48 protein-coding genes and 3 tRNA genes (2 of these 51 running past the window's edge) are annotated in these 56,799 nt (G+C 67.1%); 22 read left to right on the top strand and 29 right to left on the bottom strand.

The window, feature by feature from the left end; translation table 11 throughout:
• The 3 genes in view from ACMZ91_RS03265 to ACMZ91_RS03255 are tightly spaced (at most 7 nt apart) and all read right to left on the bottom strand, a layout consistent with a single transcriptional unit that may run on beyond the window.
• Window positions 1–1,414, bottom strand: the 5' portion of a protein-coding gene (locus ACMZ91_RS03265) for a fimbria/pilus outer membrane usher protein (RefSeq protein ID WP_049463632.1). 965 nt of this gene lie to the left of the window's left edge; 1,414 of the gene's 2,379 nt are visible here — the first part of the coding sequence; the start codon lies at window positions 1,412–1,414; the stop codon falls past the left edge of the window.
• Between the two features lie 7 nt (window positions 1,415–1,421).
• Window positions 1,422–2,171, bottom strand: a complete 750-nt coding sequence (locus ACMZ91_RS03260; RefSeq protein ID WP_414577137.1) for a fimbrial biogenesis chaperone — start codon at window positions 2,169–2,171, stop codon at window positions 1,422–1,424.
• Window positions 2,171–2,701, bottom strand: a complete 531-nt coding sequence (locus tag ACMZ91_RS03255) for a Csu type fimbrial protein (protein ID WP_032127934.1) — start codon at window positions 2,699–2,701, stop codon at window positions 2,171–2,173. Before ACMZ91_RS03255 ends, ACMZ91_RS03260 begins: the two co-directional genes overlap by 1 nt.
• Window positions 2,702–2,874: 173 nt before the next feature.
• On the opposite strand from ACMZ91_RS03255, the gene map reads away from it, so the two are divergent.
• The 6 genes from map to dapE are packed head-to-tail and all read left to right on the top strand — an operon-like array spanning window position 2,875 to window position 9,831.
• On the top strand, window positions 2,875–3,717 hold the full coding sequence (gene map / locus ACMZ91_RS03250) for a type I methionyl aminopeptidase (RefSeq protein WP_080355365.1): 843 nt from the start codon (window positions 2,875–2,877) through the stop codon (window positions 3,715–3,717).
• Window positions 3,718–3,737: 20 nt separating this feature from the next.
• Window positions 3,738–6,347 carry a [protein-PII] uridylyltransferase gene (locus ACMZ91_RS03245; protein ID WP_478057913.1) on the top strand — a complete coding sequence of 870 codons (2,610 nt, stop codon included), beginning with the start codon at window positions 3,738–3,740 and terminating at the stop codon, window positions 6,345–6,347.
• Window positions 6,347–7,426 carry a 2,3,4,5-tetrahydropyridine-2,6-dicarboxylate N-succinyltransferase gene (gene dapD / locus ACMZ91_RS03240; protein ID WP_032127931.1) on the top strand — a complete coding sequence of 360 codons (1,080 nt, stop codon included), beginning with the start codon at window positions 6,347–6,349 and terminating at the stop codon, window positions 7,424–7,426. The genes ACMZ91_RS03245 and dapD overlap by 1 nt, the downstream gene beginning before the upstream one ends.
• 2 nt (window positions 7,427–7,428) lie before the next feature.
• A complete protein-coding gene (locus tag ACMZ91_RS03235; RefSeq protein ID WP_414577135.1) occupies window positions 7,429–8,295 on the top strand; it encodes a hypothetical protein in 867 nt (288 codons plus the stop codon).
• 31 nt (window positions 8,296–8,326) lie between these two features.
• Entirely contained in the window at window positions 8,327–8,698 is a 372-nt protein-coding gene (locus ACMZ91_RS03230) for a Spx/MgsR family RNA polymerase-binding regulatory protein (protein WP_197655695.1), read from the top strand.
• Complete coding sequence (gene dapE / locus ACMZ91_RS03225) at window positions 8,695–9,831, top strand: succinyl-diaminopimelate desuccinylase (protein ID WP_134952040.1); 1,137 nt, start codon at window positions 8,695–8,697, stop codon at window positions 9,829–9,831. The genes ACMZ91_RS03230 and dapE overlap by 4 nt, the downstream gene beginning before the upstream one ends.
• A gap of 66 nt (window positions 9,832–9,897) precedes the next feature.
• Here the strand turns inward: dapE and ACMZ91_RS03220 are convergent, their stop codons facing one another.
• Window positions 9,898–10,776, bottom strand: coding sequence for a tetratricopeptide repeat protein (locus ACMZ91_RS03220; protein ID WP_197655711.1), 879 nt, complete (start codon window positions 10,774–10,776; stop codon window positions 9,898–9,900).
• A 339-nt stretch (window positions 10,777–11,115) separates the two neighbouring features.
• On the opposite strand from ACMZ91_RS03220, the gene asnB reads away from it, so the two are divergent.
• Window positions 11,116–12,807 (top strand): asparagine synthase B, encoded by a 1,692-nt coding sequence (gene asnB / locus ACMZ91_RS03215; protein ID WP_414577134.1) that lies wholly within the window; start codon window positions 11,116–11,118, stop codon window positions 12,805–12,807.
• A 101-nt stretch (window positions 12,808–12,908) separates the two neighbouring features.
• Entirely contained in the window at window positions 12,909–14,294 is a 1,386-nt protein-coding gene (locus ACMZ91_RS03210; protein WP_197655694.1) for a cation:proton antiporter domain-containing protein, read from the top strand.
• A gap of 82 nt (window positions 14,295–14,376) precedes the next feature.
• Here the strand turns inward: ACMZ91_RS03210 and ACMZ91_RS03205 are convergent, their stop codons facing one another.
• Window positions 14,377–16,704: a penicillin acylase family protein gene (locus ACMZ91_RS03205; RefSeq protein WP_414578633.1), complete on the bottom strand. Its 2,328-nt coding sequence runs from the start codon at window positions 16,702–16,704 to the stop codon at window positions 14,377–14,379.
• A 123-nt stretch (window positions 16,705–16,827) separates the two neighbouring features.
• On the opposite strand from ACMZ91_RS03205, the gene bfr reads away from it, so the two are divergent.
• The gene (gene bfr, locus ACMZ91_RS03200; RefSeq protein WP_004151115.1) at window positions 16,828–17,316 is read left to right on the top strand and encodes a bacterioferritin; all 489 of its coding nucleotides are present in this window, start codon (window positions 16,828–16,830) and stop codon (window positions 17,314–17,316) included.
• Window positions 17,317–17,677: 361 nt separating this feature from the next.
• On the opposite strand, the gene parC is transcribed toward bfr, so the two are convergent.
• Complete coding sequence (gene parC / locus ACMZ91_RS03195; protein ID WP_414578541.1) at window positions 17,678–19,921, bottom strand: DNA topoisomerase IV subunit A; 2,244 nt, start codon at window positions 19,919–19,921, stop codon at window positions 17,678–17,680.
• A 60-nt stretch (window positions 19,922–19,981) separates the two neighbouring features.
• The gene (locus ACMZ91_RS03190) at window positions 19,982–20,863 is read right to left on the bottom strand and encodes a helix-turn-helix domain-containing protein (RefSeq protein ID WP_005408765.1); all 882 of its coding nucleotides are present in this window, start codon (window positions 20,861–20,863) and stop codon (window positions 19,982–19,984) included.
• Window positions 20,864–21,035: 172 nt separating this feature from the next.
• Here ACMZ91_RS03190 and emrR point away from each other — a divergent pair, with 172 nt between their 5' ends.
• From emrR to emrB, 4 genes are read left to right on the top strand one after another with little or no spacing between them, the layout of a single operon-like run.
• Window positions 21,036–21,479 carry a multidrug efflux system transcriptional regulator EmrR gene (emrR, locus tag ACMZ91_RS03185; RefSeq protein WP_005415875.1) on the top strand — a complete coding sequence of 148 codons (444 nt, stop codon included), beginning with the start codon at window positions 21,036–21,038 and terminating at the stop codon, window positions 21,477–21,479.
• The gene (gene emrC / locus ACMZ91_RS03180; protein ID WP_414578539.1) at window positions 21,476–22,969 is read left to right on the top strand and encodes a multidrug efflux transporter outer membrane subunit EmrC; all 1,494 of its coding nucleotides are present in this window, start codon (window positions 21,476–21,478) and stop codon (window positions 22,967–22,969) included. The genes emrR and emrC overlap by 4 nt, the downstream gene beginning before the upstream one ends.
• An 11-nt stretch (window positions 22,970–22,980) precedes the next feature.
• Entirely contained in the window at window positions 22,981–24,159 is a 1,179-nt protein-coding gene (gene emrA / locus ACMZ91_RS03175; RefSeq protein WP_049399501.1) for a multidrug efflux MFS transporter periplasmic adaptor subunit EmrA, read from the top strand.
• Between the two features lie 7 nt (window positions 24,160–24,166).
• Window positions 24,167–25,753 (top strand): multidrug efflux MFS transporter permease subunit EmrB, encoded by a 1,587-nt coding sequence (gene emrB / locus ACMZ91_RS03170; protein WP_032127920.1) that lies wholly within the window; start codon window positions 24,167–24,169, stop codon window positions 25,751–25,753.
• A 110-nt stretch (window positions 25,754–25,863) separates the two neighbouring features.
• Here emrB and ACMZ91_RS03165 read toward each other — a convergent pair whose 3' ends face one another.
• The 3 genes from ACMZ91_RS03165 to ACMZ91_RS03155 all read right to left on the bottom strand — a co-directional run bounded on the left by ACMZ91_RS03165 (window position 25,864) and on the right by ACMZ91_RS03155 (window position 27,501).
• Window positions 25,864–26,142, bottom strand: coding sequence for a hypothetical protein (locus ACMZ91_RS03165; RefSeq protein ID WP_049461950.1), 279 nt, complete (start codon window positions 26,140–26,142; stop codon window positions 25,864–25,866).
• Window positions 26,143–26,466: 324 nt separating this feature from the next.
• Window positions 26,467–26,551: transfer RNA gene (locus ACMZ91_RS03160), tRNA-Leu, on the bottom strand.
• A gap of 50 nt (window positions 26,552–26,601) precedes the next feature.
• On the bottom strand, window positions 26,602–27,501 hold the full coding sequence (locus ACMZ91_RS03155; RefSeq protein WP_414578537.1) for a LysR family transcriptional regulator: 900 nt from the start codon (window positions 27,499–27,501) through the stop codon (window positions 26,602–26,604).
• A 99-nt stretch (window positions 27,502–27,600) separates the two neighbouring features.
• Here ACMZ91_RS03155 and ACMZ91_RS03150 point away from each other — a divergent pair, with 99 nt between their 5' ends.
• Window positions 27,601–28,347, top strand: coding sequence for a sulfite exporter TauE/SafE family protein (locus tag ACMZ91_RS03150; RefSeq protein ID WP_049461873.1), 747 nt, complete (start codon window positions 27,601–27,603; stop codon window positions 28,345–28,347).
• 78 nt (window positions 28,348–28,425) lie between these two features.
• Here the strand turns inward: ACMZ91_RS03150 and ACMZ91_RS03145 are convergent.
• Window positions 28,426–28,510, bottom strand: a tRNA-Leu gene (locus ACMZ91_RS03145).
• A gap of 163 nt (window positions 28,511–28,673) precedes the next feature.
• Window positions 28,674–28,758: transfer RNA gene (locus tag ACMZ91_RS03140), tRNA-Leu, on the bottom strand.
• Window positions 28,759–29,012: 254 nt separating this feature from the next.
• On the opposite strand from ACMZ91_RS03140, the gene rnr reads away from it, so the two are divergent.
• The 3 genes from rnr (at window position 29,013) to rlmB (ending at window position 32,778) form a co-directional block, all read left to right on the top strand.
• Window positions 29,013–31,352, top strand: a complete 2,340-nt coding sequence (gene rnr, locus ACMZ91_RS03135) for a ribonuclease R (RefSeq protein ID WP_495497655.1) — start codon at window positions 29,013–29,015, stop codon at window positions 31,350–31,352.
• A 94-nt stretch (window positions 31,353–31,446) separates the two neighbouring features.
• Window positions 31,447–31,941, top strand: a complete 495-nt coding sequence (locus tag ACMZ91_RS03130) for a GFA family protein (RefSeq protein ID WP_134951723.1) — start codon at window positions 31,447–31,449, stop codon at window positions 31,939–31,941.
• 93 nt (window positions 31,942–32,034) lie between these two features.
• Window positions 32,035–32,778, top strand: a complete 744-nt coding sequence (rlmB, locus tag ACMZ91_RS03125; protein WP_005408775.1) for a 23S rRNA (guanosine(2251)-2'-O)-methyltransferase RlmB — start codon at window positions 32,035–32,037, stop codon at window positions 32,776–32,778.
• Window positions 32,779–32,853: 75 nt separating this feature from the next.
• Here the strand turns inward: rlmB and ACMZ91_RS03120 are convergent, their stop codons facing one another.
• The 3 genes from ACMZ91_RS03120 to ACMZ91_RS03110 are packed head-to-tail and all read right to left on the bottom strand — an operon-like array spanning window position 32,854 to window position 37,486.
• Complete coding sequence (locus tag ACMZ91_RS03120) at window positions 32,854–34,293, bottom strand: efflux transporter outer membrane subunit (RefSeq protein WP_414577574.1); 1,440 nt, start codon at window positions 34,291–34,293, stop codon at window positions 32,854–32,856.
• Complete coding sequence (locus ACMZ91_RS03115; protein WP_032127910.1) at window positions 34,290–36,248, bottom strand: MacB family efflux pump subunit; 1,959 nt, start codon at window positions 36,246–36,248, stop codon at window positions 34,290–34,292. The genes ACMZ91_RS03120 and ACMZ91_RS03115 overlap by 4 nt, the downstream gene beginning before the upstream one ends.
• A complete protein-coding gene (locus ACMZ91_RS03110) occupies window positions 36,245–37,486 on the bottom strand; it encodes an efflux RND transporter periplasmic adaptor subunit (protein ID WP_032127909.1) in 1,242 nt (413 codons plus the stop codon). Before ACMZ91_RS03110 ends, ACMZ91_RS03115 begins: the two co-directional genes overlap by 4 nt.
• Before the next feature lie 204 nt (window positions 37,487–37,690).
• Here ACMZ91_RS03110 and ACMZ91_RS03105 point away from each other — a divergent pair, with 204 nt between their 5' ends.
• From ACMZ91_RS03105 to ACMZ91_RS03095, 3 genes are all read left to right on the top strand, one after another.
• Window positions 37,691–38,419 (top strand): response regulator, encoded by a 729-nt coding sequence (locus ACMZ91_RS03105; protein WP_005408779.1) that lies wholly within the window; start codon window positions 37,691–37,693, stop codon window positions 38,417–38,419.
• A gap of 6 nt (window positions 38,420–38,425) precedes the next feature.
• Window positions 38,426–39,835 carry an ATP-binding protein gene (locus ACMZ91_RS03100; protein WP_032127908.1) on the top strand — a complete coding sequence of 470 codons (1,410 nt, stop codon included), beginning with the start codon at window positions 38,426–38,428 and terminating at the stop codon, window positions 39,833–39,835.
• Window positions 39,836–40,012: 177 nt separating this feature from the next.
• Entirely contained in the window at window positions 40,013–43,039 is a 3,027-nt protein-coding gene (locus tag ACMZ91_RS03095; protein WP_414577571.1) for a two-component regulator propeller domain-containing protein, read from the top strand.
• A gap of 95 nt (window positions 43,040–43,134) precedes the next feature.
• Here the strand turns inward: ACMZ91_RS03095 and rnt are convergent, their stop codons facing one another.
• From rnt to pstS (ACMZ91_RS03040), 11 genes are all read right to left on the bottom strand, one after another.
• On the bottom strand, window positions 43,135–43,785 hold the full coding sequence (rnt, locus tag ACMZ91_RS03090) for a ribonuclease T (protein ID WP_414577569.1): 651 nt from the start codon (window positions 43,783–43,785) through the stop codon (window positions 43,135–43,137).
• A 169-nt stretch (window positions 43,786–43,954) separates the two neighbouring features.
• Window positions 43,955–44,476: an HvfX family Cu-binding RiPP maturation protein gene (locus ACMZ91_RS03085; RefSeq protein WP_317216878.1), complete on the bottom strand. Its 522-nt coding sequence runs from the start codon at window positions 44,474–44,476 to the stop codon at window positions 43,955–43,957.
• A gap of 26 nt (window positions 44,477–44,502) precedes the next feature.
• Window positions 44,503–45,258 (bottom strand): HvfC family RiPP maturation protein, encoded by a 756-nt coding sequence (locus ACMZ91_RS03080; RefSeq protein ID WP_414577566.1) that lies wholly within the window; start codon window positions 45,256–45,258, stop codon window positions 44,503–44,505.
• The gene (locus ACMZ91_RS03075; protein ID WP_277779361.1) at window positions 45,251–46,126 is read right to left on the bottom strand and encodes an HvfB family MNIO-type RiPP peptide maturase; all 876 of its coding nucleotides are present in this window, start codon (window positions 46,124–46,126) and stop codon (window positions 45,251–45,253) included. Before ACMZ91_RS03075 ends, ACMZ91_RS03080 begins: the two co-directional genes overlap by 8 nt.
• On the bottom strand, window positions 46,113–46,469 hold the full coding sequence (locus ACMZ91_RS03070) for an HvfA family oxazolone/thioamide-modified RiPP metallophore (protein ID WP_032127903.1): 357 nt from the start codon (window positions 46,467–46,469) through the stop codon (window positions 46,113–46,115). Before ACMZ91_RS03070 ends, ACMZ91_RS03075 begins: the two co-directional genes overlap by 14 nt.
• Window positions 46,470–46,728: 259 nt before the next feature.
• Entirely contained in the window at window positions 46,729–47,436 is a 708-nt protein-coding gene (gene phoU / locus ACMZ91_RS03065; RefSeq protein WP_008265615.1) for a phosphate signaling complex protein PhoU, read from the bottom strand.
• Window positions 47,437–47,533: 97 nt separating this feature from the next.
• Window positions 47,534–48,364 (bottom strand): phosphate ABC transporter ATP-binding protein PstB, encoded by an 831-nt coding sequence (pstB, locus tag ACMZ91_RS03060; RefSeq protein ID WP_005408788.1) that lies wholly within the window; start codon window positions 48,362–48,364, stop codon window positions 47,534–47,536.
• 19 nt (window positions 48,365–48,383) lie between these two features.
• Entirely contained in the window at window positions 48,384–49,247 is an 864-nt protein-coding gene (gene pstA / locus ACMZ91_RS03055; protein WP_414577564.1) for a phosphate ABC transporter permease PstA, read from the bottom strand.
• The gene (pstC, locus tag ACMZ91_RS03050; protein ID WP_008267250.1) at window positions 49,247–50,215 is read right to left on the bottom strand and encodes a phosphate ABC transporter permease subunit PstC; all 969 of its coding nucleotides are present in this window, start codon (window positions 50,213–50,215) and stop codon (window positions 49,247–49,249) included. Before pstC ends, pstA begins: the two co-directional genes overlap by 1 nt.
• A gap of 82 nt (window positions 50,216–50,297) precedes the next feature.
• Window positions 50,298–51,386, bottom strand: a complete 1,089-nt coding sequence (gene pstS, locus ACMZ91_RS03045; RefSeq protein WP_049463601.1) for a phosphate ABC transporter substrate-binding protein PstS — start codon at window positions 51,384–51,386, stop codon at window positions 50,298–50,300.
• Between the two features lie 408 nt (window positions 51,387–51,794).
• Window positions 51,795–52,811, bottom strand: coding sequence for a phosphate ABC transporter substrate-binding protein PstS (gene pstS / locus ACMZ91_RS03040; protein ID WP_012510552.1), 1,017 nt, complete (start codon window positions 52,809–52,811; stop codon window positions 51,795–51,797).
• 552 nt (window positions 52,812–53,363) lie between these two features.
• Here pstS (ACMZ91_RS03040) and ACMZ91_RS03035 point away from each other — a divergent pair.
• The gene (locus tag ACMZ91_RS03035) at window positions 53,364–54,596 is read left to right on the top strand and encodes a porin (RefSeq protein WP_032127900.1); all 1,233 of its coding nucleotides are present in this window, start codon (window positions 53,364–53,366) and stop codon (window positions 54,594–54,596) included.
• Between the two features lie 81 nt (window positions 54,597–54,677).
• Here the strand turns inward: ACMZ91_RS03035 and nth are convergent, their stop codons facing one another.
• The 3 genes from nth to ACMZ91_RS03020 are packed head-to-tail and all read right to left on the bottom strand — an operon-like array spanning window position 54,678 to window position 56,510.
• Window positions 54,678–55,370: an endonuclease III gene (nth, locus tag ACMZ91_RS03030; RefSeq protein ID WP_414577561.1), complete on the bottom strand. Its 693-nt coding sequence runs from the start codon at window positions 55,368–55,370 to the stop codon at window positions 54,678–54,680.
• Window positions 55,370–55,723 carry a hypothetical protein gene (locus tag ACMZ91_RS03025; protein WP_049399879.1) on the bottom strand — a complete coding sequence of 118 codons (354 nt, stop codon included), beginning with the start codon at window positions 55,721–55,723 and terminating at the stop codon, window positions 55,370–55,372. Before ACMZ91_RS03025 ends, nth begins: the two co-directional genes overlap by 1 nt.
• A 4-nt stretch (window positions 55,724–55,727) precedes the next feature.
• On the bottom strand, window positions 55,728–56,510 hold the full coding sequence (locus ACMZ91_RS03020) for an enoyl-CoA hydratase/isomerase family protein (RefSeq protein WP_032127897.1): 783 nt from the start codon (window positions 56,508–56,510) through the stop codon (window positions 55,728–55,730).
• A gap of 167 nt (window positions 56,511–56,677) precedes the next feature.
• Here ACMZ91_RS03020 and ACMZ91_RS03015 point away from each other — a divergent pair, with 167 nt between their 5' ends.
• Window positions 56,678–56,799 carry the start of an FKBP-type peptidyl-prolyl cis-trans isomerase gene (locus ACMZ91_RS03015; RefSeq protein ID WP_032127896.1) on the top strand. Its footprint extends 580 nt past the window's final position, so only the first 122 of its 702 coding nucleotides appear in the window; its start codon is at window positions 56,678–56,680; the stop codon falls past the right edge of the window.

Genomic DNA, 56,799 nt, shown 5'->3' with positions numbered 1-56,799 from the left:
AGCTGGCGCTGAGCGTGCCCAGCCGCAGCAGGTCGGCGCCGACCGTGGCCTGTTCGCTGATGCTCGGCGGCAGGTTGCCCTGCAGTGCGCCCAGGTCGCGGTAATCACCATGGCTGCGCACGGTGCGCAGATTGACGTTGAGTCGGCGGTTGTTCCAGCTGTAGCCCAGTGCCCATTGCCCGCCCTGCAGGCCGTGATAGTCACTGTGCGCATAGGCGGCGTTGAACACGCCCGCGCCACCCAGCAGCCACCAGCCGCCGATGCCGGCCTGGGCCAGGCCACCACCGCCTTCGGCATGAGCCTCGCCGGTGAACGTGTCACTGATGCCACCGCGCCAGCTGGCACTGGCCACGGTGCGGTCGTCGTAGGCGAAGGAGCGTTGGCCGAAGTCCTCACGCAGGTGGCCGATGCCGGCGGACCAGTCCGACAGGCCCTTGGCCAGCAGCTGCTGGGTGCCATAGAAGCTGAAATCCAGGGTCTGCATGCGGCCGAACGCATCGGTCACCACCACCTGTGCGCTGCCGGTGCCGCTGATCCCCGGCTGTGCGGCCAGCTGGAACGGGCCGACCGGGACCTGGCCGCTGTACTGGCGCAGGCCATCGACGTACAGCTCGACCGTGGACGGCACCACCGCCTGGCCGAGGAAACTGGGCGTGGGGGTCAGCACGCGATAGGGCTGCAGGCTGTAGTTGCGACCGATCTGCAGGCCACCCAGGCGCACCGGACGGGTCCAGTCGACGAAGCCGCTGTAGAAATCGCCGACCTCCAGCGTCATCGCCTGGTCGGGGAAATCCAGGCTCCAGCGCGTATCCAGGCGCACGCTCTCCCCTCGCCAGCGACGGTCGCCAGGCTGCTGGTAGCGCCTGCTGACCGCGGTGTTTTCGAAGGTGCCGTTGCCGACGCCGAACAGGCGCAGTTCGGAGCTCAGGCTGAGGTTGCCCAGCGTATCCACCCGGCTGCCATACACGTCGTAGTTGAGCAGCAGTCCGGGTGAGGCACTGCCCGCGGGCGCGCGTGTCTGCGGGCGGCTGAGCACGGTGGTTGGCAGGGTCAGCTGGTCCAGTGGCACGTCCAGCGCCAGGGTCTGCAGGCGTGCGTCATAGCGCACCACCGCGCCGCTGATCTGGTCCAGGTACACCGGTGCATCGCCGTGGGCGTTGAAGCCGAGCTGGCGCAGTACGTCGGGGCTGGCCTGCAGGCGGCCACGGTTCTCGATGAAAGGCAGCAGTCCGCGTGGGGTGCTGTTGAGCGAAACGTCCAGGTACAGCGTCTGGTTGGCGGTCAACGGTGTGGGCGGTGGCAGCATCGCATCGGCGGAGATGCCTGATACATCGGCGGTGGCGGTAGCCGCTGCACCGGACACATCGGCGGCTTGGGTCGCCGCAGGAGCCAGGGCAGCAAGCAGCGCGCCCATCAACGCCTCAGCGAGCCGATGGGGGCGACAGCGGCGTCTGTTCCGACTCGCCATTGAGCTTGGCCGTGATCTGGTCGTTGTCGCGGTCGATCGCCGTGCGCTCGATCGGCCAGCGCATCACCTGCCCGGGCAGCACGTAACCCAGCAGTCCGGGATGCACGATGCGTGGGCGCGTGGGGCTGCCCAGCGCAAGATCGGCGATCTGCGCATAGCTGTTGCCTGCGTTGGCCACCTCGACGCCGTTGCGGCCATCGGGCAACTGCACCAGGCGGGCCTGCAGCTGCGGCGCAAGCTTGCCGGCGGCGGGCTGCACGAACACCGGTATCGAATAGCGCAGCACGAACTGCATGCCGTCGGCGCGGGTGGCCAGGGCGGGCACCTCGTCGACAATCAGCCTGTAGTACTGCTGTGCCGGCGGTGGCGTCCTGTCCGGACGCATCACCCGGACCAGCTGCTGCTGCCCGGCAGCCAGTTCCTGCATCGGCGGGGTGACCACCAGTTCATCGGTGGGCAACAGTTGCTCCTGGCCGTCCTGCTGCACCCAGCGGAACACCCGAACCTGCAGCTTCACCGGCGAGGTGCCACTGTTGGTCAGCCAAAGCTCGCCGGCACGCTGGCGCGCTTCCAGCTGCAGGCTGGTCGGGGCGACCTGCAGGCTGGTGGCTTCGACCGGGGCGGCGAATACCAGGCTCAGGACGAGCAGCGCCACGCCGGTGGCGCGCCACGGGCGGGGTCCGGCCATGCGGGCGTGCTCCATCAATAGGTGATCGTGGCGGTAACCGTATCCAGGTAGTTGCCGGTCGCCGGGTTGTTGGTGCTCAGGTTCAGGATCTGGCCGTAGACGATGTAGGGCACGGCCAGGCCGGTGCCGATGCCAGCCTGGGTGTTGGTGCCGGAGGTGGCACCCCAGACCAGGGTGTGCGCGGCGTCCTGGTAGAGCTGGTAGCCGACGTAGTTGTTGGCGGTCACCGCGGCGTTGGTGTTCTTCATCCGGCGAGTGGTGACGTCATTCGCGGTGCTGGCATTGGCACCCGCATTCAGTGAAATCGTGTACGGGGTCAGTGCCGAGCACTGGGCGGTCACCGTGCCCTGACCCAAGGTGGGGGTCGCGGTGGTCGAGGCCGCCGTGCCGAAGTCAACGTTGGTGGCGGCAGCAGCCGTGATCGTGCAGGCCTTGGTCACCACCAGGGTGACATTGAAGGTGGTGGTGTCTGCGGCCAGGGCCGGGCCGGACAGCAGGACCCCGGCCAAGGCCCAGGCAAGCGGGGAACGAAGCGCGGATCGCATGGACAACCTCCCTGACCCGAAGGTCCGTTGAACAAGGCGAAGGCGGCACGTTCGGCACCGCTTCGGCGACGGTGACCCCAGCTTAGGAGGCGTAAGTGTCTGTATTCCGTGATAAACAGGGAGACGAAAGGGGGGCGGCGATCACGCTTTCACTTTCCTTGCCGGAACCGTGCATGGCCCGGATCGCCAGTTGGGTGGCGTTCGTTCAGATTGTGGCCGGATCGGCGATAATGGGGGCCATGAGCGTGAATCTGAAAACCCCGCAGGAAATCGAGATGATGCGAATCGCCGGCCGCATGGCCAGCGAAGTGCTCGACATCGTCACCCCCCACGTCAAGCCCGGTGTCACCACCGAGGAACTGGACCGCATCTGCCACGACCACATCGTGAACGTGCAGGGCGCCGTTCCGGCCAACGTCGGCTACCGCGGCTTCCCGAAGACCGTGTGCACCTCGGTCAACAACGTCATCTGCCATGGCATCCCCAGCGAAGGGAAGGTGCTCAAGGATGGCGACATCATCAACATCGACGTCACCGTCATCAAGGATGGCTGGCACGGCGACACCAGCCGCATGTACTTCGTCGGCACCCCGTCGGTGATGGCCCGCCGCCTGGTGGAAACCACCTACGAAGCCATGTGGCGCGGCATCCGCGCGGTGCGTCCGGGCGCGACCCTGGGCGACATCGGCCATGCCATCCAGAGCTATGCCGAAGGCGAGCGTTTCAGCGTGGTGCGCGAGTACTGCGGCCACGGCATCGGCAAGGTCTACCACGATGAGCCGCAGGTGGTGCATTACGGCCGCCCGGGCCAGGGCCTGGTGCTGCAGCCTGGCATGACCTTCACCATCGAGCCGATGATCAACGAGGGCACCCGCTACAACAAGGTGCTGCCGGATGGCTGGACCGTGGTGACCAAGGACCGCAAGCTGTCGGCACAGTGGGAGCACATGATCGCGGTCACCGAGACCGGCGTGGACGTGCTGACCCTGTCGCCGGGCGAGTCGCAGGTCTCCTGACGATGCTGCCGGCGAGTTCGCTGCTGGACACGCCGGCCGCGTCGCTCAACGACCCGGACTGGGCTGCTGCCGCGCGCCAGGCGCTGCAGCAGGCCGACGCGCGCCTGTACCGCCGCTTCGACCAGGGCGACAACATCGAGCGCCTGCTGGCACTGCGCGCGCGCGCTGCCGACCATCTGATCCGCCTGGCCTGGCAGCGCTGCCTGCCGGCCGACAGCGGGCTGTCGCTGTTCGCGGTCGGCGGCTATGGCCGCGGTGAACTGTTTCCGCGTTCGGACATCGACCTGCTGGTGTTCGGCGATCCGCCGGCACAGCTGGCCCATGAGGCGGCGCTGGCGCGCCTGTTCGCGCTGCTGTGGGACTGCGGATTGGCCGTCAGCCATGCGGTGCGTTCTGCATCGCAGTGCCGCGAGGCGGCAGCGGACCAGACCGTGCTGACCGCGCTGATCGAGGCGCGCCCGATCCTGGCCGATGATGTGGCGCGCCGCGCGCTGCGCGAGGCCGTCGACGATCGTGAACTGTGGCCGGCGCGCACCTTCTTCCTGGCCAAGCTGGAAGAGCTGCGCAACCGACACCAGCGCTTCGGCGACACCGCCGACAACCTGGAGCCGGATCTGAAGGATGGCCCCGGTGGGCTGCGCGATCTCAACACGCTGGGCTGGATGGCACTGCGTGCGTTCGGCGTGCGTGACCTGGAGGCGCTGGTCGGGCTCGGCCATCTGGGCGCAGACGAAGCGGCAGCACTGAAGCGCGAACGTGCGGTGCTGGCGCGGCTGCGCTTTGGCCTGCATCTGGTCGCGCGTCGCCCGGAAGAGCGCCTGCGTTTTGATTACCAGAAGACCCTGGCGGCACGCCTGGGCTTTGAAGACGATGCCGAGAACCTCGGTGTCGAGAAGATGATGCAGGGCTTCTACCGCGCCGCGCTGGTCGTGCGCCGGATCAGCGACCGCCTGCTGCAGCGCTTCGAGGAACAGTTCGATGGCGAGGCGCAGCCGGAGCCGCTGACCGTGGGTTTTTCCCTGCGCCGTGGTTACCTGGCGGCCAACGAAGCCGACTGGCCGCGCGGCGACATCGGCCAGGTGTTCGCGCTGTTCGCCAGCTGGGCCAACAATCCGCAGGTGCGCGGCCTGCATTCGCTGACCGCGCGTGCGCTGGCCGAAGCGCTGCCGCTGCTGCCGGCCTACGACCAGGCTGATGCCGATGCACGCGAGCAGTTCCTGGCGCTGCTGCGCGGCCAGCGCCCGGTCGATACGCTCTCGCGCATGGCACGGTTGGGCGTGCTTGGCCAGTGGATTCCCGCGTTCGCCCAGGTCAGCGGGCGCATGCAGTTCGACCTGTTCCATGTCTACACCGTCGACCAGCACACGCTGATGGTCCTGCGCAATATCGGCCTGTTTGCCAGCAGCCGTGCCGACGAGCGCTTCTCGATCGCGCACGAAGTGTGGCCGCGCCTGCGCAAGCCGGAACTACTGCTGCTGGCCGGCCTGTTCCATGACATCGCCAAGGGCCGTGGCGGCGACCACTCGGAACTGGGCGCGGTGGACGCGCGCGCGTTCTGCCAGGCGCATGCGCTGAGCACGTCCGACACCGAACTGGTGGCGTGGCTGGTCGAACAGCACCTGCGCATGTCGGTGACCGCGCAGAAGCAGGACATCGCCGATCCGGAAGTGATCCACCGCTTTGCCACCCTGGTCGGCAGCCGCGACCGCCTGGACTACCTGTACCTGCTGACCTGCGCCGACATCGCCGGCACCAGCCCCAAGCTGTGGAATGCATGGAAGGACCGCCTGCTGGCCGACCTGTACTTCGCCACCCGGCGCGCGCTGCGCGAGGGGCTGGAACACCCGGTGCCGGCGGCCGAGCGCGTGGCCGAAGCGCGTGACAGCGTGCGCGCGCTGGTGCGCGAGCGGGGTTACGACGATGCCACCATCGATCGCCAGTTCGCGGTGATGCCCGACGAAGGCTTCATCCGCCTGCGCCCGGAGCAGCTGGCCTGGCAGGCTGCCGCGCTGGTGCCGGTGAAGCAGGGCCAGGCGCTGGTGAAGGTACGCCGGATCAGTGTCGACGACCCCGCGCTGGAAGTCTTCGTGCATTCGCCGGACCGCGACGGCCTGTTCGCCGCGATCGTGATGACGCTGGACCGCAAGGGCTACGGCATCCACCGCGCACGCGTGCTGGACGGTCCGGCCGATACCATCTTCGATACCTTCGAAGTGAACCCGGCCGATACCTTCGCCGATGGCAGCAGTGCCAACCTGGAAGCGGCGCTGCGCGAGGCACTCAGTGGTGACCTGTCGCGCCTGCGGCCGTCACGCCGGGTGGTGCCACGGCAGCTGCGGCACTTCCGCTTCGCCCCGCGCATCGAATTCCGCGATGAGCCGGGCGCAACCCGTTTCGCCCTGGTCGCCCCCGACCGCCCCGGCCTGCTGGCCGATGTGGCGTTCGTGCTGCGCAATCAGGGCCTGCGCGTGCATGATGCGCGCATTGCCACGTTCGGCGAACGCGCCGAAGACACCTTCGTGATCAGTGACGAACACGACCTCCCCCTGACTGAACCTGCCCGGCAGCAGCTGCATGACGCGATGCTGGCCTGCCTGGACCCTGATCGAAACGCCGGAGACCCCGCCTGATGGCCACCAAGCCCGCCAAGAAGACCGCCGCGACCCCCAAGAGCGCAGCGGCCCGGAAACCTGCTGCTGCCGCACCGGCCGCGAAGAAGACCCCTGCGCCGAAGAAGGCCGCTGCGGTGACGGCCCCGGCGAAGAAAGCGGCTGCGGTGAAGCGTGCTGTGAAGAAGCCGGCGCCGGCCAAGAGTGCCGAAGCGGTCCGCGCCGAAACCATCGCCCGCAAGTCGCTGCGCAAGCCGTCGGCCCCGGGCGTGGAAGAGCTGAAGTTCGGCATCGAGAGTGCCTTCGAGCGCCGCGCTACCTTGACCCTGCACGAGCTGGAAGGCTCGACCAAGCCGCTGGTCAACCGCGTGATTGACGGCCTGGAGAGCGGTGAGTTCCGTGTTGCCGAGCCGGACGGCCAGGGTGGCTGGAAGGTCAACGAGTGGCTGAAGAAGGCCGTGCTGTTGTACTTCCGTGTCAATGACATGGCCGTGGTCGACGCCCGTCCGGCGCCGTTCTGGGACAAGGTCGAATCGCGCTTCGCCGGCTATGACGAGGCGAAGTTCCGCCGTGGTGGCGTGCGCGTGGTGCCGGGCGCGATCGCCCGCCGCGGCACCTACTTCGGCAAGGACGTGGTGCTGATGCCGAGCTTCACCAACATCGGCGCCTACGTCGGCGAAGGCACCATGGTCGATACCTGGGCCACCGTCGGTTCCTGCGCGCAGATCGGCCAGCACTGCCACCTGTCCGGCGGCGCCGGCATCGGCGGCGTGCTGGAGCCGCTGCAGGCCAGCCCGACCATCATCGAGGACCACTGCTTCATCGGTGCGCGCTCGGAAGTGGTGGAAGGCGTGGTGGTTGGCCACCACAGCGTGATCGGCATGGGCGTGTTCCTCAGCCAGAGCACCCGCATCTACAACCGTGCCACCGGCGAAATCACCTACGGTTACATCCCGCCGTACAGCGTGGTGGTGTCCGGCTCGCTGCCGAGCAAGGACGGTACCCACTCGCTGTACTGCGCGGTGATCGTCAAGCAGGTTGATGCCAAGACCCGCAGCAAGACCAGCGTCAACGACCTGCTGCGCGGCCTGGCCGACTGAAGGTGACTGCGCCGGAGGATCTGGCGCAGTCCGCGATCTACCGGCATCCGTCCGACACCCTGGTCGGGCGGATGCTGCCGCGCCTGCTGCACGCCCCGCGCTGGACCCGGCTGCGCCGTGCACTGTCGCGGCGCTGGCCGATGCCGGCGCTGGTCAGTGACGTGCGCGATGTGGTCTACGTGAGCTGGTGGGTCGACGTGCGTCACGCACCAATGCCACCGCCGGGCCATCATTACGTGGTCCATGCCGGACGCACGCCTTACACCATCCTCAGCTACCGGCACGGACACTTCGGGCCCGCGCTGGCCGGGCCGCTGCGTTCCCTGATGCCGTCGCCACGGCAGAGCAACTGGCGCTTGTACCTGCGTCGTGACGACGATCCGGACGGGACGCCGGTGGTGCTGTTCGACCGCAACGTGATGGACCAGCTGGCCTTCGTCGCCGGCGCGCGCGTTTTCAGCGATGCCATGCAGCCGCACCTGTCGGTGCGCTTCACGCATGCGCTGGATGCCGAAGGCAGTGGCCACACGCGGATCGAGGGCCGGCAGGGCAGTGCCCCGGCGCTGCACCTGCAGTGGCAGGCCGCTGCGGGCTGGGACGTTGCCGGGTGGGCGGCGGCCTTCGGCAGCCATCAGGCCCTGCTGCGTTTCCTGACCTGCCAGGACGAGGCCATCGCCCGTACCTGCGACCAGCGCTGGGCCAGCACCCGCATCGCTCTGCCGGTGGACATCGCACAGCAGCAACCGCTGCAGCTGGAAGGCGAACCGCAGTGCCCGCGCCTGCAGGCGATGGGCGTGGCGCTGCACGAGGGGCTGGCCTTCCGGCTGCCACGGGTGCCGTTCCGGGTCGTGTCCGAGCGCCTGTTGTGAGATTCTGGCCCTCTGTTTTCCAGCATCACAGATGGCCATGAGCACCACTGTCTACGGTTTGAAGAACTGCGATACCTGCAAGAAGGCGACCAAGTGGCTGGACCGCTTCGGCGTGCCTTACACCTTCGTCGATTACCGCGAGAACAAGCCGAACCCGGAAATACTGCTGGCGTGGGCTGGGCAGCTGGGGGGCCTGGCCGCGATGGTGAACAAGTCGTCCACCACCTGGCGGCAGTTGCCGGACAACCGCAAGGCCGCCGACTCCGAGGCCGAATGGAAGCTGCTGCTGCGTGAATACCCGCAGCTGATCAAGCGCCCGCTGGTGGTCACGGCCGATGGCACGGTCAGCCAGGGCTTCAGCGACAACGGTTTCAAGGCCCGCTTCGGCGTGGGTGACGCATGAGTGCGGTCCTCGACCTGACCTGCGAACTGATCGCACGACCCTCGGTGACGCCGGATGATGCTGGCTGCCAGACACTGCTGGCGGCACGCCTGAAGCAGGCCGGGTTCCAGTGCGATCACCTGCGCCTGGGCGAGGTCGACAACCTGTGGGCGACCCATGGCCAGGGCGCGCCGGTGCTGGTGCTGCTGGGCCATACCGACGTGGTGCCGACGGGCCCGCGCGAGGCCTGGGCCAGCGACCCGTTCACGCCGCAGATCCGTGACGGCGTGCTGTACGGCCGTGGCGCCGCCGACATGAAGGGCAGCGTGGCGGCGTTCGTGGTCGCCGCCGAGCAGTTCGTCGCCGCACATCCCGATCACCCTGGCACGCTGGCGGTACTGCTAACCAGCGACGAGGAAGGCGATGCCATCGATGGTGTGCGTCACGTTGCACGGCTGTTCGCCGAGCGCGGCCAACGCATCGACTGGTGCATTACCGGTGAACCGTCGTCGACCGCGATCCTGGGTGACCTGCTGCGCGTGGGGCGTCGTGGCAGCCTGTCGGCCAAGCTGCGCGTGCAGGGCGTACAGGGCCACGTGGCGTACCCGGATAAGGCGCGCAACCCGATTCACCAGGCTGCTCCGGCCCTGGCCGAACTGAGCGCGCGGCGCTGGGATGACGGCTACGAGAGTTTCCCGCCGACCAGCCTGCAGGTCTCCAACATCCATGCCGGCACCGGTGCCAACAACGTGATTCCCGGCGAGCTGGAGGTGGATTTCAACATCCGCTACAACCCGCACTGGGATGCACCGAAGCTGGAGGCGGAGATCACCGCATTGCTGGGCCGCCATGGCCTGCAGTACACGCTGAAGTGGCACCGCAGCGGCGAGCCGTTCTACACCCCGGAAGGCACGCTGCGCGCCACCGCGCGTGCGGTGCTGGCCGAGCACATCGGCCGTGCGCCGGAAGAAAGCACCGGCGGCGGCACGTCAGATGCACGCTTCATCGCGCCACTGGGTGCGCAGTGCATCGAAGTGGGGCCGGTCAACGCCAGCATCCACCAGGTGGATGAGAACGTGCGCGTGGACGATCTGGAAGCGTTGCCGGGGCTGTACCAGCGCCTGGTGGAACGGCTGCTGGTGGGAACCCCATGACGGAATGAATCCCGCGAGGGTGGGTGCCGACCGTTGGTCGGCACGCCTCCCGCCGGGGCCGCTTCTCTACTCGGAAAAAATGAAGAACGGCGGCTCGACCGCTTTCTTCCAGTAACTTGGCGCGGCCATGTAGAAGTGTTGCGCCTCGGCCCTGGCGAACCAGCGCGCCGCCGCGTCGGTGTCTTTCTCCACACCCGGCGCACTGCGGCCCAGCAGCAGACCGGCGAAGTACTGGCCGAACACATTGCCCTTCTCACCGGCGCGCTGGTACAGCTGCAGCGCACGCACCGGATCGCGCGGCAGTCCCATGCCCTTTTCCAGCAGCGCGCCCAGGTCGACCTGCGCTTCGGCGTCGCCGTGCTCGGCACGACGCTGGATCTGCGCCACCAGCGGATGCACGGTGTCACCCTGTGCGGCCACCGCATCCGGCAGTCGCGACGACGAACTCGGGTAGCGCTTGTTGATCATTCCGCGCAGGTCCCAGCGCAGCGCCTGCTGCGCGTCGCCTCGCTGGCGATAGGCCTTGGCGAGCCCGTAGAACGCATAGGGATTGCCGTGGTTGGCCGCCGCCAGATACGCACGTTCACCGCGTTGCCAGGAGGCGCGCAGCACCGGAGCCGGATTGATGTGGGGGCTGTCGGCATGCTGCAGCGTGCCGGAGGTCCAGATCCGGCCCAGTGCTTCTTCCGCTTTGGTGTTGCGGAAGGTCCAGGGCGTGATCGCGGCAGCACGCTCGTAGTAGGCGACGGCGCGCGGATCGTTGAAACGTTCGAAGGTCTGCGCGGTGTCCCAGGCACCGTCGAAGCTGCCGTCGGTGCCGCGTTGTTCCAGTGCCTGCTGCTGCGCCAGCGGCAGCGTGGAAGGCGGAGGCAGGGTCTGGCAGGCCGCCAGGCCCAGGCAGAGCAGGGCGGCCAGCGCCGCGTTGCGTCCAGTGCGGTGTTGCATTTCCATTACACGTTTCACGGCGGGCCATTATGCGCGCCGGGGAGTGGTTGCCAACGCAACGGTTGCGCCGTGCCGGAAACCGGGGTAGGGTCGATGCCATGTCGATCCGCCTGGCCACCGCCGTCAATAACAACAACCGCAATAATCTGCGCGCGAATAATCGTGCGCGGCCGATGCGGGACTGCGCCCTGGGTAGATAGACAGCAACACACGCCCGGACACCAGAAAACCCGCATCAGCCGATGCGGGTTTTTTTGTGCCCGGGCGCAGCCCCACCCGGGCCTGGATGGCCGGTCGAACACCCTCCCACCCGTGAAATCCCCCAACAGGAGCTCTCCCATGTGTTCGATCTTCGGAATCTTCGGCCTGCAGGCCGGTGACGATCTTCCCGCCCTGCGCCGCCATGCGCTGGAACTGTCGCAGCGCCAGCGCCACCGTGGCCCGGACTGGAGCGGCGTGTACCTCGACGAAGGTGCGCTGCTGGTCCATGAGCGGCTGGCCATCGTCGACCCGGCCGGTGGTTCGCAGCCGCTGCTGTCGGCCGATGGCCAGCTGGCGCTCGCGGTGAACGGCGAGATCTACAACCACCAGGCATTGAAGGCGGCGCTGACCACCGCCTACGACTTCCAGACCGGCTCGGACTGCGAGGTGATCAACGCGCTGTATCGCCAGGGCAGTTCGCCGGCGCAGTGGCTGGAACAGCTCAACGGCATCTTCGCCTTCGCGCTGTGGGACCGCGACAGCGGGCGCGTGCTGGTGGCGCGTGACCCGGTGGGCGTGGTGCCGCTGTACTGGGGCCACGATGCCCAGGGGCGCCTGCGGGTGGCCTCGGAAATGAAGGCGCTGGTCGATACCTGTGCCGACGTCGCACAGTTCCCGCCGGGTCACTACTTCGACAGTGCCAGCGGTGAGCTGGTGCGCTATTACCAGCAGCCGTGGCGCGACTACGCCGACGTGCAGGGCCGCCAGGCCGACCTGGCCGAACTGCGCCAGGCCTTCGAGCATGCGGTGGAGCGCCAGCTGATGAGCGACGTGCCGTATGGGGTGCTGCTGTCCGGTGGCCTGGACTCGTCGCTGGTGGCGGCCGTTGCCGCACGCTATGCGCGTCGCCGCATCGAGGATGGCGGGCAGACCGAAGCCTGGTGGCCGCGCCTGCATTCGTTCGCGATCGGCTTGAAGGGTTCGCCGGATCTTGCTGCTGCGGCGATCGCTGCCGAGGCTCTTGGCACCGTGCATCACGGCTTCGAATACACCTTCGAGGAAGGCCTCGACGCGCTGCCGGAAGTGATCCGCCACATCGAAACCTACGACGTCACCACCATCCGCGCCTCGACGCCGATGTTCCTGCTGGCACGGCGGATCAAGGCGATGGGCGTGAAAATGGTGCTGTCCGGCGAGGGCAGCGATGAGATCTTTGGTGGCTACCTGTACTTCCACAAGGCGCCGGATGCACGTGAATTCCACGACGAGCTGGTGCGCAAGCTGGACGCGCTGCACAACTACGACTGCCTGCGCGCCAACAAGTCGATGATGGCCTGGGGCGTGGAGCCGCGCGTGCCGTTCCTCGACCGTGAGTTCCTCGATGTGGCGATGCGCTTCGATGCTGCGCACAAGATGGTCGGTGCCGGCTTTGGTGGCCGTCGCATCGAGAAGGCGGTGCTGCGCGAGGCATTCGACGGCTACCTGCCGGACAGCATCCTGTGGCGGCAGAAGGAACAGTTCAGTGATGGCGTTGGCTACGGCTGGATCGATGGGTTGAAGGCACATGCCGAAGCACAGGTGAGCGACCGCGTACTGGCAGCGGCCGACAAGCGCTTCCCGCACAACCCGCCGCAGACCAAGGAGGCGTACTACTACCGCCACCTGTTCGAGCAGTTCTTCCCGAGCCGCGCGGCGGCCGAGACCGTGCCGGGCGGCAAGTCGATCGCCTGTTCGTCGCCGGCCGCCATTGCCTGGGACGCCAGCTTCGCCGTGGCGGCGGACCCCTCGGGCCGCGCGATCGCCGGGGTGCACGAACAGGCACTGGCCTAAGCCCCCAAAAAGGGGACGGAGGGGATTAAGTCGTTTTTGCCACAAACGACTTAATCCCCTCCGTCCCCTTTTTCGTATCATCGCCCCCTGCGCATTGGGGAATGTTCATGGACGTACAGGCAGGTGGCGACGTGCCGCCCACGAAATGGGGATGGCGTTATCTGGCCTGGGCCGGGGTGCCGTTGCTGGCTGGCGTACTGCTGGCGCGGTATGCCGGGCCGGCGGCGCCCGAGGCGGTTGCCCGCGCCACCGCCGCCGAAGGCAGCTGGGCGCAGCACCTTGCCTCACCGCTGGGCCTGTTCCTGCTGCAGCTGCTGGTGCTGCTGCTGGTGGCCAAGGGCGCGGGTGCGCTGCTCAAGCGCTTTGGACAACCGGCGGTGATCGGCGAGATGGCCGCTGGCCTGATGATGGGGCCGCTGGTGCTCGGCAGCCTGCTGCCGCAGCTGCATGGTGCGTTGTTCCCGGCCAGCTCGCTGGGTCCGCTGGGCATGCTCAGCCAGCTGGGCGTGCTGATGTTCCTGCTGGTAGCCGGTGCCGAGCTGGACCTGGCGGCGCTGCGTGGCCGCCGGCGCTTCGCCTTCACGGTCAGCCATGCCGGTATTGCAGTGCCGTTCGTGCTCGGCGTGGCGCTGGCGATCTGGCTGTATCCGCAGCACGGTCCGCAGGGTGTGGGCTTTACTGCATTCGCATTGTTCGTCGGCATCTCCATGAGCATCACCGCGTTCCCCGTGTTGCTGCGCATCCTTGCCGATCGTGGGATCACACAGACGCCATTGGGCCAGACCGCGATCGCCTGCGCGGCATTGGGCGATGCCACCGCCTGGTGCCTGCTGGCCTTGATCGTCGCCGCCGCCCAGGCCAGCGGCTGGTTGCCGGCCAGCCTCAACCTGCTGTGCGTGGTCGTGTTCGTGGCGCTGATGCTGGGGCTGGTGAAGCCGTGGTTTGCCCGCCAGCAGATCGCGCCGGGCCGTGAGGGACGTTGGTTGCTGGGTATCCTGCTGCTGTCACTGGCGAGTGCGCTGGTCACCGAGATGCTGGGCATCCACGCGTTGTTCGGTGCATTCGCTGCGGGCGTCGCGGTATCGTCCAACGCGCAGCTGCGCGACCTGTTGATGGCCCGCGTCGAACCGTTCGCGGTGACCCTGCTGCTGCCACTGTTCTTCGCCATGACCGGCCTGCGCATGCGCGCCGATGCGCTGCAGGCCAGCGATATCGTGTTGTGCGTGGTGGTGATCGCGGTGGCCACGGCCGGCAAGCTGCTGGGCACATTCAGTGCCGCTCGCAGCGCGGGCATGCCCACGCGCGAAGCGTGGCGGTTGGGGGCGCTGATGAACACGCGTGGTCTGATGGAGCTGATCGTGCTCAACCTGGGCTACGAGCTGGGCCTGCTCGGCGATCGGCTGTTCGCGGTGCTGGTGATCATGGCGCTGGTGACCACGGCGATGACCGGGCCGCTGCTGAACCTGATCGAGCGACGCCGGGGCTGAGCGCTGGACGGTCGTGCCGGCCGCTGGCCGGCATCCAGGCTGGTGTGTCCAGCATCATGAGGTTGCCGGCCAGCGGCCGGCACTACCTCGCTGGCACCAGCGTCATCGTGTGCTGCGCCTTGCCGGGCAGGAACGGTGTCGGCCGTCCATGCACCCAGTCTTCGTGGCCGGCGCCCCAGTACGGCGAAAGCGGGTGCCCGCTCTGGCCGCCGGGCATGTGCACGATGCCGTCGGCCTCGTGGCCGGGCGAGACCACCATGCGTTCGGAGGCGCCGAAGTTCGGCGTCTGCACACGCGGCATGTCACGGTCACCGGGCAGGGGATCGGCGGGCATGCACAGCCAGCGCTTGGCGATATCCGGCAATGCACGCGCGATGGGATGGCAGAGCGCCGCGGTGTTGCGCTCTCCCCAGGTGCGCTGGGCCAGTGGGCCCTGCTTGGCCAGCTCGCTCTCGGTGCGGCGTGCGGCATCAAGCAGCAGCGCGTCCCAGCTGTCGTAGGCCGGTGGCAGCAGGTTGGCTGGGCGCTGCTGCAGCATCGGCCAGGCCACGCCTTCCAGTTGTGCCAGGCGCGGGTCCAGATAGTCATCGCCCAGCTGTGCGTTGGCCGGTGCCAGCAGTGCTTCGGACAGGGTATCCATCACCTGCGTGCGGAACGCGCGCACCACCCGGTAGCTGACCGAGCTGGCCGAGGCCCGGCCGTCCCATTGGTGGCTGACGGACTTCAAGCGCTTCAGCGCAGGATCGTCACTGCGTTCGATGACGTCATGCAGCAACGCCCACCAGCGCTGCAGGAACACGGCGCGGTCGTCGAGCTGGATCGCCAGCAGGTCGTGTTCGTCGAAGCGGTCCTGGATGGCGAGCAGGTCGCGGATCTGCTGCGCACGCGCGCCGAGGTCATAGCCACCGTTGCCGACGCTGGCCAGCGCCTCGCCGTCGAGGACGCGTCCGTTGGCGGTCCACAGGCGATGGTTGGGGGGATCGATCAATGCAGGCGAGGCATCGCTGCGGATCGGCCACGGTGCGCAGTCCTGGTTGCTGGCGGCCGTGAAGCCGGCCGGTGCACAGCCGGGGCCTCGGTCGGGGCGGGCGCCGATCAGGCGCCAGGCGATGCGTCCGCTGCGGTCGCCGACCACCAGGTTCTGCGCGGGAATGCCGGCACGGTCGGCGAAGTGCAGAGCGCTATCGAGGTCGCCGGCGCGGGCCAGGTCGCCGAAATCCAGGCGTACGGCGCCGGGCAGGTGTGCGACCCAGCGCAGGGCATCGCCACTGCCATCGGCATGGGTGTGCAGGATCGGCCCCCAGGCGGTTTCGCGTACCGGGAACAGCACGTCGGCCTGGCCGGCCACCGCAATGCGTTCTTCGTGCACGGTCACCGTGGCGTTGGCCGGTTCCGTGCGGTAGTCCGCCGTATCGATGTAGCTGTTGGTGAAGCCCCAGGCGACGTGGCCGTTGCTGCCGACGATCACCGCCGGCAGGCCAGGGAGCGAGAAGCCAGTGACGTCGACCTGGCCGCCGGCGGCCTGCGGGTCCGGATAGCGCAGGCGCACCCGGAACCACAGCCCCGGCGCACGCAGGCCCAGGTGCATGTCGTCGGCAACGATCGCGCGGCCGTCGGCGGTGAGTGCGCCGGCCACCGCGAAGTTGTTGCTGCCGATGACGTCCGCCTCCTCCTGCTCGGTGCCCGGCTTTCCCTTCAATGTGCGCAGATCGAGCTGGCTGGCATCGGGCAGAATCGCATTGCCGGTGGCTTCGCCAAACAGCGGTGCATCCCATTCGGTGTCGTCGTGGGCAATCAGCGCGTACAGCGCCGGCGGCACCACCGCACGGATGCGGCTGAGGGCAAGCTCGGTCTGGTTGTTCGGGTCCTGCAGGTCGGCGTACATGGCCAGCCCGGCCAGCACGCTGTCGCTGGCCTGCCACGGTTGCGGTGACTGCCGCAGCAGCAGGTAGGCCCATGGCCGCACGGAGAGATCGGTAAGGCCTTCGTTGACGCCTTCCACATAGGCGCGCACGACCGCGCCGTTGTCGCCCAGCGCGGTATCCAGATGCGCCTCGGTGCGGGCGCGCAGGCGGTGCACGCGCATGCGCTTGTCAGCTTCAATGGCCTTCGGCCCGAACAATGCCGACAGCTCGCCGGCGGCACTGCGGCGCATCAGGTCCATCTCGAAATAGCGTTCCTGCGCATGCACATGGCCGAGTGCGCGCATCGCGTCGGCCTGACTGCCGGCAGTGACGGTGACCACCCCCAGCGCATCGCGCTCGATGGTGACCGGCTTGACCAGGCCCGGCAGCGCATGCTCGCCGTCCAGGTCGGCCAGGCTGCCGCGCAGCAGCAGCCACAGGGCCAGTGCGGTGACCAGCACGATGGCGACCAACACACCCAGCACCCAACGCCATGTACGTCGCATCGCACGTCCTTTCCGAACTGGTGGGCCGATTGTAGCCGCAGGCGCAACTGCGACTGATTCCGATTAGATCACCGTCTTTTGAAATGCGGCACCCTATGCCACATCGATTCACAGGAGCCCCCCATGAAAGGCAACCCGGACGTCATCGCCTGCCTGAAGGAACTGCTGCGCGGCGAGCTTGCTGCCCGCGACCAGTACTTCATCCATTCCCGCCGCTACGAGGACCAGGGCCTGTTCGCGCTGTACGAACGCCTGAACCACGAGATGGAAGAGGAAACCCAGCACGCCGACGCGCTGCTGCGCCGGATCCTGTTCCTCGGCGGCGACCCGGACATGCGCCCGCATGCCACCGAGCCGGGCAAGACCGTGGAAGAGATGCTGCAGAAGGATCTGGATACTGAATACGCAGTCCGGAACAATCTCGCCGCCGGCATGAAGCTGTGCGAAGAGAAGGGTGACTACGTGAGCCGCGACATGCTGCTGGCGCAGCTGAAGGACACCGAGGAAGACCACGCCTGGTGGCTGGAGCAGCAGCTGGGCCTGATCAAGCGCATCGGCCTGGAGCTGTACCAGCTGAGCAAGATCGACGGCAACGGCGCCCCGGCGCACTGAGCCGGCGCCCCGCTTTGGGTAGAGCCGACCGCTGGTCGGCTGCTCTTCAAAAGACAGCCGACCAGCGGTCGGCTCTACCAGAAGAAGCACAGCGTTCTGTCGCCCGCCAGCACCGGAGCATCGCCAGCCAGCCTTCGCCAGCCAGCTGCTCCATCGCCCGCCAGCCGACAACGAAAAAGCCGGGGAATGCCCCGGCTTTTTCGTGTCCGGGGTCGGATCCGTTTTCAACGAAAACGGCTCTGACCCCATTGGGATCAAAAACGCCAACCGAGGTTGGCGTTTGCCGGGGTAATGCGTGTCAACCAAGGTTGACACCCACCTCAACCAAGGTTGACACCCACCAGGGGCAGGGCCCAAGCCCTTATTCCACCGACAACCCTTCCACCTTCTGCCAGCCGCGCGGCAGCAGGTGGCCGCGGGTGGCGCGGGCGCCGAGGTAGGCGTCAAGCTCGTTGAACTTCAGGCCCATCGTGCGCTGGCCACTGCGCACCTGCAGGGTCTGCCCCGGGCTGATGGCCACGATGGCGACCACGCGTTCGGTGGCGAGCTTGGCCTTGGGGATCTCGATGATCTTGTTGCCCTTGCCCTTGTCCAGTTCCGGCAGGTCGTTGGCGGCGATCGCCAGCAGGTTGCCCGAACTGGTCACCGCCACGATGCGGTCGGTGGCGACGTTGGCCACCACCGACGGGGTCAGCACGGTCGAACCGGCTGACAGGTTCAGCATCGCCTTGCCGGCCTTGTTGCGGCCGATCAGGTTCTCGAAGCGGGTGACGAAGCCGTAGCCGTGGGTGGAGGCCAGCACGAAGCGGGTGTCCGGCTCGGCGCTGGCCAGGGTCACGAAGCTGGTGCCCGCGGCCGGCGAGAAGCGGCCGGTCAGCGGCTCGCCGTTGCCACGCGCGGAGGGCAGGGTGTGCACCGGCGTCGAGTAGGCGCGGCCCTCGCTGTCGAGGAACGCGACCTGCTGGGTGCTGCGCGCACGCACCGCGCCCTGCAGGGCATCACCGTCGCGGTAGGAGAGGGCGGACGCATCGACGTCATGGCCCTTGGCGGCACGGATCCAGCCCTTTTCCGACAGCACCACGGTCATCGGCTCGCTCGGCACCAGCTCGGTCTCGTCGATGGCCTGCGCGGCCTGGCGCTGCACCAGCGGCGAACGGCGCGCGTCGCCGAACTTCTTGGCGTCGGCCGTCAGTTCGTCGCGGATCAGCTTCTTCAGCTTGGCCTTGCTGTCGAGGATGCCGAGGATCTTCTCGCGTTCCTTGGCCAGCTCGTCCTGCTCGCCGCGGATCTTCATCTCTTCCAGGCGGGCCAGCTGCTTCAGCTTGGTTTCCAGGATGTACTCGGCCTGTTCCTCGGACAGGCCGAAGCGCGCGATCAGCGCCGCCTTCGGTTCGTCCTCGGTACGGATGATGTGGATCACCTCGTCCAGGTTGAGGAAGGCGACCAGCAGGCCTTCCAGCAGGTGCAGGCGGCGCTCGACCTTCTGCAGGCGGTGCTGCAGGCGGCGGATGACGGTGTTGCTGCGGAAGGTCAGCCATTCGCTGAGCAGCATCTTCAGGTTCTTCACCTGCGGACGGCCGTCCAGCCCGATCACGTTGAGGTTGACGCGGTAGCTGCGCTCCAGGTCCGTTGTCGCGAACAGGTGGCCCATCAGCTGGTCGGCGTCGACGCGGTTGGAACGTGGCACCAGCACCACGCGCACCGGGTTGGCGTGGTCGGATTCGTCGCGGATGTCTTCCAGCCACGGCAGCTTCTTGGCGCGCATCTGCGCGGCGATCTGCTCGATCACCTTCGACGGCGACACCTGGAACGGCAGCGCCGTCACCACGATGTTGTTGGCTTCCTTGTTGAAGGTCGCACGCGCACGCACGCTGCCGTTGCCGGTCTCGTAGATGTTCCGCAGATCGTTGGCGGCGGTGATGATCTCGGCGCTGGACGGGTAGTCCGGGCCCTGCACGTGCTCGCACAGGTCGCGCACGGTCGCATCGGGGTTGTCCAGAAGGTGCAGCAGTGCGCTGACGATCTCGTTGAGATTGTGCGGCGGCACGTCGGTGGCCATGCCCACGGCGATGCCGGTGGTGCCGTTCAGCAGCAGGTGCGGCAGCCGCGCTGGCATCCAGGTCGGCTCCTGCAGGGTGCCGTCGAAGTTCGGTGCCCAGTCGGTGGTGCCCTGGCCCAGTTCGCCCAGCAGCACTTCGGCGATCGGGGTCAGCTTGGATTCGGTGTAACGCATCGCCGCGAACGACTTCGGGTCGTCGCTGGAGCCGAAGTTGCCCTGGCCCTCGATCAGCGGGTAGCGGTACGAGAACGGCTGTGCCATCAGCACCAGCGCCTCGTAGCACGCGCTGTCGCCATGCGGGTGGTACTTACCGATGACGTCACCGACGGTGCGCGCGGACTTCTTCGGCTTGGACGCGGCATTCAGGCCCAGCTCGCTCATCGAATAGATGATGCGGCGCTGCACCGGCTTCAGGCCGTCGCCGATGAACGGCAGGGCGCGGTCCAGGACCACGTACATCGAGTAGTCGAGGTAGGCGCGTTCAGCGTACTCGCGCAGCGGCAGTTGTTCGAATCCGTGGAACACGGGGCGGGCAAGTTCGGTCATGCGGCGTTGTTACCTGTTGTCGGGAGGCGGCGACGGCGGTCGCCGCTCGCAATCCTGTGATTATCCGGATGCGGCGGGGGATGCCAAGCCGCGCGCAGGGTCCAACCCGGTTTCCAGGCCGTGTCCGGCCCGTGCCAGGTAGCGCCCCGGTGGCAGCCCGAAGTGGCGGCGGAACACGGTGACGAAGGCGCTGGCGCTGCTGAAGCCCAGCGCGTGGGCGATATCGGCCACGCTGCGGCCGTCGGTCAGCTGGCGCAGGGCTTCGGACAGCCGGGCCTGCTGCCGCCACTGGGCGAAGCTGAGCGTGGTCTCGTCGCGGAAGTGACGGGTCAGGCTGCGCGGCGACAGGCCGGCCCAATGCGCCCATTCGGCCAGGCTGCGCTCGTCGGAGGGGTCGGCCAGCAGCTGCGAGGCGATCTTCAGCAGGCGCCGGTCGTGCGGCATCGGCAGGTGCATGCGCTGGCGCGGCGCGGTGCGGATCTCGTCCAGCAGCACCTCGATGATGTGCTGGCGCTCGGGTGTGGTGTCATAGCCCAGCGGCCATTCGCAGATGCGGTCGGCCAGCGCCTGCGCCAGCTTGGACAGGCCCAGTACGCAGGGATCGGCGGGGAGGGTGGCGCAGGCCGGCGCGGCCAGCGCCATGCCCCAGCCGCGCAGCGGACCGTCCAGGGTCACCGTATGCGGCTCCAGCGGCGGCATCCAGCCGGCCGAACCCGGCGCCAGCGACCACGTCCCGTGCGAGGTGCGGGTGGTCAGCAGGCCACGCTCGACACAGATCAGCTGGGCGCGCTGGTGGTGGTGCCAGTCCACTTCCCGGACCAGCCCCTGCGGGCTGTCGAAGCGGAAAGCGACCACCGGTGGGCCATCGTTGCGCTCGAACCAATCCAGTGCGTCGTCCCTGAGCAGGCGCTTGGGAGCGGGAATTTCTGCCTTGTTCATCATGTCCGCTGGCTGAAATGTGTCATCCATTGGCTGAATTGTACTACCGGGCCACCTGACCAGATCATTAAGGTAGGCGCCTTCATTAATCCAGCCCACTGCTGCAACACAGCATTCGATGCCAGATCTAATATTTCCATTGAGAAATATTTTTTTTGGAAGAGAATGCTCCCCCATGATCTGTCCTGCAACCACTCCCCCCAGTTTCGGCCTGCTGCTGCGCCAGGTGCGCGACGGCCTGGTCCGGCAACTCGACGCGTCCATGGCTGAAGAAGACCTGGGTATCGGCTTCACCCATTACATCGGGTTGAAGGTGCTTTCCAACATGGCTCCGTGCACGGCCAACGAACTGGCCCAGGCCATCGACCAGGTACCCAGCGCAGTCACCCGCCTGCTGGACAAGCTCGAGGCACTGGGCTGCGTCCGCCGCGAACCGCATGCGCAGGACCGGCGTGCGCTGCAGATCGTGCTGACCGATGAAGGCCGCGCATTGTGGGCGCGGTTGAAGCTGCGTGGCGACGCGGTGATGGATTACGCCCTGCGTGATCTTTCCGCCGACGAGCGCACGCTGCTGCTGTCCCTCCTTACCCGAATCCGCGACTCCCTGACGACCCCATGAACCCGATCCCGCATTCCACTCTCCGCCGGTCCGGGCGCGCGCTGCTGGTATCAGCGCTGGCCCTGGCCCTGGCCGCCTGCGCCAGCAGTCGTGGCCTCAACCCGCAGGGCCACGTGCTCGACGTGGACAGCCTGCACAGCGAACGCACCCTGGCCGACACCGACCTGAGCGCCACCGGCTTCCCGGCGCAGGACTGGTGGAAGGCGCTGGGCGATGCGCAGCTGGACGCGCTGGTCGCCGAGGGCCTGGCTGGCCACCCGAGCCTGGACGCTGCCGATGCGCGCCTGCGCCAGGCGCAGTCGCAGGTCGGTACCGCGCGTGCCGATCGCCTGCCGAGCCTGTCGGTGTCCGGTGGATACACCGGTCTGCGCCTGCCCGAGTCGATGGCCGGCAGCGAGATGGGTGGCCATTACGCTGGCAGCAGCCAGGTCGCGTTTGATTTCAGCTATGGCGTGGACCTGTGGGGCGGCAAGCGCGCTGCCTGGGAAGCGGCCGTGGACGGCGCCCATGCCGCCACTGTCGAAGCCCAGGCTGCACGCCTGAACCTGTCCACCGGCATCACCCAGGCCTATGCCGACCTGGCGTATGCATGGCAGCTCAATGACGTGGCCGAAGAAGAGCTGGGCCGCTCGCAGAAGTCGCTGGAATTGACCCGCCAACGCCGCCGCGCCGGCATCGACAGTGATCTGCAGGTGCGCCAGGCCGAGGCCCGCGTGCCCGCCGCGCAGCAGCAGGTGCAGGCCGCGCAGCAGCGCATCGATGCGGCCCGCACCGCGCTGGCCGCGCTGGTCGGCAAGGGTCCGGACCGTGGCCTGTCGATCCAGCGCCCGCAGGCGTTGAATCCGATGGCGCTGCAGCTGCCGGGCGTGCTGCCCAGCGAACTGTTGGGTCGTCGCCCGGACATCGTTGCCGCGCGCTGGCGCGTGGAAGCGGCCGACAAGCAGATCAAGGTCGCCAGGACCAAGTTCTACCCGAGCTTCAACCTGACCGCACTGGCTGGCGTCGTCGCACCGAACGTGGGCGATCTGCTGAAAAGCAGTTCGACCTTCGCCTACATCGGACCGGCGCTGAGCCTGCCGATCTTCGAAGGCGGCAAGCTGCGCGCCAACCTGGCCAACACCGATGCGCAGTACGACCTGGCGGTGGCCAACTACAACCAGACCGTGCTCGATGCACTGCGCGACGTGGCCGACCAGGTCAACGCGGTGCGTTCGCTGGCACAGCAGGCGCATTCGCAGCAGCAGGCGGTGGACACCGCGCGTTCCGCCTTCGACCTGGCCCAGCAGCGCTACCGCGCCGGCATCGGCAGCTACCTGGACGTGCTGACCGCGCAGTCCACCCTGCTGCAGTCACAGCAGCAGCTGGCCGGCCTGCAGTCGCAGCAGGTGCAGACCTCGGTGCGCCTGAGCAAGGCGCTGGGCGGTGGTTTCCAGCCCTCTGACGCCGACCGCGCACCGATCGCCTCCCATTCCGATTCCTCGCATTCCTGAAGACTTCCGCCATGAGCCAGACCCAAGACACTGCGGCCCCGGCCGCCCCCAACCGCCGCGGCAACCTGCTGCGCGGCCTGTTCGTGATCGTCGTGCTGCTGCTTGCCGCACTGGCGCTGTGGTACTTCATGTTCGGCCGTTGGTTCGAAGAGACCGACGACGCCTACGTGCAGGGCAACCAGGTGCAGATCACCCCGCTGGTGGCCGGTACCGTGGTCGCCATCAACGCCGATGACGGCATGCGCGTGGAGCGCGGCCAGCTGCTGGTGCAGCTGGACCCGTCCGACACGTCGGTGGCGCTGCAGCAGGCCGAAGCCAACCTGGCCAAGACCGTGCGCCAGACCCGTGGCCTGTACCGCAGCGTGGAAGGCGCACAGGCGGATTTGAACGCCCGCCAGGTGACCCTGAAGCGGGTGCGCGACGATTTCGCCCGCCGCAAGGATCTGGCCGCCACCGGCGCCATTTCCAATGAAGAACTGGCCCATGCCCGTGACGAGCTGGCCGCTGCCGAAGCCGCCGTGGCCGGTTCGCGCGAGACCGTCGAGCGCAACCGCGCGCTGGTCGACGACACCGTGATCGCCACCCAGCCGGACGTGCAGGCGGCCGCCGCGCAGCTGCGCCAGGCCTTCCTCAACAATGCCCGCGCCGGCATCGTCGCGCCGGTCACCGGTTACGTCGCCCGTCGTTCGGTGCAGGTTGGCCAGCGCGTGCAGCCGGGCAATGCCCTGATGGCGGTGGTGCCGACCGAGCAGATGTGGGTCGAGGCCAACTTCAAGGAAACCCAGCTGCGCCACATGCGCCTGGGCCAGGAAGTGGAGCTGAAGTCGGACCTGTACGCCGGTGACGTGAAGTACAAGGGCCGCGTCCAGAGCCTGGGCCTGGGCACCGGCTCGGCGTTCTCGCTGCTGCCGGCACAGAACGCCAGCGGCAACTGGATCAAGATCGTGCAGCGCGTGCCGGTGCGTATCGCCATCGATGCCAAGCAGCTGGCCGAACATCCGCTGCGCATTGGCCTGTCGATGAAGGCTGAAGTGAGCCTGCGCGACCAGAAGGGCGAAGTGCTGCCGAGCACCCCGGCCAAGGGCACGGTGTTCGACACCGACGTGTATGCCAAGCAGCTGCATGATGCCGACGAGGTGATCCACACGATCATCCAGGGCAACCTGCCGCAGCAGGCGAAGGTGGGCTGAGGTCGCCATGTCCGCACAAGCTCCAGCCGCGCCCGGTGCTCCGGGTGCCCCGGCGGCGCCGGGTGCGGCCTCCGGGTTCCTGCCGCCCAGCGTCGCCCTGTGCACCGTGGGCCTGGCGATGGCGTCGTTCATGCAGGTGCTCGACACCACCATCGCCAACGTCTCGCTGCCGACCATCGCCGGTAACCTCGGCGCCAGTTCGCAGCAGGCGACCTGGGTCATCACCTCGTTCGCGGTCAGCACGGCCATCGCGCTGCCGCTGACCGGCTGGCTCAGCCGCCGCTTCGGCGAACGCAAGCTGTTCGTCTGGGCCACGCTGGCCTTCGTCATCACCTCGCTGCTGTGCGGCCTGGCGCAGAGCATGGGCATGCTGGTGCTGTCGCGTGCGCTGCAGGGTTTCGTGGCCGGCCCGATGTACCCGATCACGCAGTCGCTGCTGGTCTCGATCTATCCACGGGAGAAACGCGGGCAGGCACTGGCGCTGCTGGCGATGATCACGGTGGTGGCGCCGATCTGCGGCCCCATTCTCGGTGGCTGGATCACCGACAACTACAGCTGGGAATGGATCTTCCTGATCAACGTGCCGCTGGGCATCTTCGCCGCGCTGGTGGTAGGCAACCAGCTGAAGGGGCGCCCGGAGCACATCGAGAAGCCGAAGATGGACTACGTCGGCCTGGTCACCCTGGTGATCGGTGTCGGTGCGCTGCAGCTGGTGCTCGACCTGGGCAACGACGAGGACTGGTTCTCGTCGATGAAGATCGTGGTGCTGGCGTGTGTGGCCGTGGTCACGCTGACGGTGTTCCTGATCTGGGAACTGACCGACAAGGATCCGATCGTCGACCTGAAACTGTTCCGGCATCGCAACTTCCGCGCCGGTACGCTGGCGATGGTGGTGGCCTACGCGGCGTTCTTCAGCGTGGCGTTGTTGATTCCACAGTGGTTGCAGCGTGACATGGGCTACACCGCGATCTGGGCGGGCCTGGCGACAGCGCCGATCGGCATCCTGCCGGTGATCATGACCCCGTTCGTGGGCAAGTATGCATCGCGCTTCGACATGCGCATGCTGGCTACGATTGCGTTCATTGTGTTGTCGATGACCAGCTTCCTGCGTTCGAACTTCAACCTGCAGGTGGACTACAACCATGTGGCGGGCGTGCAGCTGATCATGGGCATCGGCGTCGCGCTGTTCTTCATGCCGGTGCTGCAGATCCTGCTGTCGGACCTGGATGGGCGCGAGATCGCGGCGGGCTCCGGCCTGGCCACCTTCCTGCGTACGCTGGGCGGCAGTTTCGCGGCGTCGCTGACGACGTGGCTGTGGGCGCGGCGCACCCAGGTGCACCATGCCGACCTGACCGAGCACATCTCGGTCTATCAGCCGGGCATGCAGGACCAGGTGACAGCGATGGGGCAGGGCGACCTGCAACATGGCGCAGCGGTACTGAACAACATGATCAACCACCAGGCATCGCAGATGGGCTTCAACGACATCTTCTTCCTGCTGGGCTGGATCTTCCTGGCGATCATCGCGTTCCTGTGGCTGGCCAAGCCGCCGTTTGGCGCAGGCGCAGGTGCGGCCGCCGGTGGCGGACACTGAAACTCCCTGGAAACACGTGCTGTATTTTGACCCCGCCGCAAGGCGGGGTTTTTGTTTGTGCACCGCGGGTCGCACGGGCCCTGCCGTTGGGATCGTGCCGCGGCGCAGGTTCAGCGGGTGCGATAGACGCGCTTGAACACCACCCGATCGCAGAACAATCGGGTGATGGCCCACATTCCCGCCACAAGTACGGCGCCGCATGTGAGCCAGCCAGCAGTGGCCTGCAATCGGCTGCCGACCAGTGCGCCGCAGATGATGGCGGCAACAAAGACCAGCATTACGGCCTCCTTCGATGCGCCGTAGTGGACCTCGGCCTGGCATCCCACGCATACGCGTACGCCGTGGTTCGAGCCGGTATGGCAGTGAGGGCAGATGATGCTGCGCTGCATGGGTGCGTCCTTTGGGGAAGGGGGAGGGCGCTGGTCAGGTCGTGGCGATACACCTGCAACCGGCTTCTGTAAATCTGCCTTCCACCGAAAAGGAATCGGGTAAATCTCGACTAGGAAAAGTACGAATTGAACGGCTAACGTGAAACTCGACCCAAAAGGGGGCCGTTCAAGGTCTGGTAACGACGCGCCGGGAGGAGATATGCAGCAGCAGGCGACTGCCGGGTGGTGCGAGATACGACAGTTCCAGCGGTAGATGCGATGCCAGGCTCGCCAAACCCCGGAAACGAAAAAACCCGCTTTCGCGGGTTTCATCATCTTGAGTCATGGTGCCCAGGAGAGGACTCGAACCTCCACGGTTTTACCCGCTAGTACCTGAAACTAGTGCGTCTACCAATTCCGCCACCTGGGCGACTCAGGAGATGAATTGTGCGGTACGGCAGAGGATGTGTCAACAACATTTCACACCTTTTTCTGCTGCTGCACGCCCAGGTGAAGCAGCAGGCTGCGCATTGCCGATGACAACTGCGCCCATTCGGCAAAACAGGCGCACAGGCGGCGCTGTGCCCATGCATCGGCGAGCGGTACGGCGACGGTATGCGTGCTGCGCCGATGCTGGCGGGCGATGGTCCGCGGCACGATGCCGACACCAATGCCGTGGCCGACCATGATGCATACGCCTTCGAAGGTCTTCATGCGGATGCGTACATCCAGGCGGCGCCCGATGTCGCGCGCCTGGTCCTCGATGTAGGTCTGCAGTGCATTGCCATCGGCCAGTGCGACGAAGGTCTCGCCGGCAACATCGGTGAAGGCCACGCTGCGCCGCGATGCGAAGCGGTGGTCTTCGGGCAGCAGCATCACCAGCGGATCTTCGGCGACCACATGCTGCTGCAGGCCGGCAGCGTCGACGGCATCGCTGATGATGCCGGCCTCGGCCTGGCCAGCACTGATCGCACGCACGACTTCAGGGCTGGTGCGCTCCAGCAGTTCCACGTGCAGGCGCGGGCGTTCGGCCAGCCATGGTGCGAGCCGCGAAGGCAGGTAGTTGGTCAGCGCTGCGGTGTTGGCATACAGATGCAGGGTGCCGCGCGCACCGTGCGCGAACGCCTGCAGTTCACCGCGCAGCTGTGCCTGCTGCTGCAGGATCAAGCGTGCATGGTGGGCGAGCGCGGCACCGGCTTCGGTCAGGCTGACGCCGCGCGGATGGCGGTTCAGCAGTACGGTGCCGGCATCGGCTTCGATCGTGCGCAGGCGTTCGCTGGCGGAAGCCAGTGCCAGGTTTGCCTGCGCGGCACCGGCCGTGATGCTGCCCGCTTCGGCAATGGCCAGGAACAGGCGCAGGTCGGCGATATCCATCCGCATGTGATGCCCTCATCGCAACGCCTGCGCCTTCGGATCAGCCGAAGGCGAGGCCGGGAAGACCGCATTGTGCGCCGAGCGGCCGGCCGATCCAATGAAGGCATGAATGAATCGATGTACTTCTACGTGCTGCTGGTGGTGGTGTTCGTGCTGGCCGGTGTGGTCAAGGGCGTGACCGGCATGGGCTTGCCGACAGTGGCGATGGGTCTGCTCGGTGGCGCGCTGTCGCCGGTGGCGGCGGCATCGATGCTGTTCATCCCCACCTTCGTCACCAATGCGTGGCAGCTGTTGTCCGGGCCATCGCTGGGCCACATCGTGCGGCGCCTGTGGCCGATGATGCTGGCCGTGGTGGTGGTGACGCTGGGTTCGGCGGCGCTGCTGGTGCGGGTCGATCGCACCTGGTCGCGTGCTGCGCTGGGCGTTGCGCTGGTGGTTTATGCGGCCTATGCCCTGCTTGCGCCGGTGTTCCGCGTGCCGCAGCGGCGCGAGCGATGGCTGGGGCCGCTGGTGGGGGCGTTGTCGGGTGTGGTGACCGGCGCCACCGGCGTGTTCGTGATGCCGGCGGTGCCGTACCTGCAGTCGCTGGGGTTGCAGCGCGAGGAGCTGGTGCAGGCGCTGGGACTGGCGTTCACTGTGTCGACGATTTCGCTGACCACTGGCCTGGTGCTGCACGGCGCATTCGGCATCCAGCAGCTGGGGCTGAGTACGCTGGCGGTGCTGCCGGCATTGCTGGGCATGTGGCTGGGGCAGGTGATCCGGCAGCGCATCAGTGCGCGGGTGTTCCGCGCCTGCTTCCTGGGTTTCCTGCTGCTGCTCGGGCTGGAGCTGGTGCTGCGGCCGCTGTTGTGATGCCGGCCGCCGGCCGCGGCGATGCCGAATCACGGGCATGAAAAAACCCGCTTTCGCGGGTTTTTCTCATTCTCGACGTGGTGCCCAGGAGAGGACTCGAACCTCCACGGTTTTACCCGCTAGTACCTGAAACTAGTGCGTCTACCAATTCCGCCACCTGGGCGTCGAGGAGCGAGATTATGGGGGGTTGTTACGGGGGTGTCAACACCCTTGTGAAGCTCATTGCCGATACCGGGTCGGAGTTCCTTCCTGGAGGAGAAAGAGTCGAGCCTCAGGGCCGGATTACAGGCAAAAAAAATCCCCGCCGAAGCGAGGAGTTTTTTCGTTGGTGCCCAGGAGAGGACTCGAACCTCCACGGTTTTACCCGCTAGTACCTGAAACTAGTGCGTCTACCAATTCCGCCACCTGGGCGTTCCAGAGGCGCAATTGTGAAGATGAATCCGCAGGCTGTCAACGACTTCCTGAATATTTTTCATGCAAGGCCTTCAAGACAGCCGCTGACCCGTTCTGCACGCCGTCAGCGGCTACCATGTAGGGCGATGACTACCAAAAAACCAAGCAAGGGCGGGAGCACCTCCCGCAGCCAGGCCCCGAAGAAGGGCGCCAAGGCGGGCACGGCCCGCACCACCAAGCCGGGCAAGCCGTTGCCGGGCTGGTTCCCCGAATTGAATGAAGGCGGCGCACCACCGCGTGGTCGCAAGGTTCGCAGCGCCGATGCCGCCGCTCCGGGCCCGGCCCGGGGCCGCAAGCTGCCGCCGACAGGCAAGGTGATCGACGATCCCTATGCCGCCCGCGAAGCCGAGAAGTACGAACAACCCATCGCCAGCCGCGAGGCCATCCTGGCCCTGCTGGAGCGCTGCGAAGGGCCGCAGACCGCCGAAGAACTGGGCGCGCGCCTGGGCCTGACCGCGCCGGACCGGGCCGAGGCGCTGTCGCGCCGGCTCGGTGCCATGGTCCGCGACGGCCAGCTGGTGCAGAACCGTCGCGGCGGTTTCGCCCCGATCCAGACCCTGAACCTGGTCACTGGCGTGGTGATCGCCAACCCGGAAGGGTTCGGTTTCCTGCGCCCGGTCGAGGGCGGTGACGACCTGTTCCTGCCGCCGTATGAAATGCGCAAGGTCATGCACGGCGACAAGGTGCTGGCCCGTGTGACCGGCATCGACCATCGTGGCCGTCGCGAAGGCAGCATCGCCCGCGTGCTCGAGCGCGGCATGACCCGCCTGATCGGCCGCTTCAGCATCGAGATGGGCATCAACTACGTGGTGCCCGACGACAAGCGCGTGCAGCGCAACGTGCAGGTGCCGCCGGACCAGACCGGTGGTGCGCGCGATGGCCAGCTGGTGGTCTGTGAACTGACCCAGGCGCCGGACAGCCGCCGCCCGCCGATCGGCCGCATCATCGCCGTGCTCGGCGACAAGCTGACCGCCTCGCTGGTGGTGGAAACCGCCATCCACGGTCATGAGCTACCGTTCGAGTTCCCGCAGGAAGTGCTGGACGAAGCCGCCTCGGTACCGCTGGTGGTCGAACCGGCGATGATCGGCGACCGCGTCGACCTGCGCAGCACGCCGCTGGTCACCATCGATGGCGAGGATGCCAAGGACTTCGACGACGCGGTCTACTGCGAGCCGAATGCCGAGGGTTTCCGCCTGGTGGTGGCGATCGCCGATGTCTCGAACTACGTGCGCCCCGGCACGCCGCTGGATGAGGAGGCGCAGAAGCGCGCCACCTCGGTGTACTTCCCGGGCTTCGTGGTGCCGATGCTGCCGGAGACGCTGTCCAACGGCATCTGTTCGCTGATGCCGAAGGTCGACCGCATGTGCTTTGTCTGCGACATGCAGATCGACCGCGACGGCCTGGTCACGCATTCGCGCTTCTATGAAGCGGTGATGAACTCGCACGCGCGCCTGACCTACACCCAGGTGTGGAAGGCGGTGGGCGAGGACGATGCCGATACCAAGGCCTGGATGGGCGACCTGCTGCCGCAGGTGCAGCGCCTGCACCAGCTGTACAAGGTGCTGTCCAAGGCACGTGCCAAGCGCGGCGCCATCGAGTTCGAAAGCAGCGAAGTGCGCTTCGTGCTGGACAACCGCGGTGAAGTCACCCAGGCCGGCATGCTGGTGCGCAACGACGCACACAAGCTGATCGAGGAATGCATGATCGCGGCCAACGTCGAGGCGGCCAGATACCTGCTGTCGCGCCATGTGCCGGCCCCGTACCGCATCCACGAGAAGCCGCCGGAAACCAAGTACGCCGACCTGCTGGAATTCCTCAAGGAGTTCAAGCTGAGCCTGCCGCCGTGGTCCAAGGTGCGTCCGGGCGATTACACCAAGCTGCTGAAGAAGATCCGCGACCGTCCTGATGCCACGTTGCTGGAATCGGTGCTGCTGCGCAGCCAGAGTCTGGCGATCTACAGCCCGGAGAATCACGGTCACTTCGGCCTGGCGTTGGAGGCGTACGCGCACTTCACCTCGCCGATCCGTCGCTACCCTGACCTGCTGGTGCACCGCGCGATCAAGCACGCGCTGTCCGGCAAGCCGCTGGACAAGTTCACCTACAACGCACGCGAAATGGCTGCACTGGCGCTGCAGTGCTCCGAGCGTGAGCGCCGTGCCGATGAGGCCGAGCGCGAGGTCGACGAGCGCTACCGCGCCGCGTGGATGGAAAAGCACGTAGGCGGGCAGTTCGACGGTGTGATCAGTGGCGTGACCAGCTTCGGCCTGTTCGTGGAGCTGGACGAGTCGAAGGTGCAGGGCCTGGTCCATGTGACCCAGCTGCCGCAGGACTATTACAAGTTCGACGCGACTCGCAAGACGCTGACCGGCGAACGCCGTGGCAGCAGCTACCGGCTGGGGGATCGCGTGCGCATCCTGGTGCTGAAGGCCAGCATGGAAGAGCGCAAGATCGACTTCCGCCTGGTCGAGCACAAGGGTGAGGATGAAGGCGATGGCCTGCCGCCGCTGCCCGAGCGTGGCAAGCCGGCCAAGCGGAAGAAAGAGAAATACTGATGACCGTGGTAGTGCCGGCCGCTGGCCGGCATCCATGGCACCCTCGGCACCGACGGGTTGCCGGCCAGCGGCCGTCACTACCAGGAGACATCGCATGCAGGGCCAACCCGAATACAGCGGCGGCTGCCAGTGCGGCGCGATCCGCTTCCAGGCGCGAGGCGAGCTGACCGACAGCTCGATCTGCCATTGCCGGATGTGCCAGAAGGCCTTCGGTGCCTACTATGCGCCGCTGGTGTCGGTGCGCGGCGTGCAGTTCAGCTGGACCCGCGGCCAGCCACGCTATTTCCAGTCGTCCAACGTGGTGCGGCGTGGCTTCTGCGCCGACTGCGGAACGCCCCTGACCTACGAAGCCCCGGATGGCGTGGCCGTGGCCGCCGGTGCCTTCGACGAGCCGGAACGCCTGCCACCGACCATCCAGTACGGGGTGGAGCGCAAGCTGCCGTTCGTCGACAGTTTGTCCAGCCTGGCGGCGCGACGTACCGAGGAAGACGTCGCAGCGCTGGATTTCCTGGCCACCATCGTGTCCCACCAGCACCCCGACCACGACACCCCGCACTGGCCGCCACGCAGCCGCTCCGCCGAAGGCTGAGCGGCGGGTAGCGCCGGGCCGTGCCCGGCGAGCGCGCAGCGCGGTCGGCGCCGATGCTCTACCATAGCCACCCCCTTTCCGGTCCCCGCCCGCATGAGCAAGAACAGCCAGTGGATTGTCGGCGTCAACGCCGTCGCCTCCTCCATCGAGAACGACGCCGAGAACGTCCGCGAAGTGCTGGTCGAGGCCGGTGCGAAGAACCCGCGCCTGACCGAGATCGAGGAAAACGCCCGCCGCAAGGGCATCGACGTGCGCAAGGTGAACAGCCAGGCGCTGGACGGTGTCGGCGGTTCGGTACGCCACCAGGGCGTGGCCGCGCGCTATGCCGCCGCCCGCACCTACAGCGAGAACGAGCTGGAAGGCCTGGTCACTGCAGCCGAGGGCAAGGCCCTGCTGCTGGTGCTGGACGAGGTGCAGGACCCGCACAACCTGGGCGCCTGCCTGCGCTCGGCGGCTGCCGCCGGCGCGACTGCCGTGATCATCCCCAAGGACAAGTCGGCCACGGTCAATGCCACCGTGCGCAAGACTTCGGCCGGTGCCGCCGATCTGATCCCGGTGGTGGCGGTGACCAACCTGTCGCGCTGCCTGAAGGACCTGCAGAAGCAGGGCGTGTGGATCTACGGCCTGGCCGGCGAAGCCACCGCCTCGCTGTACCAGCTGGACCTGAAGGGCAACATCGCCCTGGTGCTGGGCGGTGAAGCCGATGGCCTGCGCCGCCTGACCCGCGAGAACTGCGATGGCCTGGTCAAGATCCCGATGCCGGGCGAGATCGAGAGCCTGAACGTCTCCGTCGCGGCCGGTGTCAGCCTGTTCGAGGCCGTGCGCCAGCGCGGTTGATCGGCAGCAGCGGCTGTGTCGACCAAGGTCGACACCTACCGGTAGTCGCCAACCTTGGTTGGCGCTCTTGCCGCCTCACCCCGCGCTGCCGCCCAGTGCCTTGAACAAGGTCACATCGTTGTTCAGCTGGCCCTGGCGCACGCGCGCCAGCGACAGCTCGGCATCGCGCCGGGTCTGCTGCGCTTCCAGCCAGGTGCGCAGGTCGGTGGCACCCACGCGGTAGCGCACTTCCTGCGCCCGTTCCACTTCCACCGCTTCGTCGTACGAAGCCTGCGAGGCCGCCACCTGGCGCGCCAGCTGCTCGCGTGCCGACAGCGCGTTGTCCACTTCCGAGAGCGCGGTATACAGCGTCTTGCGGAAATTGGTCGCGGCGATCTGGTAGGCGGTGCCGGCGATATCGGTATCCAGCTGCGCGCGCTGCAGGTTGAGGAACGGAAGCGACAGGCCAGCGCCCAGCGTGGCCACCGGGTTGCGCAGCACGTCACCCAGCGACGTTGCACTGGAGCCGAGGCTGCCGGTCAGGCTCAGCGCCGGGTAGTACTGGGTAGCGGTCACCTTGATGGTCTTCAGGCTGTTGCGCAGGCGCAGTTCGGCCGCGCGCAGGTCGGGACGGCGACCGAGCAGGTCGGTCGGCAGGCCCTCCGCGATGCTGGGGCTGCTTGCGCCGAGCAGGTCCTGCGGTTCGTCCTGCTGCGGCCAGGGCGTGCCGTCCAGCAGCACGGTCAGTGCATTGCGGGCCTCCACCCGCTGCTGTTCCAGCGCACTCTGCGAGGAACGCTGCGACTGCAGGTTCTGCAGTGCCTGGCGTACTTCCAGGCGCGATACCGCACCGGCGTCGAAGCGGGCCTGGACCAGTTCGCGGGTACGTTCCAGCCGCTCCAGGTTGGCCTGGCCGGTGGCGATGGATTGGTTGAGATAGGCCAGGTTCCAGTATTGGTTGATGGTGTCGCTGATCACCAGCAGCGCGGTGTTCTGCCGGTCTTCCTCGCTGGCCTCGGCTTCCCAGCGGGCGATGTCGCGCTGGGTGCGCAGGCGGCCCCACAGGTCCACTTCCCAGCCCAGCGAGACGCCGGTGGAATAGCTGCGGCGCCAGTCGTCGGCCTGGTCGGTGGCGCGGCTGGCGCTACCACTCACACCTGAAGACGAAGGCTGCGGCCACAACGCGTTGCTGGCCAGGCCGGCCTGCAGGCGCGAACGCTGCACGGCCAGGCCAGCGGCGGCAAGATCGCTGTTGGCGGCCAGCGCCTGCGCCACCAGACGGTCGAGACGTTCATCGCCGAAACCGGTCCACCAGGTGTCCTGGCGGATGTCGCGGCCCGGAGTATCCAGGCTGCTGCGCGGATCGTCGGCGGGCGCATTGAGGGTGGCATCGCCACGACCGTAGGTCGCCGCCACGTCGGGGGCCTGCACCGGATAGCGGCCCATCGATGCGCAGCCGGACAGGGCGAGCAGTACAGCGCCCGCCAGCAGCAGGCGCGAGGGGGCAGGGAAGGGCAGTCGGGTCATCATCTTCATTCGCGGGCCAGGGCCTCCACCGGGTCGAGCTGCGCGGCGTTACGCGCGGGCAGGAAGCCGAACGCCACGCCGATCAGGGTCGAGCAGGCAAAGGCGGCGACGATCGAGGCGGTAGAGAACAGCACCTGGAAGTCGCTGGCGAAGCGGCCGATCATCGAGCCCAGCAGCAGGGCCAGGCCGATGCCGAGCACGCCGCCGAGCAGGCACACCAGCACTGCTTCGATCAGGAACTGCTGGCGGATATCACTCTGCCGTGCACCGACGGCCATGCGCACGCCGATCTCACGGGTACGCTCGGTCACCGACACCAGCATGATGTTCATCACACCGATACCACCGACCAGCAGTGCGATGGCGGCGATGGCGCCGATCAGCAGGGTCATCGTGCGCGTGGTCTGCTCGATGGTCTGGCGGATCTCGGCGCTGTTGCTGAGGAAGAAGTCCTCGGTGCCATGGCGCATGGTCAACAGTCGGGTGATCGCTTCCTGTGCGGCATCCATCGGCGTGGCGTCGTCCACGCGCACGGTGATGCTGGACACGTGGCTCTGGCCGAGCATGCGCGACATCACCGTGGTGTACGGCAGCCACACGCTCAGGCTGGTGCTGCCGCCGAACCCGAAGCTCTGGCGCTTGGCCACGCCGACCACGCGCGCCGGCACGTTGCCGAGCAGGATCACCTGGCCGATCGGATCGACATCGGGGAAGAACTGGGTCTGGGTGTTCTCGTCGATCACCGCCACCTGGCCGAGGCCCTTCACCGCATCGGCATCGAAGAAGCTGCCGCTGAGCAGGGTCACGCCCTTGACCCGGAAGAACTGCTCGCCGACGCCGCTGACCTGGGCGGTGGAGGACTGGTTGCGGTAACGCGCGGTGACCGAGGTCGACACGCTGGGCGTGGAGCTGTCGACGTAGCTCTGCCGGGCCAGCGCATCGGCATCACTGGCTTTGAGCGTCTGCACGCGGGCCGAGCGCATGTCGCCGAAACCACGGCCGGGGTAGACATCGATGGTGTTGGTGCCGAGCGCGCTGATGTTCTGCAGGATCTGCTGCTGCGAGCCGTTGCCCAGCGCCACCACCGAGACCACCGAGGCGATGCCGATGATGATGCCGAGCATGGTCAGGAAGGTGCGCAGCCGATGTGCATTCATCGCCAGCAACGCCATGCGGAATGCTTCGGTGAAGCGGTCGCGCGCGGCCCGCCAGCTGTTGCCGCGGGCGACGCCGGTGCTGGCCTCGCGCTGCGCGCGGTAGGTCGGTGCATTCGGATTGGCGCGGTCGGCGATGATCTCGCCGTCGCGGATCTCGATGATGCGCTGCGCGTGTTCGGCCACGCTCATGTCGTGGGTGACGATGATGATGGTGTGGCCTTCGGCGTGCAGCTCGCCGAGGATCGCCATCACTTCCTCGCCGGATTTGGTGTCCAGCGCGCCGGTCGGTTCGTCGGCCAGGATCACCTCGCCGCCGTTCATCAGGGCACGGGCGATCGACACGCGCTGCTGCTGGCCGCCGGACAGCTGGCCCGGCTTGTGGTGCATGCGGTCGCTCAGGCCCAGCCGCTGCAGCAGCTGCTCGGCACGCGCGTTGCGCACCGGGCCGGGGCTGCCGGCGTACACCGCCGGCACTTCCACGTTGCCGCGCGCATCGAGGTCGCCCAACAGGTGGTAGCGCTGGAAGATGAAGCCGAAATGCTCGCGGCGCAGTTCGGCCAGCTCGTCCGGCTCCATCTTCCCGGTTTCGCGGCCGGCCACCTGGTAGCTGCCACGGGTGGGACGATCGAGGCAGCCGAGGATGTTCATCAGCGTCGACTTGCCCGAGCCGGACTGGCCGACGATGGCCACCATCTCACCGGCGTGGATGTCCAGGTTGACGTCGCGCAGCACGGCGATCACATCGTCGCCGGCCGGGAATTCGCGTCGCAGGTCGCGCAGGCGCAGCAGCGGCGCCGTCGTGCTCATCGGCGCCCCATGCCCGGGCCACCGACCCGCATCTGCATGCCGCCGCGGTTGCCGCCGCCGGCGCTGGCACCGGCCGCACCGGCTTCGCCGACCACCACGCGCTCGCCTTCCTTCAGTCCCGACAGGATCTCGGCCGAGGCGCCGTTGTTGATGCCCACGGTAACCTTGCGCGGCTGCGGCTGGCCCTTGTCGTCCAGCACCCGCACCATGCGCTCGTCGCCACGGCGCTTCGGCCCCAGTGCCACTGCCGGCACCATCAGCACGCCCTTGGCCTGCTTCAGCAGTACCGAGACCTGTGCGGTCATGTCGATGCGCAGGGTGCCATCCGGATTCTCCACGTCGAACAACGCGTTGTAGTAGACCGCGCTGCTGGAACTGGAACTGGACGAACTGCTGGAACTGGACGAACTCTCGTTGGCGATCGAGGCCGGCGCCGGATTGATCTGGCGCAGCGTGGCGTGGTACTTGCGGTCCGGGTCGCCCAGCGTGGTGAAGTACACCGGCATGCCGGCCTTGATCTTGACCACGTCGGCCTCGGAGATCTCGGCATTGACGGTGACCACGTCCAGCCGTGCCAGCATGACGATGGTCGGTGCGGTCTGGTTGGCGTTCACGGTGCGACCTTCCTCGGCCACCACCGCCACCACGGTGCCGTCCATCGGCGCGGTGATGCGGGTGTAGGCCAGGTTGGCGCGGGCGGTGCCCAGCTCGGTTTCGCGGCCCTTGATCTGCGCCTCGTAGGACTGCAGCTGGGCACGGGCGGTCTTCAGCTGCGCCTCGGCGGCATCGTATTCCTGGCGCGAGGTGGCCTCGGCGGCCAGCATCTGCTGCTGGCGCGCGAATTCCAGTTCGGCCTGGCGCAGGGTGGCCTGCTGCACGGCGCGCTGGGCGGTGACCTGGTCCAGCGAGGCCTGCGCATTGAGCACCTGGTTCTGCTGGGTGGTGGCGTCGATCTCGGCGATCAGGTCGCCTTCCTTCACGGTGTCGCCCAGCTGCACCTTCAGCGACTTGATCTGGCCCGAGGCCTGGGCACCGACGCTGACCAGCTTGTAGGCGTCGATCACGCCAGTGGCTTCCACCGTCTGCTCGATGTCACCGCGGCTGACCGGCGTGGTCGCCACCGCCGGGGCGGCGGGCTTGCGCAGCAGCCACCAGGCGGCTGCGGCAACGGCAAGGGCGAGCAGGGCGATCAGTATCAGGCGACCCCGGCGGGTCGCGGGCAGCAGGCGGAACGTCACGTCGTGGCTTCACTCTCGGGGCCGCGGTGGCGGCGTTGGTGGGCATTGTGAAGACCGGGCGATGGGCGGCTCAATCCTCGGGGTATGTCTCTATGTAACACTGTCGGTGAATACGCGTAACCACAGGTATCCCGCCCATGGCTGGATACACTGGTACGCATTGCCCCGGATGCGGTTCAGCTGCCGACACGGGATGATCGCGACATGGAGACTGAAAACACGATGCATCGACTGCTGATCGTCGACGACGACAACGACATCCGCACCCTGCTGGCCGAACAGCTCGGCCGGGCCGGCTACCAGGTGAGCACGGCCGCAGACGGCACCGCCATGCGCCAGCTGCTGGACCGCGAACACGTGGACCTGATCGTGCTCGACCTCAACCTGCCGCGCGAGGATGGCCTGACCCTGTGCCGCGACCTGCGCGCGCGCTCGAACACACCGGTGATCATGCTGACCGCGCGTGCCGAGCCGATCGACCGCGTGCTGGGCCTGGAAATGGGCGCCGACGACTACCTGGCCAAGCCGTTCGAACCGCGCGAGCTGCTGGCACGCATCCGCAACGTGCTGCGCCGGACCGAGGCGCTGCCGGCGAACCTGGAGCCGCTGGCGGTGCGCCGTGCGCGCTTCTCGCGCTGGGTGTTCGATCTGGAGCATCGCCACCTGGTCGATCCGGACGATCGCGTGGTGGTGCTGTCCGGCGCCGAGTTCCGCCTGCTGCGGGTGTTCATCGCCCACGCCAACAAGGTGCTGTCGCGCGAGCAGCTGGTCGCGCTCAGCAGCGGCCGCAACTACGAGGCACAGGACCGCGCCATTGATCTGCAGGTCAGCCGGCTGCGCAACAAGCTGGGTGACGACGGTGGCCCGGACGGACTGATCAAGACCGTTCGCAACGAAGGCTATGTACTGGCCTCCTCGGTGAACCTGGAATAAGCCGCGATGAAGCGCCTGCGCCATTTCCTGTCCTCGATGGTCGGGCGGTTGTTCGTGATCCTGCTGCTGGGCATGAGCGTGGCCGCGATCGGCGCGACCATGCTGGCCACCTCCAAGCGCCAGCAGGAGTTCGAGCGGCAGAACCTGAACCGCATCGCCGACCGCCTCCAGGGCTACGTCAACCTGCTCGACGGCAACCCCGAACTGCGCGAGCGCCTGCTCGAAATCGGTGGGCCGAGCGTGCGTGCGCTGCAACCCGGCGCACGCCTGGGGCGGGCCGATACCGCGTTGATGGAAGTACTCGATGACCGGCCCGGGCCGGTCGCACGCGCGCATGTGCACTTCGCTTCGTTCCGCTCCTGCATTCCCAAGCTGCAGGACCTGCTGCCCCCGCCGCCACCGGGGCATCGAAAGCATCCGCGCGAACGTGATCCGGCGTTCATCCCGCCCAAGTGCCGTGCGGTCGACGTGACCCTCAACGACGGCACGCTGCTGAAGCTGGCGCTGGATTCGCCGGCGGTGGCACACAACGGGATCCTCGCCGTGGACCCGTGGTTCCTGACCCTGCTGGTGCTCGCGATTGCGGTGCTGGCCTATATCGTCGCGCGCATGGCCAGCGCGCCGCTGCAGGAACTGGCCGCAGCCGCCGAAGACCTGGGCGACGACCTGCAGCGCGATCCACTGCCGCTGCGCGGCCCGCGCGAAGTGCAGCGCGCCGCCGAAGCCTTCAACGCCATGCAGCATCGCCTGCAGCGGCACCTGGCCGAGCGCACGCAGATGCTGGCGGCGATCACCCATGACCTGCAGACCCCGCTGACCCGGCTGCGCCTGCGCCTGGAGAATGTCAGCGACGAGGTGCTGCGTGAGCGCCTGATCGGCGATCTGGCCGCGATGCAGGCGTTGGTGCGCGAAGGCCTGGAGCTGGCGCGCAGCGCGGAGAGCGCCGAGCAGCGCGCCGCACTGGACCTGGATTCGTTGCTGGAGAGCATCGTTGAAGACACGGCCGAGGGCGGCGGAGATGTCGTCTTTGAAGGTGGCAGCGGAGCGGTGTTGATGTTGCGTCCGCTGGCCATGCATCGCCTGTTTTCCAACCTGGTGGACAACGCGGTGATGTATGCCTACCGGGTGCGGGTACGGGTCGAGCGTAGTGGTGGCGCGATCACCGTGGTGGTGGCCGATGACGGCCCGGGCCTGGCCGAGGATCAGCTGGAAGCCGTGTTCGACCCGTTCGTGCGGGTGGAAACCTCGCGTTCGCGCGAAACCGGCGGCGCGGGTCTGGGCCTGACCATCGCCCGCGCCCTGGCTGAGAAAGACGGGGCGCGTCTGTGGCTGCGCAACCGCGTCGAAGGCGGGCTGGAGGCGGTAGTGCAGTGGCCGGCCAGTGCACAGGTGACGCCGCCGGGCCGCGCGGGCTGAGCCTTCGCGGCTGGCGATGGTGACGCCGTGGGCCGGGTTTGGCCTATCATCTGCGCATCTTCCCAGTTCCCCCCCGATGAGCCAGCCCGTTCCCGCCGGCATGCCGTCCCGCGCTGCCCGGCAGTTCCCGCATGCTGCCAGGCCCGGCAGCCCTGCCTGGCCGCCGCCGCTGCACTGATGGCCGGACAGGGGGACATCGCGCGCTGGGTGGAGCGCTGCGGATCAGATATCGGTCGATGGCTGCGACAGGGCCTGCTGTGGCTGCTGCTGGCCCTTGCACTGCCGGTGGCAGCGCAGGAGGGGGCTCCGCCACTGCGCGACTACGCCATTGATGTATGGACGTCGCGCAACGGCCTGCCTCACAACTCGCTGCGCGACATCGCGCAGACCCCCGAAGGCCACCTCTGGTTCGCCACCTGGGAAGGCCTGGTGCGTTACAACGGGCTGGATTTCACCGTGTTCGACCGCAGTACCCGCCCGGGCCTGCGCGACAACGGCATCGGCGCGCTGTTCGTCGACCGCCAGGGGGGGCTGTGGATCAGTGATTCGCGGGGCAATGTCAGCCATCGCGGCAATGACGGCCAGTGGCGGGTCTGGGAGCACCAGGCCGATACCCCGCAGGTGCTGATCCAGTCCATGCAGATGGACAGCCGGGGGCGCCTGTGGCTGCTGTACGAAGGCAAGGGACTGGGTTACCTGGTGCCCGACAAGGGCATCGTCTACCAGGCGCCGCCGGCTGACCTGCCGATGGCGATGAGCTTCACCAAGCTGGTGGTCGATGCGCAGGACCGGGTCTGGGTCGGCACCCTTGACGGGCTGGTGCTGCGCGACAACGACGGCGTGCTCAAGCGCGCGCCGGCTGCATGGGGCCTGGGTGCGGGCAGTGGCCTGTCGTGGCCGTACCGCGCGCCGGATGGCGCGTTGTGGATCGTCGCCGGCGAGCGCCTGTACCGGGTGGAGGATGATCAGCTGGTGCTGATGCACCGCCTGCCGGGGCAGCTGCACCTGACCTCGATGCTGCAGGATCGCCATGGCGACCTGTGGCTGGGCACCGAGAACCAGGGCCTGCTGCGGATCTCAGCGCATGGCCTGGAGCGCCTGCCGGCGGGTCTGAACCTGCCGGGTGGGCGCGTGGTCAGCCTGCGCGAGGATGCCGAGGGCAGCATCTGGGTGGGTGCCAACGGTGGCCTGTACCGCCTGCGCGAAACACTGTTCAGCAGCTACACCGAGCGCGATGGCCTCAGTGGCGACTATGTGCGCACCGTGTTCGAGGACCGCGATCGCCAGCTGTGGGTCGGCAGTGCCAGCGGCCTCGACCTGCAGACTGCTGATGGCCGCTTCCGCGCGATGCCGCTGCACAACCGCGGCGGCAAGGCACCTTCGGTGCTCAGCCTGGCGCAGGGCCCGGACGGTGACCTGTGGGTCGGAACGTTCGGTGATGGCGTCTACCGTCTTGGCCCCGATGGCCGGCTGCGGCACAACTATGCCGCCGCCGATGGCATGCCGGGCGGCAACATCCGCGCGATCAGCGTGGACCCGCAGGGTGTGGTCTGGGCCGGCACCCAGAAGGGCGTGGTCCGCATCGACGGCGACTGCGTGCAGGTATCAAGCGTTGCGGGTATGCCCAGCGGCCTGATCACCGCGCTTGAGCACGATCACCAGGGCAACCTGTGGATCGGCACCATCGAGGGCATCCGCGTACTGCGCGGCGACCACGTGCAGTCGATCGACCTCGCGCCGATGGGCGGGGGCCGCAGCGTGTTCGGCTTCCATCAGCTGGGTGACGCGATGTGGATCAGCAGCGACCGTGGCCTGTACCGCTGGCGCAACAGCACGCTGGCACGGGTGGGGCTGGAGCAGGGCATGCCGGTGGATGCGGTGTTCCAACTGGTGCCGGATCGCCTTGGCAACGTGTGGATCAGCAGCAACCGCGGCGTGCTGCGCACCGACATGGCCACCCTCAACGCCGTGGCCGATGGCCGCGCACCCCGGGTGGTGGTGGAGCGCTACAACGAGATTGACGGCATGGCCAACGCGCAGGCCAACGGCAGCTCCGGGCCATCGGCGATCCTGCGCCAGGACGGCACGTTCTGGGTGGTCACCGCCGGAGGCCTGAGCACCGTCGATCCGCAACGCCTGCAGCGTTTCCGCGAGCGTCTTTCACCGCCGGCAGCGATTGAAAGCGTGCAGGTGGATGGCGCACCGGTGCATTGGGAAGGCCCGGACCGCAACTACATTCCCGGCGGTCGCCGCTTGGCGGTGAGTTATGTCGGCCTGAGCTACCTGATGTCTGACCGGATCCGCTACCGCACGCGGTTGGACGGCCTGGATACGGGGTGGGTCGAACGCGGCCCGCAGCGCAGCGTGGAGTTCGTTGGCCTGCCGCCGGGCGACTACATCCTGCACGTGGCCGCTGCCCATCCGGGTGGCAGCTGGGGCCAGCAGGAAGCGGTATGGAGCTTCACCGTGGAGCCGTTCTGGTGGCAGCGACGCAGCGTGCAGGTGCTGGGTGGCCTGTTGCTGCTGGCCGCGCTGGTGGCGCTGTACCGGCTGCTGCTGCAGCAGCTGAAGGCCAGCAACCTGCGCCTGGCACGGCGCGTGGACGAGGCGACCTTCGACCTGCAGGCCAAGACCGTGCACCTGCAGGCGCTGAACCAGGAAAAGACCGAACTGGCCGAGCGCCTCGCACGCCAGGCCGAGGCATTCGAACGGCAGGCCCGCGAGGATGCACTGACTGGCCTGGCCAACCGCCGTGCTTTCGATGAAACGCTGGCGCGTGACTTCGCGCGTTCGCAGCGCAGCGGTCATCCGCTGTGCCTGGTGGTGCTGGATATCGACCACTTCAAGGACGTCAACGACCGCCACAGCCACAGCATCGGCGATGCCGTGCTGGTGCAGGTGGCGCGGTTGATCGCCGCCGCCAGTCGCGACTCGGACCTGCCGGCGCGCACCGGCGGCGAAGAGTTTGCGCTGCTGCTCAACGACACCCGCCTGGAGGAAGCCGCACAGCTGTGCGCGCGCCTGCGCGGCCTGTTCCATGACCACCCCGACTGGGCCGGCGTGGACGGACTGCGCGTGACCTTCAGCGCAGGGCTGGTGGAGCTGGATGCCGACGACCGCACCCCGGCACTGCTGTACCAGCGCGCAGATCGCGCGTTGTACCGCGCCAAGAGCGACGGCCGCGATCGTACGAGTATTGGTTGATCGCATCCACGCATGACGTGGATCTACCGTCCGGTGAGTGGTGGGTGCGGACCGTTGGTCCGCACTGCGTGGATGCGGTTGCGCCGTTGGCTGGCTTACCGCGGCCAGGCGTTGGCGATGGTGCAGAACAACCGCGCGGTCTGCTCGGTGTCATACACCGCGCTGTGTGCCTCGTTGGCATCCCAGCCCAGCCCGGCGGCGGTGGCCGCACGCGCCAGCACGGTCTGACCGTAGGCGATGCCGGCCAGGGTCACCGTGTCGAACACGCTGAACGGATGGAACGGGTTGCGCTTGTGGCCGGTGCGCGCCACCGCTGCATTGACGAAGCCGAGGTCGAAATGCGCGTTGTGGCCGACCAGGATCGCGCGCTGGCAGCCGTACTTCTTCATGGCCGCGCGTACCGGGCTGAAGATGTGGTCCAGCGCCGCCTTCTCTTCCTTGGCCAGCCGGAACGGGTGGTCGAGGATGATGCCGGTCACTTCCAGCGACTTCGGGTCGATCTCCAGGCCCTCGGCCGGCACCACGTGGGCACTGGCGGTCTGGCCGGGGTAGAGCAGGCCGTTCTCGTCCATCTCGATCGGCACCGCGGCGATCTCCAGCAGCGCGTTGCGCTGGCTGTCGAAGCCGCCGGTTTCCACGTCCACCACCACCGGCAGGAAGCCGCGGAAGCGTTGTGACATCGCGCGCTGCGCCTGGGGGACTGCGGAATCGGGAGCGGCGGCAGGTGCGGGGGTGGGGTCAGTCATGCGTGAATTCTAGCAGAGCGACCCTGAGCGCCCGGCCAGCCTTCGGTGCATGCGTTCCCTGCGCGGGCGTGTGTCGACCAAGGTCGACACCTACCGGGGCACCGCGCGCTCAGCATTCCGGTAGCTGCCAACCCTGGTTGGCACACGGTGCGCCGACCAGGGTTGGCGATTACCGGACTGCTGGCCGTGCAGGCGTGGCCGAGGGAGACCACCGCGCCAACCACGCATCCACGCTCAGCCTGCCGGCGCCGGTGAAGATCAGCGGCAGCAACATGGCCATGAACAGCACCGGCAGCTTGAAGTTGCCGAAGCCCTGGTCAGTGATCGCGTAGCCCATGGCCAGGTCGGCCAGCGAGTTCCATTCCATCGGCCAATGCACCGCATAAGTGGCCACTACGGTCAGCACCAGCAGACTGGCGGCGGCAAACCGGGTGCCGAAGCCAACCAGCAGGCAGGCCGCGCCAATCAGCTCGAACCAGGTGGCAAGCTGCCAGTTCAGGGTGGCCGGCAGCTGGTCGAACGGGAACGGGAAAGCGTCCTGCAGGTCGGCGAACCAGTTCTGGCCGCGCAGCTTTTCGCGGCCGGATTCGAAGTATTCCCAGGCCAGCAGCAGGCGCAGGCCAAGCGGCGCCAACCAGGGGGCGAGACGGTCCAGCTGGCCGCGCGCGGCGGCCAGGGTCGGAAGGTTCATCGGTGGTTCTCCGGGGGGAAGGGGCGTCAGCCAGGGACTGTGAGCGGGCCGATCACGCCGGCCTGCAGGAACTGCTGCAGCAGTGCAGCACCGGGTTCGGCCAGCGCCTCCTCAGCCAGGCCGTGCGCGGCGGCCAATTGCCGCAGATAGGCATGTCCATCGAGGCCGGGTTGTTCGCCGATGCTGGACAGCAGGTATACCGCCAGCGGGCTGAGTGCGGCGAAGCGCACTTCGCCGTCAGCCTCACGGCGCACCAGCAGGCCGGTCGGCTCGGTGGGCGGCTGCATTGGTGCATCCTCGGCACCCAGTCGGTGCACCGGCCACTGGTACAGCAGCGGCCACGCCAGGGGTGAGCGCTGCAGCGGTACCTGCAGCGGATCGATGTCGCCGGGTGCCGGCAGCGGCTCGGCCTGCAACTGGTACAGCGCGGTCTCCACCCACTCGTAATGAGCGAGTTCGGCCAACGCCGGGTGCGGCAGCTGCGGCTGTGCCCGCAGCCACTGCACGAATTCGGCGGCCAGTTCGGTGAACAGCGGTGTCTGGCAGCGATGGGTGGCGAAGTAGTGGCGCACCAGGTCGCTCCAGGCCGGTTCGCCGAGCAGGCGCACGCAGACCGGGAAGCCGTTGCTCAACAGGCCCAGCAGATTGTTGAACAGCAGCCGTTGGTACACCGCGACCCGGCGTGGCTCCAGCCCGACCGGCGGTGGCACACCCTGCGGATCGCGCAGGTGTGCGGTGAACGCATGCTGCTGTGCGCGCAGAGTGTGGGAGGTATCAGCCATGGGCGATCCCGGCATGGCTGGACTGCAGGCGGCGGATGGTCTGCAGTTCGCCCTGCAGCTCGGCGTACGGGGGGAAGTTGAAATCGCGTTCGAGCAGGGTGGGGCGTGGGCCGATGCGCGCGTAGGTACGCGCCAGCAGCTCCCAGACCGGGTCGATCACCGCGCTGCCATGGGTGTCGATCTTCAGGTCCGGTGCCTCGTCCAGGTGCCCGGCCACGTGCAGGCAGACGATGCGCTCTGCGGGCAGCCCGGCAATGAAGCTGTCGGCATCGTAGCCGTGGTTGCAGGCGTTGACGTAGACATTGTTGACGTCGAGCAACAGGTCGCAGTCGGCTTCGGCGAGCACGGCATTGGTGAAGGCCAGTTCGTCCATCGCCGGCTCCGGCGCCAGGTAGTAGGACACGTTCTCCACCGCGATGCGGCGACCCAGCAGGTCCTGCACGTGGGTGATGCGTGCGGCGGTATGGCGTACGGCTTCGTCGGTGAACGGAATCGGCAGCAGGTCGTACAGGTGGCCGTCGTCGCTGCAGTAGCTCAGGTGCTCGCTGTACAGCGGCACGCGGTGCTTTTCCAGGAACTGGCCGACCTGTTCCAGCAGCTGCGTATCCAGTGGCGCGCTGCCGCCCAGCGACAGCGACAGGCCGTGGCAGCTCAACGGATGGCGCTGCGCCAGTTCGGCCAGTGCATCCCCGGCGGGACCACCGACATGGATCCAGTTCTCCGGCGCGCATTCGAGGAAGTCGAAGTCACCGGCCGGCGCATCGCGCAGATCCTGCAGCAGCGCCCGGCGCAGCCCCAACCCGGCGGCCGCCGCACTAAGCGGCGACCGCTGGTGGACGGCGCTGGCGCGGACGTCAGTGCTTGGCACCGCACTTGCCTTCGCCGCACTTGCCCTCGGCCGACTTCTTGTCGCCGCTCTTGGCCTTGGCGCCTGCCGCAGCACCGGCGGCCTTGCCCTTGTCGGCGCCGCACTTGCCTTCGGCACTCTTGCCGTCGGCACCACATTTGCCTTCGGCGTGCTTGGTCGCGTCCGCGGCCATCTTGGTGTCCGCTGCCTTGGCATCGGTGCTGGCCTTGGCGGCCTGGCCAGCGACCAGATAGCCCTGGGCCAGGTCGCTCATGCTCAGGGCCGAGGCACTGGCGGTCATGCCCAGGCCGGCGGCCAGGGCGGTAGCAGTCAGCAGGGACAGGGTCTTGTTGGAACTGCTCATCGGTGGTGCTCCTGGGTGGTGTGGGCGGTTGCCCGGGTCGCCGGCAGGGATGCCGGTGGAAGCGATGGTGCAGCGATCCTACTCAACGAATCCTCGCCAAGACCTCAAATTTTCGTGAGGTTTGTTACAGAAGGGGAACACGGTTTCCGGTAGATCCACGCCATGCGTGGATGAATTGCCGGAATGCCCAGAAACAAGAAGGCCGCTGTCACCAGGACAGCGGCCACCTTGGAGTCAACTCCGGTGTTGCAGTGCAGCGTCAGGGCTGGCCGGTGCTGGAGGTTTCGTCGCGTTTTTCACGCGGCGGCAGCGGCTGCTCACCGTGCACCAGGAACCACACGTTCTCGGCGATGTTGGTGGCGTGGTCGCCCACGCGCTCCAGGTTCTTGGCCATGAAAAGCAGGTGCGTGCAGGGGGTGATGTTGCGCGGGTCTTCCATCATGTAGGTCAGCAGCTCGCGGAACAGCGCGGTGTACTGCGCGTCCAGGCGGGCGTCGTCCTCGCGCAGCGCCAGCGCAGCGTCGGCATCGTTGTCGCGGTAGGCGGCAATGGCGCGGCGCACCTGCTGCGCGGCCAGGCGACCCAGCGCCCGCAGGCCCTGGATCTGCGGCAGCGGCGGCACCTTGCCCAGCGCGATCGAACGCTTGGCAACGTTGGCCGCATAGTCGCCGATGCGCTCGATGTCGGCCGGGATGCGCAGGCCGGCCAGGATCTCGCGCAGGTCGCGCGCCATCGGCCCACGCAGCGCCAGGCGCATCACGTCATGGCTGATCTGCTGCTCCAGCGCATCGATCGCTTCGTCGTTGGCGATGATGCGATGGGCGGCGTTCTCGTCGCGCTTCTCGATCACGTCCATCGCCGCTTCGAGCTGAGCGACGGCCATCTCGCCCATGCGCACGATTTCGGCCACCAGCCGCTGCTGTTCTTCGTCGTAGCTCTTGACGATGTGGTCGTTGGGAAGATTCATGGTCTGCAATCCGGGTAGAGCCAGGCCATGCCTGGCTGGCGTGATTTGTAGAGTCGAGCCACGCTCGACTGACATTGTCTGTCTGTCGACTGACGTTTCAGCCGAAGCGACCGGTGATGTAATCCTCGGTCTGCCGCTGCGACGGCTGCGAGAAGATCACTTCGGTGCGGTCGTGCTCGATCAGGTCGCCCAGGTACATGAAGGCGGTGTAGTCGGACACGCGCGCGGCCTGCTGCATGTTGTGGGTGACGATGACGATGGTGTACTCGTGCTTGAGCTCTTCCACCAGCTGCTCGATGCGGCTGGTCGAGATCGGATCCAGCGCCGAGGTCGGCTCGTCCAGCAGCAGCACCGACGGGCGCAGGGCCACGGCGCGGGCGATGCACAGACGCTGCTGCTGGCCACCGGACAGGCCCAGTGCGCTCTGCCCCAGCTTGTCCTTCACTTCGTCCCACAGTGCGCCCTGGCGCAGTGCCTGCTCGACGCGGTCGGCCATGTCGGCCTTGCTCAGCTTCTCGTGGTGGCGGATGCCGTAGGCCACGTTCTCGAAGATGGTCATCGGGAACGGCACCGGCTTCTGGAACACCATGCCGACCTTGCTGCGCAGGCGGTTCATCGGGTACTTCGGCGACAGGATGTTCTCGCCGTCCAGCAGCACTTCACCACGCGCCTCCAGCTTCGGGTACAGCGCGTAGATGCGGTTGAAGATGCGCAGCAGGGTCGACTTGCCGCAGCCGGAGGGGCCGATCAGCGCGGTTACGCGCTTTTCCGGGATCTCCAGGTTGATGCCCTTCAGGGCATGGAACTTGTCGTAGTAGAAGTCCAGTCCACGCGCAGCCAGCTTCACCGGCGACGGCGTGTGCAGGCTCTCGTGCGAGGACGGCACGGCGATGCGCTGCATCGGCACGGCGTTGGAAAGGTCGTTCATGGCGTTATCCACGGAAAGGTCAGTCATGGGAGATACGGTTGCGCAGCAGGATGCCGCGGGCGGCAAGGCTGACCAGCAACACGAAGACAGTCAGCACCAGGGCACCGGCCCAGGCCAGCACCTGCCAGGATTCATACGGGCTGCCGGCGAACTGGTTCATCACCACCGGCACCGAGGCCATCGGCTGGAAGATGTTGTTGTTCCAGTACTGGTTGCCGAAGGCAGTGAACAGCAGCGGTGCGGTCTCGCCGGAGATGCGGGCCAGCGCCAGCAGGATGCCGGTGATGATGCCGGCCGAGGCACTGCGGTACAGCACCTGCACGATCACCTTCCACTGCGGGATGCCCAGCGACAGGGCCGCTTCGCGCATCTGCGAGGGCACAAGGCGCAGCATTTCGTCGGTGGTGCGCACCACCACCGGCAGCACGATGAAGGCCAGCGACAGTGCACCGGCGAACGCCGAGAAGTTGCCGCCGGTCTGCATCACGTACAGCGTGTAGACGAACAGGCCAAGCACGATGGATGGGGCCGACAGCAGGATGTCGTTGACGAAGCGGACCACGGTGCCGGCCTTGCGGGCGTTGCCGTACTCGGCCAGCCAGGTGCCGGCCAGCACGCCCAGCGGGGTGCCGATGGCGATCGCCAGCGCACACATCACCGCACTGCCGAAGAAGGCGTTGGCGAGACCGCCTTCCTGCATCGGCGGCGGCGTCATCTTGGTGAACAGATCCCAGTTGATGCCGGCCAGGCCCTTGGAGGCCAGGGTGAACAGGATCCAGCCCAGGAAGAACAGGCCGAACAGGGCGGTGGCGCAGGAGGCGGTGATCGCAACGACGTTGCCGATGCGACGGCGCAGGTACAGCGAATCAGCGGTGGTGGACATCAGTTGCCCTCCTTGCGGGACAGGCGCATCAGCATCAGGCGGGCGATGGCCAGCACCACGAAGGTGACGATGAAGAGGACGAAGCCGAGCAGCAGCAGGGCCGAGCGGTAGGTTTCAGTGGCTTCGCCGAAATCGTTGGCGATCAGCGCGGCGATGGTGGTGCCCGGTTCCAGCAGCGACGGCGACAGACGCACGCTGTTGCCGATCACGAAGGCCACCGCCATCGTCTCGCCCAAGGCGCGGCCGAGGCCGAGGAAGATGCCACCGATCACCGCCGAGCGGGTGTAGGGCAGGACGATGTCCCAGCTCACTTCCCACTTGGTGGAGCCCAGTGCATAGGCCGATTCCTTCAGGCGGGTCGGCACGGTCAGGAACACTTCGCGCATCACCGAGGAGATGAACGGAATGACCATGATGGCCAGCACGAAACCGGCGGTGAGCATGCCGATGCCCAGCGGCGGACCCTGGAACATCGGGCCGATGATCGGCCATTCGCCCAGCGTCTCGTTGAGGAACGGGGTGACGTACTCGGTCATCACCGGCACCAGCACGAACAGGCCCCACATGCCGTAGATGATCGAGGGAATGCCGGCCAGCAGTTCGATGGCGGTACCGACCGGGCCACGCAGCCAGCGCGGCGCGACTTCGGTGAGGAAGAAGGCGATGCCGAAGCTGACCGGCACGGCGATGACCATCGCGATGAGGGCGGTGACCAGGGTGCCGTAGATCGGGGCGAGGGCGCCGAACTTGTTTTCGACCGGATTCCAGTCGGCGGAGAAGAAGAAGCTCAGGCCCTGCATCTGCAGGGCATGGCGGCCGCCCCACAGCATCGACAGCGCGGCGCAGGCCAGCGCGATCAGGACGAAGATGACGGTGCCGACCAGCACCCATCGGAACAGTTTGTCGTTGCGGGCATCACGCGCATCACGCGTGGACGGGGCGGCTACAGGCTGGGCGATGGCATTCATGGGGACGGCAGGGCCAGGAAGGGGCGGGGCGGCACGGCGTGGAAGAAGCGGTGCCCGCTCGGGGCGGGCACCGTCGTGTCCATCACTTCAGGTCGGTCGCCCAGTAGGCCTCGATCTGCTTGACCAGTTCGGCCGGCAGCGGCACGTAGTGCAGCTCGTTGGCCTGGGCCTGGCCGTTCTCGAAGGCCCACTTGAAGAAGGCCAGGGTGTCCTGGTTGCGCTTGGCGTCCTTCGGCTGCTTCTGCATCAGCATGAAGTTGGTGGCGGTGATCGGCCACGCCTGCTCGCCCGGGGCGTTGGTGATGACCAGGTTGAAGTCCTTGGCGCTGGCCCAGTCGGCGCTGGCGGCCGCAGCGCCGAAGGTTTCCGCGCTCGGCTCGACCCAGTTGCCGGCCGCGTTCTGCATCGCGGTGTACGGCATGCCGTTCTGCAGCGCGTAGGCCAGTTCGACGTAGCCGATCGAGCCCTTGATCTGCTTCACGTAGGAAGCGACGCCTTCATTGCCCTTGCCACCGACGCCGTCCGGCCACTGCACCGAGGTGCCTTCGCCGACCTTGCTCTTCCACTCCGGGCTGACCTTGGACAGGTAGTTGGAGAAGTTGAAGGTGGTGCCCGAACCGTCCGAACGGTGGACCAGGGTGATCTTGCCGTCCGGCAGCTTCACGCCCGGGTTGGCGGCGACGATGGCCGGGTCGTTCCAGGTCTTGACCTTGCCCAGGAAGATGTCGGCCAGCAGGGCGCCGCTCAGGCGCAGCTTGCCGGTTTCCAGGCCTTCGATGTTGACCACCGGCACCACGCCGCCGATGGCGGACGGGAACTGGGCCAGGCCGGCCTGGGCCAGCTCTTCGCTGCTCAGCGGCTTGTCGGAGGAACCGAAGTCGACGGTGCCGGCCTTGATCTGGGCGATACCGCCACCGGAACCGATCGACTGGTAGTTGATCTTGGCGCCGGTGCTGGCGTTGTAGTCAGCCGACCACTTGGAGACCAGCGGGAAGATGAAGGACGCGCCCGCGCCGGACACTTCGGCGGTCACCTTGGCACCGGCAGCGGCCGGGGCGGCGGCACCGTCGGCAGCCGGCTGCTGCGCGGCCTGCTTGTCGCCACCGCAGGCCGACAGGCCCAGGGCGATGGCCAGGGAAAGGGCGGCGAGGCCGGCCGAGTGCAGTTTCATGGTCACTCCATAGCGGGGTAGAGCCGACGGCGTCGGCGGATGCGGCTATGAAATGATGTTTTTGTTACAGCCGTATTACGACCATGACAGAGGTGTCCTGGATCACGTTCTGACAAGGGTTTCACGGGGTTGGCCACGGTCCGGGAGACCCCCGGAGACCCGGGATCTGCGCACCGATATGACCGCCGGTTGGCCGTGCAGCGTCGAGCTTGCTCGACTGCCTTTGGCCCTTCGTAGAGTCGAGCTTGCTCGACTGATGTCCACCGCGAGCAGTCGAGCAAGCTCGACTCTACACGCCCGTGCGCCGCAAACGAGAAAGGCGCGAGATCTCGAGGATCTCGCGCCCGGGTGGGATCGGCGGGGGAGAGAGGACCCGCCGATCCCGTTCCTGCGGGGGAACGCGCTTGCTTACTTCAGGTTCTGCGTCCAGTAGGTCTCGATCTGGCGGACCAGGCTGTCCGGCAGCGGCACGTAGTCCAGCTGGCGGGCCTGGGCGTCGCCGCTCTTGTAGACCCAGCGGAAGAACTCCTGGGTGGCCTTGCCGTTGGCAGGGTTCTTCGGCTTCTTGTGCACCAGGATGAAGTTGGTGGCGGTGATCGGCCAGGACTCGGCGCCCGGGGCGTTGGTCATCACCAGGTAGAAGTCCTTGGCGCTGGCCCAGTCGGCGCTGGCAGCGGCGGCAGCGAACGACGCGTCGCTCGGCTGCACGAAGCGGCCGGCGGCATTCTTCATCGCGGTGTACGACAGCTTGTTCTGCAGCGCGTAGGACAGTTCGACGTAGCCGATGCCGCCCTTGATCTGCTTCACGTAGGCAGCAACGCCTTCGTTGCCCTTGCCGCCGATGCCGGCCGGCCACTGGACCGAGGTGCCTTCACCGACCGAGCTCTTCCACTCCGGGCTGACCTTGGACAGGTAGTTGACGAAGTTGAAGGTGGTGCCCGAGCCATCCGAACGGTGCACGACGGTGATCTTGGCGCTCGGCAGGGTCACGCCCGGGTTCAGTGCGGCGATGGCCGGGTCGTTCCAGGTCTTGATCTTGCCCAGGAAGATGTTGGCCAGCACGGTGCCGTCCAGCTTCAGCGCGCCCGGGGCGATGCCGGCAACGTTGACCACCGGCACCACGCCGCCGATCACCGACGGGAACTGCGCCAGGCCCGCAGCAGCCAGTTCTTCCGGCTTCAGCGGGGCGTCGGATGAGCCGAAATCAACGGTCTTGGCCTTGATCTGGGCGATACCACCGCCGGAGCCGATCGACTGGTAGTTGACCTTGTTGCTGGTGGCGGCGTTGTAGTCGGCCGACCACTTCGACATCACCGGGTAGATGAACGAGGCGCCCGCGCCGGTGATTTCAGCGGCGTTGGCGGCGAACACGGACGACGCTGCGAAGACGGCAACGGCAACGCGCGACTTGAAGGCGTGGATCACGGGGTGGCTCCTGGGTTGATTGGGATGCGGGGTTACCCGCCCGGCGCACATTCCATAACGGTTCGATGACAGCGCAGGGACCGTTGTATGACGCAACCGTTACAGCGCTGCCCGGCGCCCGCACAGCCAGGGGCGTGAAGGTTCTAAGTGCTGCGGGCAACGTGATGACCATGCGCCGGAGACGGACGTGGCCCGGTTGCGATCACGTTCTACATGTCGCTGATGGACTGCCCGGTGTGGTCGTCAATGCCATCCCGGCCTGGCATTCCGCAGTGATGCCGCGTCATCCACACGAAACCATCAATGCAGGTGAGCGCTGCGCGGCGGTCGGCCCGGGCCGGGACGCTGATACGTGACGCCATATGCCGCAAGGGATCGACAAGCATGTGGCGGCAAATGAGTCGTACGCATGACCGCACGAAGAAATCTGTGGTTGGTGCTCAGGTTGTCATTCGGCTGTCATGGTTTTAACGGAATGTTCGCAAAACGCTTGACCGGCCTGCCGGCGTGGCGTTCTGCCCAAGCCATTCCAACCCTCTGGAGAAATCCAAAATGCGTTCCCATTTGCTCGCCGCCGCGGTCGTTGCAAGCCTCGGTCTGGTTTCCGCCGACGCCTTCGCAGCTCCCGCCAGCACGGGCGTATCCCAGGCACAGCTGCAGCAGCTGCAGGCGCAGATCGCTGCCCTGCAGGCCCAGGTCCAGCAGTTGCAGAACGATTCGCAGGCGCTGCAGGCACAGTCCGATGCGCAGTCCGAAGTGAACATCACCCAGGCCCAGGCCCTGGAAGGTGCGCAGAAGACCCAGACCAGCGTCGACAAGCTGGCCAAGCTGGTCAATGACAACAAGATCGGCGGTCGCATGTTCTTCGACCTGACCAACATCGACAAGACCAGCAACGGCAAGGATACCGCCGCCAGCGGCACCGGTCTGGACGTCAAGCGCTTCTACCTGACCGTCGACCACAAGTTCAACGACATCTGGTCGGCCAACCTGACCACCGACTTCCAGTACAGCTCGGCCATCGGCAACACCGAACTGTTCGTCAAGAAGGCCTACGTGCAGGGTAGCTTCGACCCGGCCTTCAACCTGCGCGTCGGTGCCGCCGACATGCCGTGGATTCCGTACGTCGAGAAGTTCTACGGCATGCGTTATGTCGAGAACACCCTGACCGATCGCCTGAAGTACGGCAACTCGTCCGACTGGGGTCTGCATGGCTTCGGCAACCTGGGCAACAACTTCAACTACGCGGTCTCGGTCGTGTCCGGCGCCGGTTACAAGAACCCGACCCGCAGCAAGGGCATGGACGTGGAAGGCCGCGCGGCCTATACCCCGAACGAGAACTTCGTGGTTGCCGTCGGTGGCTACAGTGGCAAGCTGGGCAAGGAAACCGACATCCAGAGCGCCGAGAACACCTACACCCGCGCCAATGCGATGGTGGCCTACGCCAGCAGCGACTTCCGCGTCGGTGGCGAGTACTTCCAGGCCAAGAACCTCAACAACGTGATGACCGTTGCCACCGACAAGACCAGCGGCTGGTCGGTGTGGGGCAGCGTGCGCGTCACCGACGGCGGCATCAACGTGTTCGGTCGTTACGATGACACCGACGTCAGCAAGACGCTGGACCCGACCCTCAGCGACAAGTACTGGAACGTCGGCGTCGAGTTCCCGGTCATGAAGAACCTCAAGCTGTCGACCGTGTACAAGTACACGCACCTGGCCAACGCCAGCGACAAGAAGAACGACAAGACCAAGGAGTTCGGCGTCTGGGGCGACCTGTCGTTCTGATGTCCTGAAGCACTCTTGTCTACAAGCAAAGACGGCGGGCCCTGTGCCCGCCGTCCTTGTTTTGTCACACCACGAACGCGTTCACGCCTCGGCCGTGGTCTTTTCCTTGAACCGGCACAGGTCGGCGATCACGCAGCCGGGGCAATCCGGCTTGCGCGCCTTGCACACATAACGTCCGTGCAGGATCAGCCAGTGATGCGCGTCGAGCAGGAACTCGGCCGGAATCACCTTCACCAGTTTGTCTTCCACTTCGCGCACGTTCTTGCCCGGGGCCAGGCCGGTGCGGTTGGAGACGCGGAAGATATGCGTGTCCACCGCCATCACCGGCTCACCGAACGCAGTGTTGAGCACCACGTTGGCGGTCTTGCGGCCCACGCCCGGCAGCGCTTCCAGTTCATCGCGATCGCGCGGCACTTCACCGCCGTGCTTCTCCAGCAGGATCGCGCAGGTGGCGATCACGTTCTTCGCCTTGGCGTTGAACAGACCGATGGTGGCGATGTACTGCTTCAGCCCGTCCTCGCCAAGCGCGAGGATCTTTGCCGGGGTATTGGCCACCGGGAACAGGCGGCGCGTGGCCTTGTTGACGCCCACGTCGGTGGCCTGCGCCGACAGCGCGACCGCCACCAGCAGTTCGAACGGTGAGCTGTACTCCAGTTCGGTCTTCGGGTGCGGATTGAGTTCGCGCAGGCGGGTGAACATCTCCACCACGTCGGCGCGCGGCATGCTGCCACCGCGTCGCGCCGGCGCGCGCGGGGTCTTCTTCGCAGCGCCCATTACTGCTCCTTGCCGGTGGCGCGGGCCTTGGCCCGGGCGAGAATCGCGGCGGCGGCCGGGGGCAGGGCGGGCTTCACGTCCGGCGCCGGGGCTGGCGTGCGTCGCGCATCGCGTTCGGCCTCGCGGCGCGCCAGGCGCACGGCACGGGCACGGTAGCGTTCGCGTGCGGCCCAGGCCGCGTGCAGCTGCTGCTGGGCCTGCTGCAGGCGTCGTGGAAGGTCCGGGTGGCCGGGCAGCAGCTGTTCGTCGCCGGCACGGGCAACGTAGTCCATGAGACCGGCCTGCAGGGCGCCATCGAGATCGTCTGCCTGGACCCGGGCGAACAGCTGCGCGGGGTTGGGTCGGGATGCCATGGCGTCAGCGGTTCTGGAAGGCCGGCGGGCGGCGCTGCAGGAAGGCGCTGGTGCCTTCGCGCATGTCTTCGGTGGCGAACAGCAGGCCGAACTGCGCGCTTTCGTACTCCAGCCCAGCCTCCAGGCTGCATTCACCACCCACGTGTACCGCGTCGAGCAGGCCACGCAGGGCCAGCGGGGCCGAGCGTGCCAGCTGGCGCGCGATGTCCTGTACACGGTTGTCCAGCGCATCGGCGGGCACCACCTCGTTGACGATGCCCAGTTCCAGCGCACGCGCGGCGTTGATCGGTGCACCCAGCAGGCACAGCTCCAGGGTGGCGGCGCGGCCGCACAGGCGCAGCAGGCGTTGACTGCCGCCGAAGCCGGGAATCAGGCCGAGATTGATCTCCGGCTGCCCGACCTTGGCCGTATCGGCAGCGATGCGCAGGTGGCAGGCCATGGCCAGCTCCAGCCCGCCGCCCAGGGCGAAGCCGTTCACGCGTGCGATCACCGGCTTGGGCATGCGCTCGATCTGGCGCATCAGGGCCTGGCCGAGCAGGGAGAAATCACGTCCCTGAACCGCACTGAGTGTGTTCATCTCGGCGATGTCGGCCCCGGCCACGAAAGCCTTCGGACCGGCACCGGTCAGCACCACCACGCGCACGTCCGGGTCGGCTGCGGCGGCGCTGAACGCCTCGGTCAGGGCCTGCAGGGTCGCGGCATTCAAGGCGTTGAGCTTGTCCGGGCGCTGGACGGTCACGGTGCGGATGGCGCCGTCGTCGGCGACAGCGATCAGGGCATCGGCCACGGGGAAACTCCTGAAACGTTAAAAAAAAGTGAGATTGAACTCCGCAAACGCAGACGGGTCTTAGCCTGCATCGTGAGTAGCGGTTACACGTTGTGCCCGTTATCCTAACCCGTCGCCTCAGGGCGGCGCAGAACGTCCCTGAGTTACCACCCCTGGAGAACTGTTTGATGAAGTTGCGTTCTATCGCGGTCGCCGTCGCGGCCCTGGCCCTGACGGGCAATGCCTTCGCCCAGGACGTCTCGTCCGAAAAGGGCAAGCTGAGCTACTACTTCGGTTACGACTACGGCAA

It is taken from the genome of Stenotrophomonas sp. FR024 (genome assembly GCF_047500745.2).
Taxonomy (GTDB): Bacteria; Pseudomonadota; Gammaproteobacteria; order Xanthomonadales; family Xanthomonadaceae; genus Stenotrophomonas; species Stenotrophomonas maltophilia_A.
The sequence above is the reverse complement of the archived record's forward strand: the minus strand, read 5'-3'. Positions and strand labels throughout refer to the sequence as shown.

Coding starts and splice junctions, on each gene's coding strand:
- ACMZ91_RS03260 (WP_414577137.1), bottom strand. CDS start 2,171: ATGGAGCACGCCCGCATGGCCGGACCCCGCCCGTGGCGCGCCACCGGC.
- ACMZ91_RS03255 (WP_032127934.1), bottom strand. CDS start 2,701: ATGCGATCCGCGCTTCGTTCCCCGCTTGCCTGGGCCTTGGCCGGGGTC.
- map (WP_080355365.1), top strand. CDS start 2,875: ATGGCCCGGATCGCCAGTTGGGTGGCGTTCGTTCAGATTGTGGCCGGA.
- dapD (WP_032127931.1), top strand. CDS start 6,347: ATGGCCACCAAGCCCGCCAAGAAGACCGCCGCGACCCCCAAGAGCGCA.
- ACMZ91_RS03230 (WP_197655695.1), top strand. CDS start 8,327: ATGGCCATGAGCACCACTGTCTACGGTTTGAAGAACTGCGATACCTGC.
- dapE (WP_134952040.1), top strand. CDS start 8,695: ATGAGTGCGGTCCTCGACCTGACCTGCGAACTGATCGCACGACCCTCG.
- ACMZ91_RS03220 (WP_197655711.1), bottom strand. CDS start 10,776: ATGCAACACCGCACTGGACGCAACGCGGCGCTGGCCGCCCTGCTCTGC.
- asnB (WP_414577134.1), top strand. CDS start 11,116: ATGTGTTCGATCTTCGGAATCTTCGGCCTGCAGGCCGGTGACGATCTT.
- ACMZ91_RS03210 (WP_197655694.1), top strand. CDS start 12,909: ATGTTCATGGACGTACAGGCAGGTGGCGACGTGCCGCCCACGAAATGG.
- ACMZ91_RS03205 (WP_414578633.1), bottom strand. CDS start 16,704: ATGCGACGTACATGGCGTTGGGTGCTGGGTGTGTTGGTCGCCATCGTG.
- bfr (WP_004151115.1), top strand. CDS start 16,828: ATGAAAGGCAACCCGGACGTCATCGCCTGCCTGAAGGAACTGCTGCGC.
- parC (WP_414578541.1), bottom strand. CDS start 19,921: ATGACCGAACTTGCCCGCCCCGTGTTCCACGGATTCGAACAACTGCCG.
- ACMZ91_RS03190 (WP_005408765.1), bottom strand. CDS start 20,863: ATGATGAACAAGGCAGAAATTCCCGCTCCCAAGCGCCTGCTCAGGGAC.
- emrR (WP_005415875.1), top strand. CDS start 21,036: ATGATCTGTCCTGCAACCACTCCCCCCAGTTTCGGCCTGCTGCTGCGC.
- emrC (WP_414578539.1), top strand. CDS start 21,476: ATGAACCCGATCCCGCATTCCACTCTCCGCCGGTCCGGGCGCGCGCTG.
- emrA (WP_049399501.1), top strand. CDS start 22,981: ATGAGCCAGACCCAAGACACTGCGGCCCCGGCCGCCCCCAACCGCCGC.
- emrB (WP_032127920.1), top strand. CDS start 24,167: ATGTCCGCACAAGCTCCAGCCGCGCCCGGTGCTCCGGGTGCCCCGGCG.
- ACMZ91_RS03165 (WP_049461950.1), bottom strand. CDS start 26,142: ATGCAGCGCAGCATCATCTGCCCTCACTGCCATACCGGCTCGAACCAC.
- ACMZ91_RS03155 (WP_414578537.1), bottom strand. CDS start 27,501: ATGCGGATGGATATCGCCGACCTGCGCCTGTTCCTGGCCATTGCCGAA.
- ACMZ91_RS03150 (WP_049461873.1), top strand. CDS start 27,601: ATGAATGAATCGATGTACTTCTACGTGCTGCTGGTGGTGGTGTTCGTG.
- ACMZ91_RS03130 (WP_134951723.1), top strand. CDS start 31,447: ATGCAGGGCCAACCCGAATACAGCGGCGGCTGCCAGTGCGGCGCGATC.
- rlmB (WP_005408775.1), top strand. CDS start 32,035: ATGAGCAAGAACAGCCAGTGGATTGTCGGCGTCAACGCCGTCGCCTCC.
- ACMZ91_RS03120 (WP_414577574.1), bottom strand. CDS start 34,293: ATGAAGATGATGACCCGACTGCCCTTCCCTGCCCCCTCGCGCCTGCTG.
- ACMZ91_RS03115 (WP_032127910.1), bottom strand. CDS start 36,248: ATGAGCACGACGGCGCCGCTGCTGCGCCTGCGCGACCTGCGACGCGAA.
- ACMZ91_RS03105 (WP_005408779.1), top strand. CDS start 37,691: ATGGAGACTGAAAACACGATGCATCGACTGCTGATCGTCGACGACGAC.
- ACMZ91_RS03100 (WP_032127908.1), top strand. CDS start 38,426: ATGAAGCGCCTGCGCCATTTCCTGTCCTCGATGGTCGGGCGGTTGTTC.
- ACMZ91_RS03095 (WP_414577571.1), top strand. CDS start 40,013: ATGGCCGGACAGGGGGACATCGCGCGCTGGGTGGAGCGCTGCGGATCA.
- rnt (WP_414577569.1), bottom strand. CDS start 43,785: ATGACTGACCCCACCCCCGCACCTGCCGCCGCTCCCGATTCCGCAGTC.
- ACMZ91_RS03085 (WP_317216878.1), bottom strand. CDS start 44,476: ATGAACCTTCCGACCCTGGCCGCCGCGCGCGGCCAGCTGGACCGTCTC.
- ACMZ91_RS03080 (WP_414577566.1), bottom strand. CDS start 45,258: ATGGCTGATACCTCCCACACTCTGCGCGCACAGCAGCATGCGTTCACC.
- ACMZ91_RS03070 (WP_032127903.1), bottom strand. CDS start 46,469: ATGAGCAGTTCCAACAAGACCCTGTCCCTGCTGACTGCTACCGCCCTG.
- phoU (WP_008265615.1), bottom strand. CDS start 47,436: ATGAATCTTCCCAACGACCACATCGTCAAGAGCTACGACGAAGAACAG.
- pstB (WP_005408788.1), bottom strand. CDS start 48,364: ATGAACGACCTTTCCAACGCCGTGCCGATGCAGCGCATCGCCGTGCCG.
- pstA (WP_414577564.1), bottom strand. CDS start 49,247: ATGTCCACCACCGCTGATTCGCTGTACCTGCGCCGTCGCATCGGCAAC.
- pstC (WP_008267250.1), bottom strand. CDS start 50,215: ATGAATGCCATCGCCCAGCCTGTAGCCGCCCCGTCCACGCGTGATGCG.
- pstS (WP_049463601.1), bottom strand. CDS start 51,386: ATGAAACTGCACTCGGCCGGCCTCGCCGCCCTTTCCCTGGCCATCGCC.
- ACMZ91_RS03035 (WP_032127900.1), top strand. CDS start 53,364: ATGCGTTCCCATTTGCTCGCCGCCGCGGTCGTTGCAAGCCTCGGTCTG.
- nth (WP_414577561.1), bottom strand. CDS start 55,370: ATGGGCGCTGCGAAGAAGACCCCGCGCGCGCCGGCGCGACGCGGTGGC.
- ACMZ91_RS03025 (WP_049399879.1), bottom strand. CDS start 55,723: ATGGCATCCCGACCCAACCCCGCGCAGCTGTTCGCCCGGGTCCAGGCA.